Here is a 56,829-nt window from a genome sequence, read left to right as displayed (position 1 = left end):
TGGTGAGGTCGCGCGATTGACTTTTACCGAATCGCCCCTCGGCGCCTGGCTGGATATTGTCCTGGACAACATCGTTCACATGGCGATTTTTGCGGGTATCGCCGTAGGGCTGTATACGACGCAGATCGGGCGAGAGGATGACTGGATTCCACTCATGCTCGGCGTTGCGGCGGTCTTGGGCAATGGGATCTCATTGTTGCTGGTCGAGAAGGCGCAAAAGATCAAAGCAGTCAGCGGATGGAGCACTCCCGATCATGCGGCTTGGGCGGATGTCATGCTGAAAAATGTCGCCAGCCGCGATTTCTCGGCGGCCTTGCTGGGGTTTGCGTTGTTCGATCAACTCTATTGGTTTCTTCTCTTTGCGGCAGCCGGCTCCTTACTATTTGCCGGCGCCATGGTCTGGGTCATCCGCCCGTCTGCCGTCTCGTCTCCTCGACCATAATGCCGCGTTCGCCATCCGACTAACGTGTTGCGCTATATCCTACTCGCCCTTGGCCTCATCGTCCTGAGCCTTCTTGTCTGGCATATTGGCCCCGCCAATATCTACGAAGCCGCGACACGACTCGGTCCGGCATCGTTGCTCGCCGTCCTGATCCCGTCTTTCATGATGTATTCCGTCGAAGCCTATGGGTGGAAAGTGGTGTTGGGGCGGGCGGCGCAAGGGGTTCCGTTTTGGCGACTGCTGACGATTCGGACCGCCGGTGAGGTGGTGAATATGACCACTCCGACGGCCTATCTGGGGGGCGAACCGCTGAAGGCCTATCTGCTCAAAAAGTATGACGTTCCCATGACAGAAGGGGCCGCTTCAGTCGTGATTGCCAAGACGACGATGACGATTGCCGAAGTGTTTTATATCCTCATGGGAATCGCCTTGGCCTTTTGGATTCTCGGTGCCGGGAGTTCGGCCGGGCAGACGATCACGGCGGCGCTGTTGAGTGTCGGCCTGTTGGTGTGTTCAATCGCAGGGTTCGTATTCATCCAACACCGGGGACTCTTTGCGTCGATCTTATCGCTTGTTAAGAAACTTGGATTGCGAATCAAGAGCCTGGAAGCAGAGGAAGAGCACTTGCGCTCGATCGACCAGACGATTCGGAATTTCTACAGCCATCATCAAAAGGCCTTTTATGCGTCGATGGGGGTGTACTTTTTGGGCTGGATGGCTGAATCGTTGGAGGTGTTCGGGATCATTTACTTACTCGGCGGTTCAGTGAGTGTCTTGTCCGCTCTCTCCATAGGGGCGCTCGCGGTATTTATCAAGGGCGGATCCTTCTTTATCCCCGGCAGTTTGGGTGCCCAGGATGCCGGCAATCTTCTGTTACTCCAAGCGTTCGGCTACAGTGACGTGACGGGAATCACCTTCGCATTGCTGCGACGGTTCCGCGAACTCGTCTGGATCGGCATCGGACTCTTGTGCTTGGCGATGGTAGGAAAAGGCAGAATTCCTCAGGATCAGGAGGTGGAAAACCCTTCCTGAGCAATGGTCCGGAGCCGTTCGAGCATGCGGTCCCACACAAAGCCGTGCAACCGAAAATCCGCCGCCCGCTCCACTTTGTGAAACTGAAGACCTATTCGATTACCCTGGACCCATCGGACCTCGGCCTCGTCAACCGGTAGAGACTGTGTTTGATCCGGCAGGATCAGCCGCACTTGGAGCGTCGTCTTTTCCGGTACGGTATCGGTACATTCAATTGTGCAGCCGAACACTGTGAGGTTTACGACTTTCCCTTCAGCAATCATCTCTGCGTCGGAAAACATCACCGGGTACTGCACGGCAAGCGGCACTCGGTAGTGGTGACGTTGATAGGTGCGTGTGGCTTCCACGGTTGCCCAGTTTAGTCGGCCTTCTACCGGTGAGTGAATCCCCCTTTCGTGGGGACGACTCCGAGTCATCAAATTGGATTGCCTGCTGCCAGAAGAGTGGGCAGGGCACGTTTAGGCGGAATCGTGTCAGACGGAATAGTGTCTGGCAAGGTGATAACGCTGGAACTGCAAGACATATTTGATCAGCAATTCCCGGTTCTGTGTGGTCATCCGAATGAAGCGGGCGTGGAGACGATAGGTGTTGCCTGGATAGGCGATGGGAACCAGCCGCAACACTTCGATGGGGGACTTGAAGAGCACCTGGTCAGGAAGGAGCAGGCTGCACGTGAGAATCTCGCCGGCCTGGTGGAGTGTCTCGACCACCACCCCGATGCCGCCCCCGCTCAGATTGACGGATTTCTCGGTGAACTCCCCTTCAGTGTCGTCCGTCTCAGGCTGAAGGCGAATGGGCAGCGTGACGTTGATCCGGTAATATTCTCGGCGGTCTTGCCCATTAGGCGAAGGAGTAGGGGTATCTGAGGACATGATGAAGAGAAGTATAGCAAAAATTGGGACGATTTGAGGAGCGGCGAGGTGAAAGTTTATGCGAGGGCCTCTCGCGCGTGACGGTGGCTGGGTCTTAACGACAGCGATGCGGTTATAGAGCGGGAAATGACCTAGGTTGAGAAAGTTGGCGCTTCAGTCATATGGAATTCATCGTCTGATATCAGCGTCGCAGGTGTCTGAGATTGGGCAATCTCGTCTTTCCGTTGAATAGGTAGTTGCCCAGTATGCCGTATAGATTGTAATCCACGAACAACGGGCGATCGGCCAGAAGAAACGGTGAGGTTGCTAGCATGCTGTCGATCGGCTTCAAAAGTTCTGCAAACTGAGTGCACAGATACCGTCGGTGGGTGGTCCATTCTCGGACGCATCCTCTTCCGAATTTCCGCTCCTTGTGGCGAATGAGCATCGTCCGTTCGATGAGAGGGCGGGTTGGGATCACATAGGTATCGTTCACCTTGAATCCCACCGACTCCAAATCGTTTTCGATATAGCGGGAGAGAATCAGCTGCAGCCCATCGAGGTCTTTGGGAAAGAGGTTAAGCTGATAGCGCCGATTCACGTAATGCGCAACTTCCTGCCCGAAGTCCGTTCGGTCACAGATGCTCCGTTTCCCATCAATCACGCAGGGCACCGTATGCCCCTGTCCCTTTGTCGCTTTAATGATCGGAGCCCGCTCATGGTAGGCGATGTTGTGGAGCCGAAACCGAATACGATGGCGTGTCAGGATGTGCCTGATCGTGATGCAGAAGGGGGACCAGGGAAACTGAATGAGGGTGAGCATGAGAGTCTATATGACCCAGGCGGAGCGAAACCGCAAGCGCCGATACGCGTGGTAGTTGCCTTCATCACTAGTGCTGTCAATCCAACAGAAAAGTGAACGGACGGCGGCCTATTGTGCGGTTGCTATGGTTAATAAGAACGACTGGCCAGCGTTTGATTTACAAGCGCGTAATGGGTTGTTAGGATGCCGCGCATGAAGGCGGCGGTAAATCTGCTCTGGGTGCTGCTCTCGCTCCTCGGCGCTTTGGCGCTTGCTCACGTGACGGGCGCCATTAATCCCCATGAAAAAGTAAACGGTCTCTGGCTGGTTGTGGCGGCGGCTTGTATCTATGTGCTGGCCTATCGGTTCTATGGCCGGTGGCTGGCCACGCAAGTTATCGCACTGAACAATCAGCACATCACGCCGCCGGTACGGTTGAACGACGGCGTTCAGTACTCGCGTGGGTTCGGGAAGAATGCAAAGGGTGGGGCCAATCGTTATGGTGTGAACATTTCCTGTAGGACTGCGTGGACGGCAGCAAGGGCTCCGGGCGTGACACGGCCAAGCCGCTTGATGAGGCGTTCGCTATCAACGGTGCGCAACTGATCTATGGCCACAAATCCGGAACGGTCGCGGAAACGACATCTCACTCGCCAGGGGTAGCCTTGCCCTCCGGTAGTCATTGGCGCGACGATCACGGTCCGCAGGTGCTGATTTAATTCATCGGGAGAGATGACCAGGCAAGGCCTCGTTTTTCTGATTTCACTGCCTCGGGTTGGATCAAGGTCAATCAGATAGACTTCACCGCGTGCCGGGGGCGCGTGCTCTAGCGCCACTTCCAGTCTTCCTTATCGAATCGCGTAGCAGTCGGCGGGTCGAGGAGGCTGTCTTCTCCTTGCGCTCGCATGCGTCGGGCGGCATCAGCCCAGCCTGCGCGTGGTTGTGCCGATTTGGAGATCAGAATGCGGCCCGGTTCTGCTTGGAGCACGACTTCATCCTCAAGCTGGGCTTCCTGAAGCAAGGTCTTAGGGAGCCGAATTCCCTTTGAGTTGCCGATACGGACGATGTGGGCTTTCATGTCATCCTCCAGCTATGAGGATACATTGTAATCACATCCCGTATCGAAGGCAACTCACTGACGAACTCTGGATTTACAAGCACGTAATGGGTTGTTAGGATGCCGCGCATGAAGGCGGCGGTAAATCTGCTCTGGGTGCTGCTCTCGCTCCTCGGCGCCTTGGCGCTTGCTCATGTGACGGGCGCCATCAATCCCCATGAAAAGGTCAATGGTCTCTGGCTGGTCGTGGCGGCTGCCTGCATGTATGTGCTGGCCTATCGGTTCTATGGACGGTGGCTGGCCACGCAAGTTATCGTACTGAACAATCAGCACGTCACGCCGGCGGTGCGGTTAAACGACGGCGTCAATTTTCATCCCACGAATAAGGTCGTGCTCTTCGGCCATCACTTTGCGGCCATCGCCGGAGCCGGGCCGCTCCTTGGTCCGGTGTTGGCGGCACAATTTGGATTCATGCCCGGTTTTCTGTGGCTCGTGATCGGTGCCGTGCTTGCGGGGGCAGTGCAGGATTTCATCATTCTGGTTGCCTCCATGCGACGAAACGGCCGCTCCTTGCCCGAGATCGCGCACGATGAACTCGGCTCGCTCACCGGCACGGCGACGGCGATCGCGGTGCTCTTTATTGTGGTGGTGGCACTGGCAGGGTTGGGCTTCGCGGTCGTGAATGCGCTGTACCATAATGCCTGGGGAACCTTTACGATTGCGATGACGATTCCGATCGGCTTCCTCATGGGCTTCTATCTCCAGAAGTTTCGTGCCGGCGCCGTGGCCGAAGTGTCGATCATCGGTGTCGTACTTTTAATTGCAGCGGTACTGTTCGGTCGCGTTGTTGCGCAGTCGTCCTACGCCTGGCTCTTCGAGTTCGACAAGCCCGCGCTGATCTGGCTGCTCGCCGGGTATGGATTTCTGGCCTCGGTATTGCCGGGCTGGATGTTGCTGGTGCCGCGCGGCTATCTTTCCACATTTATGAAGCTTGGCGTCGTGTTTCTGCTGGGGGTTGGTGTCATCCTCATGGCGCCGACGATTGAGATGCCGCGTGTGACGAGTTTTGCCGCCGGTGGTGGCCCGATTATTCCCGGTACCCTCTTCCCCTTTCTCTTCATCACGATTGCGTGCGGGGCTATCTCGGGCTTCCACTCGTTGGTCTCTTCCGGCACGACGCCCAAAATGATTGAGCAGGAATCTCAAGCGGTGGTGGGGTATGCGGCAATGTTGCTGGAAAGCTTTGTGGGAGTGATGGCACTGATCGCGGCTTCAGTGCTGATTCCCGGCGACTACTTGGCGATCAACACAACCTTAAGCACCGATGCGCTGGCGGCGATGGGGTTTGCTCCATCGCGGATTGCCGAGCTGTCACAGTTGGTCGAAGTCGATGTGGCTGGACGTCCCGGCGGGGCGGTCTCTTTGGCGGTCGGCATGGCGTCTATTTTTTCGGCGCTGCCCGGGATGTCGGGTCTCATGGCCTATTGGTATCAGTTCGCGTTGGTGTTCGAAGCGCTTTTCATTCTGACAACAATTGATACGGGAACACGCGTGGCTCGTTATCTCATCCAGGAAATGGCAGGCAAGGTCTATGCGCCCTTTCGCCGGATGAACTGGGTGCCCGGTGTGATGGTGAGCAGCGGCTTAGTCGTGGGAGCGTGGGCGTATTTGATCGGGACGGGCAGCATTTCAACCATTTGGCCGATGTTCGGCGCGGCAAACCAGCTGCTGGGGATGTTGGCGCTCTGCATCGGGACGACCGTGCTGATCAAAATGTGGAAGTCGCCCTATCTCTGGGTCACGGCGCTGCCGATGCTGTTCGTGGGCATGATTACCTTGACGGGTTCTTATGAAATGTTTTGGATGTTCCTGAAGAAAGCGGCGAAGTTGGCGGCCGGGCAGGCCTTCGCGCTCTATCTGGATGCCGTGCTGGTGGCACTGGTGGCGGTGCTGGGTGTAATCGTGCTGGGCGATAGTCTGAGGCAGTGGTACGGCTATGTCGTGCTGAAAAAGCCGTTTACAAGCAGCGAGGTGGTGGTGTCGGCGGGTGGAGGATCAGCAGGACGGATGCAGACGGCAATTCGTTGTGATGGGGAAAAGGGCTTTAAGCTTCCGCACGGCACCGGGTGCTGTTAGGGCGCCCTGGTCAATCACTAGCGCTCGCGCACCGCGTGTGAAGGGAAAAGGAGCAGCCTGGTCGTCCTCTTGCTCCCCGAACGCGCACATCTGCTTATGGGATTTGGGCACTGGATGCGAACGATGTGCTCGTTCAATGCGCGCATTGGAGGAGCAACCAGGCCGCTCCTATGCATACATGAAGAGTAAAGAAGGAGGCTATCGTGGCTGATCAGTTCTCATTTGACGTCGTGTCGGAAGTGCATATGCAGGAGCTGAAGAACGCGCTGGATCAGGCGACGAAAGAAATCAAGCAGCGGTTCGATTTCAAGGACTCGAGAACCGAGATCACGCTGAAAGAGAAGGAAAAGGAATTGGTCGTGGTCTCGGACGACGAGTACAAGCTGAAGGCGGTGCAGGAGATCATCAAGGCCAAGTGCGTGAAACGCGGGGTATCGCTCAAGGCCTTCACTCAAGGCGCGGTCGAGCCGGCGTTGAGCGGGACGGTGCGACAAACGGCCAAGATTCAGAGTGGGCTCGCACCGGATAAAGCCAAGGAAATCACCAAAGCGGTCAAGGATTCGAAGTTGAAGGTTCAAGCACAGATTCAGGGCGAGCAAGTGCGGGTGCTGAGCAAGAGCAAGGATGAACTGCAGTCGGCGATTGCCTTTTTGAAGGGCAGGGAGTTTGAGATCGATCTGCAGTTTACCAACTATCGCTAGGCGGCGTGCAAACCCTCATGCGAAACCTCGTTGTGGTTCTCGTTCTTGCGGCCGCTCTCGCCGGTTGCGGTCGCAGTGACGCGATCGTCGTCATCCAGCTCCACCCCCAAAACCCCGATATTATCTATGTCGCCACGAACGACTACATCTATAAGTCCCGCGATGGCGGACAGACGTGGGCGAATTTGTCTCAGGGAATGAGTTATTCCCGCGTGATCGCCATGGCGATCGATCCGGCGTATCCCGCGACGGTCTATGCGGGCACCAAGGGTGATGCCGTCTATAAGAGCCATGATGGCGGGCAGCGCTGGACATCGATGCGCACCGGACTTGATGATGCGACGATCACGTCTGTGGTGAATCAATTTCTTTTCGATCCCGCCGATGCGCAACATATCTTTCTTGCCACCACGATGGGAGTGTTCGAAACCAGGAACGGGGGCGAACAATGGAAAAAGAAAATGGAAGGCATGAAGGAAGTGCTGATGGTCGTGACGCTGGGCATGGATCCCACCAGACCCGCTATTTTGTATGCGGGAACCAGCGGCGGTGTGTACAAGTCAATCGACCAGGGCGGTCATTGGGAGAAAGTGAATAATGGACTGGTGCCGCCCGACATGCTGAAAACGTCGCGGGCATTGAACGTCACGTCGATTCTGGTCGATCCGTCCGAGCCTGATACGGTTTACGCCGCCACGCTGGCAGGGCTGTACAAAACAACCGATGCGGCCAAGGCGTGGAAGCGGATCGGGGAGTCGCTTGCCGATCAGATGATTGTTGGGATGGTGCTCGATCGCGCGCGTCGAGGTGTGATCTACATTACGGGACGGGACGGAGTGCATCAGAGTGAGGATGGCGGCTTGACGTGGAAGGCGATTAATAGCGGATTCGCAACCACCAACGTTCGAACAATCGCGCAAAGTGCAACGGATCCGAAAGTGTTCTATGCCGGGACCAACGGCAGCGGGCTCTATCGCAGCAAGGACGCGGGGGACACCTGGGAGCTAATGCCGGTGGTGGGAGGGAAGCCGTAAAGACAGAACTACCGCCGCCTGTTGTTTAGATCGGAATCTCCAATCGAGGCGCCGACTCCGCGTCGTGGAACGGTCGAGGTCCCTGCGTAATTTTGCGATTTATCGACCTCGAAACCGGTGCTGTTGGGAACGACCGTATCCTGAATATCCGTTCCCGGCCGGTGCGGAAGATTGCTGTCGTGAATATCATTGCCTCGACGCGGTCGAAGTGATTCACTGACTCTGCTGTACGGGGAAACGGCAGAGTTGATGTCTGCCCCGAACTGGGCATTCAACTTGGTGTCCTCGATGTCCCCTCCGATTCGTGAGCGCAGGGTCGTGTCTTGAATGTCCATTCCTGTCGGAGCCGATGACGGCGGTTTCTTGGCCTGAAACTCTCTCCTGATCGCGTCTTCTTCCTCTTGGATTTGCACTTTGGCCCGGCCGCTGCTTTCATAGTCGATCCCGCTGAGGCCCTCTTGTGCCTCGTTCAAAGTGTCCAAGCGCGTCTTGAGTCGAAACAGGTCCTCACGCGCGCGTGCAACTGTCCCGACAATTTCGCCGAGCGTGAATTGGCGAGCGAACGTTCCAAGCTTGGGAGCCACGCCAGGACCACCGCCGAGCCCTCCATTACCCGTGCCATTTCCGGGGCCGGCGACAGTGGCCCCTTGGCCCTTTCCAAACCCTGTCGAATTGTAGATACCCTTTTGCTGAACGGCTTGTAGGATGTGGTTCGCTTCATCGATCAAGTCAACGATGTGTTCCGGCGCATCGTTGCCCGTCATGCAGCAGGAGAGGAACGTTCGATAGCGGTCTGAAAATTTCGACGCGGCATTCTGCAATTCAACGATTTTTATGGGATCGCGTTCCGGAAGATCGAAGCCGCGCTTTCGCGCGCTTTCTCGAAAGGCCGCTACTGTCTCCTGGTCGTACAGCGGTTGACAGTCTGAGCTTTGCTTCGTTGAAATTTGTTGGTCGGATGTCTTGCCCGAGCACCAATAGACGGGAGCCGGCTGGTTGAGAGGATTGTCGGGATTGAAGTCCTTCGCCCCAGTGTGCTCAAGACCAGAGAGCAAGAAAATGAAACAGAAGAGGCTTGCACGAGGGACCGTTGGACGTACCGTATACATGAAAGCATTTTCTAACTCAAGTCCTTGGAAGTCAACGAAACCCCAAGAGTTGGAGGGTTGAAAAGATTTCGGCTTTCGAAAAGACCCTTCGCAACTGCTCTGCAAGGGCAAAATGATCGAAGATTGCCGCTCTCGTAACTACTCGATACCTCCCGATCCCCTGGCTGACGATTATCCCGTTGACAAAGTATCTTCATGTGTGCCACAATCTCCCACAGGTCAGGACAGGGGAGGCATATATGGCTAAGAAACAAAGCATTTTTGAAGTCGTTTCCAGGTTCAACTCCGAAGAAAAGTGCATTAAGCACCTAGAGCGCATCCGGTGGCCGAAGGGCCTGGAATGCCCCCACTGTCAGAGCAAGCGCATCATGACCTTCACTGCCGAAGGCAAGACTGGCAAAGAACGGCACCTGTACGAGTGCCTTGCCTGCCGGTATCAATATTCCGTGACTGTTGGGACCATCTTCCATGATTCGCACCTGCCCCTCGTGAAATGGTTCCTGGCGATCTACATGATCTGCTCGGCCAAGAAGGGCATGGCCGCTACCCAATTGCAGCGGGAATTGGAAATTGGGAGCTATAAGACTGCTTGGTATATGGCCCATCGGATTCGCCTCGCTATGCAGGATGACCCCCAGTTTTGTCGGAAGTATTCGGGGATTGTTGAGATTGACGAGACTTACATCGGTGGCAAAAGTAAAGGTCCACGTCAGCCCGCACTCTCCAATAAAGTTCCTGTAGTGGGCATAAAAGAGCGGACTTCAGGAAAGATCCGATTGAAAGCCATACATGACGCATCAAAGCGCACCCTCGCCGATTTCATTCGGAAGAATGTTGAGCCAGGATCGGAGATGCATACCGATGAGTTTAAGTCCTATCTCTGGCTGGATAGTTCTGAATTTGCCCATAAGACCGTGAACCATTCTCAAACCTACGTCAGCCCTGACGGAGTGCATGTGAACGGCGTTGAAAACGTATGGTCCTTGGTCAAGCGGGGGATTATGGGCGTGTTTCATAGAGTCTCCGACAAGTACCTTCCGCTCTACCTGGATGAGTTCTCATTCCGTTTCAATAACCGTGATGCCTTCGCCATGATGGACCGTGTGTTAGCGACGTGTAGCTAGAAGTAAGAACATCAAGGAACGCTGTTTTAAGAGAAAGCCTAAGCAAATAGGACTCCCGTTTACCCGCGATTCTTTGAAAAAAGATCGCGCATAAATGTTTCAGTATGGTCAATAATATTCTTGGATCTACGCTCATCATAAGTATCTCGCCCATGCTGGCAGTGATTTCTCCATGCATCTCTTACCAACTCAAAATGAGAAATAGTCTCGTTAATTTTCTGGATCTTTGCGTCTAGCGCAGCGGTCTTCGGATTGGATTTCAATTTATTAATATGTGCCCTAGCAGCGCCAAATATGTCTTCCCAGTTCGAGAATAGTAACTCTCGTTGCTGTTTTCCCCCGCCTGTCCATTTTATGCCAAGCCTCCTTGCCCATTTTCGCAACGCCTCTTCCAGGGCAAGCATAAGATGATGCACACAGGCATCCCACCGCTCTAATGCGAAGCATCGCGCAGCCTCGGCTATTTGATAGGTAGATCTTGGGCACGCCCGAGCGACTGATTCACCAAAAATAGGTCTATCTTCCAGCGAATACCATTCCCGCTTATCCTCTGAAAGCATGAGAAAAAGCCGAGAGTTAAACTCATCAATAATATCCACCAACAAATCATGGATTAGCGTTGCATGAGTCTTAAGGTCATGCTTAAAATCAAGGCTCCTCTTGCAGTCTGTTTCGATCGTCTTTGTTAATCGATTAATTTTGCGAGTAATGCGATCCAGATGAAGATTTACACACTGCTCTCGTAACCTGCCTAAGATCTTAGAATTCATCTCACGCCAATCATCAGGATCTTGATGAAAATCCTGAGACATATTCTCAATCATATTCAGGCCAGCTGAGACTTCTACAAAAAAAGCCGCGTTTAGTTCCAGCATATCCAGCAGGCTCCAGATGGGCTTGTGGGGTGTCATTCAACACCCCCTATCCACAGGGCCTGCACCCTGCAACTTATTGAGGACTTTGTCAAGGGGATAGGCGTGGATATAATCATGTGAGATCTCTCTAAGTTACTGAAAATACTGTTGACAACCACAAAGGCGAGAGTATACTTCGCTAGGTGTGGGCGAAAGTGGTAATGAGTGGGTGAAAGTATTGTTAATGAATTCGTGCATGTGCCGGTACTTAGACAGGAAGTTCTTTATTGGCTCGTTTTGAATCAGCCAATGACGATTCTCGATTGTACGGTGGGATATGGTGGGCATGCAGAATTGCTTCTGGAATCAACTACGGCTGGAACACGAGTCATAGGATTAGATCGAGATTCCAAGGCGATTGATTTCTGTCGGCAGCGGTTGATTCGATTTGGTGAACGTATCGTGTTGCGCCACGGACATTATCGAGACTTGAAGCGGCATCTTGTCGAAGCCGGTGTCTCTACGGTGGACGGTGTGCTCTTCGATTTCGGCGTCTCGTCTCCGCAGCTGGACGATGCTTCGCGAGGGTTCAGCTTTCAGCGAGAAGGCCCGCTCGATATGCGCATGGATCAGACGACAGGTAAAACCGCCGCCGACTTGGTGAATAGCACTCCGGAGCACGAACTCGCCGACATCATTTTTCAGTATGGAGAGGAGCGATATGCGCGGCGCATTGCTCGAGCGATCGTACAAGAAAGACAGCGCCGCGTCATCGAGACCACAGAGACACTCGTGTCCGTCATCGCCCGATCGGTGCCGGCTTCGTATCGTCATGGACGGATCCATTGTGCGACACGGACGTTTCAGGCGCTTCGCATCGCCGTGAATCAAGAACTGGAAAGCTTGGAGCCGTCGCTGCGGGATGCGACGGAAGTCCTGTCGACCGGCGGGAGAATCTGCGCGATCTCTTTTCACTCTCTCGAAGACCGTGTCGTCAAACATACCTTCCGGTCTCTCGCGCAAGGGGCCGAAGCCAGGCTATCAGTGCTCACGAAGAAACCGATCCTTCCCTCCGCAGAAGAGTGTGCAGCGAATCCACGGTCGCGAAGCGCCAAGTTGCGAGTCGCGGAACATCAACCGAAGTTGAGGCTGTCATGAAGACTCTGACCATTCTCCTAGGGCTTTGTCTGGTATTCGTGTTTGTGTGGGAGCGCGTGGATATGGTTCGGGTCGGTTATCACATTGAACGGTTGAAGCGTGACAAGACGGTGTTGGAGCGTCAGCGGGACGAACTCCGCGTCAAGGTTTCGGCATTGAGTGCGTCCGACCGAATTGCGAAGGTGGCGACAGAAAAACTGGGTATGAGTCTGCCCCAGCAAGGTCAGGTTATCGTGGTTCAAACCAAGCCGAGCGGTGTCCAGCCCACAGACGTTGTGCCGGCCGAAGTGAAAGTCGCTAGAAATGATCTTCCCAGCGGGAGGTACTAGTGTCCGGTTCTTTCTCTCGTGGCCGTCGATATGTGCTGCTGCTGGTGTTGCTCTGTGGGTTTGGAGTGGTCCTGTTCCGGCTGGTCACTTTGCAAGTGTTGCAGGCGGCTGAACTCTCCGTCAAAGCGGACCGACAGCATCAGAAAACAGTCTCGCTTGAAGGGGCGCGCGGTACTATTGTCGATCGGCACGGCAAGATTCTCGCCATGAACGTAGAGGTGCCGTCCGTGTTCGGAGTTCCCACGACATTGGAAAGTCCCGCCAAGACTGCTCGGCAGCTGGCGCCTGTTCTACATGTGCGGATTGATGAGCTGGAGAGAAAGCTTCGACAGGACCGGAGTTTCGTATGGTTGGCTCGAAAACTGGACCCTGATCAGGGGCGCCGACTTGATCGCTTGTCGCTTGACGGAGTCGGGGTCGTGATGGAAGGGCGGCGATTCTACCCCAAAGGGCCACTACTCGCGCATGTGTTGGGTTTTGCGGGCATGGACGGCGAAGGATTGGAAGGTGTGGAGCGCCGCTACGAATCTTCCTTGCACGGCGAAAAGCGCATGATGGTGCTGCAGCGTGATGCTTTCGGACGTACGGTGTTTCCCAAGGGGTTGATGGAGCGGACTCCCACGTCGGGTCATAGTCTCACGCTCACGATCGATGAGGTGATTCAATATATTGCGGAAAGGGAGCTGGAAGATGCCGTCTCCCGCGCCCAGGCAAAATCAGGTGTGATGATTGTGCTTGATCCGAAGACGGGAGCGCTGCTGGCTATGGCGATCAGCCCGCGATTCGATCCGAATGTCGTTTCGGCTTTGAGTCCTGATCGCTGGCGAAATAAGGCCCTCACTGATGCGTATGAACCAGGGTCAACCATGAAGGCCATGATGGCTGCGGCCGCCATTGAAGAGCGGGTGGTGAAGCCGAATACGATGGTGTTCGGAGAGCACGGTCACATGACTGTCGCGAACACCGTGATTCATGATCATGAAAAGCTGGGGTGGATGTCCTTTGCCGAGGTTATTCAGAAGTCCAGTAACATTGGAGCGGCGAAGACCGGTATGGCGTTGGGAGAGCAGCGGCTGTATCGCTATCTTCAAGCATTCGGATTCGGGCAGCGAACGGAGATTGATCTTCCCGGAGAAGGGGCGGGGTTGGTCAAGAATCCGAAAGACTGGGGCCGCCGTTCCGTTGCGTCTATTTCAATGGGGCAGGAGATAGGGGTGACGCCGATTCAAATGGCATCCGCTGTCGGCGCTCTTGCAAACGGCGGTGTGCTGATGAAGCCCTACGTGGTTTCAGAGATCCGAGACGTTGACGGCCATATCATTAAACAGGTGCCGCCTCAGGCGAAGCGACGCGTGATTTCTCCGGAAACCGCCCATAGCATGACGAAGATTCTAGAAGGCGTCGTCACGGACGGCACCGGCGTGAAGGCGGCCATTCCTGGATTCAGGGTCGCTGGGAAAACCGGAACGGCTCAGAAGATCGATCCTCGGACAGGAACCTATTCGAACTCTCGATTCGTGTCTTCGTTCGCGGGGTATGTCCCGGCAGACAGCCCACGGCTTGCCATGATTGTGGTCATCGATGAGCCTCAGGGCGAAGCGTGGGGTGGGACCGTGGCCGCACCCGTATTCAGTCGTGTCGGTGAGCAGGTGTTAGGCTACTTGGGCGTGTCCTCGAATGAGCCGGTTACCTTGGCGATGGCTCCGCGGAAATCGTGATCGTACTTGGAAATGCCGATGACCTTTGCAACCATGCTTCAAACGCTTGAAGGACATGTAAGGATTCTTGAACAACACGGAGATCTCGGCGTGCCGATACACGCCATCACCGATGATTCTCGAGCCGTCTCGACCAGAAGCCTCTTTGTCGCCGTGAAAGGAGAGCGGGTCGATGGGCATCACTTCATTCCGGCGGCCATGAAAGGGGGGATGGTTGCGCTGGTTACGCAGCAGCCGGTGCGTGAGGTGCCCGTTCCGTTCGTACAGGTCGAGGATTCCCGGAAGGCACTTGGTCTTCTTGGGAGCCGGTTTTATGGAGACCCGTCCTCGCGGATCCGAATGATCGGTGTCACGGGGACGAACGGGAAAACGACCACGACGTATGTCTGCAAAGCCCTGTTGGAAGCGTTGAGCCGCCAAGTGGGATTGATAGGAACTGTTGCGTATCAGATCGGCGGGAATGCGATACCGGCGGCGCACACGACTCCCGGTGCCCTCGAATTGCAGCAGCTGCTCGACAAGATGGTGGCTGCCGGGTGCACCACCGCGGTCATGGAAGTGTCTTCTCATGCCTTGGCGCAAGATCGCACGAGTGGGTGCGAATACGATGTAGCGGTCTTTTCGAATCTGACTCAGGATCATCTCGATTTTCACAAGACGATGGAGGAGTATTTTCAGGCCAAGTTGCGGCTCTTTACCGGATTGACCGGAGGACGGAAGGCGAATAAGCGGGCCATCGTCAACGTGGATGACTCCTATGGAACCCGTATTGCCGAGCAGTGCCCTGCCCCGGTTTGGACCTATGCGTTAAAGAATAAAGCGGATTTGCGTGCCGAAGCGGTACGGCTGTCGCTTCAGGGAACAACTTTTACCGCTGCGACTCCGGTCGGAAACTTTCCCGTCGAAAGTCATCTTGTCGGTGAGCATAACGTCTACAACTTGCTGGCCGCTATCGGGGTGGCCCTTCACGAAGGGGCGACACCCGATCAGATTCGTCAGGCTGTGGGTAGGGTCATCAATGTGCCGGGACGGTTCGAACGTGTCATAGGGGGTCAGCCTTTTACAGTCGTCGTAGATTATGCCCATACCGAAGATGCTCTCGTTCGGCTGCTGACGGCGGCGCAAGCGTTGAAGACCGGACGCATTATCACGGTGTTTGGGTGCGGTGGAGATCGCGATCGGGGGAAGAGGCCGAAGATGGGAGCAGCGGCAGTGGGCTACAGTGATGTCGTGATTCTCACTTCGGACAATCCTCGGACCGAGGATCCCCACGCCATTCTCGAACAAGTAGAAGTCGGAGTAATCGACGCACTGCGACAACGGTCACACGTCCAATATCGAAAAGTAGCTGATCGACGAGAGGCCATTAAGGAAGCTGTGCGGGAAGCCCGCGCAGGAGATATGGTGTTGATCGCCGGCAAAGGGCACGAGGATTACCAGATCATCGGCACACAGAAGTTCCATTTCGACGATCGCGAAGTCGCGCGCGACGCGATCGAACGAGTTGGAGTCCGCGTCTAGCTCAAGGTGTAGGAATCGACCGGTGCAGGGAAGCATCCAGATGGCGCTGTTTACCGTCGAAGAATTGCGGGAAGTGATCAGCGATCGAGTCTTGGCCGGCGGAGGAGCCGGGTGGACGAAGCAGCGTATACGCCGCATCAGCCTCGATACTCGCTCTCTCCAGCCGGGCGATCTCTTTCTGGCGATACGAGGAGATCGATTTGACGGGCACGACTTTGTAGCGACGGCGCTGTCGCGCGGAGCGGCCGGCGCCATCGTGCTCGATTCTTATGATGTGTCGAAGCTTGCCCTCAAGCCGGGCTTGAAACGCACGGCGCCGATTATTCTGGGTGTGCGCGATCCGCTCTTCGCCTACCAGCAGTTGGCCGCCTACCACCGGAGCCGATTTCAGATCCCTGTCGTCGCAGTCACAGGAAGTAACGGCAAGACGACGACGAAGGAAATGGTCGCGAGCGTCATGGCGCATCACTGGAAAATCCTCAAGACCGAGGGCAACCTGAACAATCGATTGGGAGTTCCGCAGACCTTGCTCCGCCTCAATGATCGGCACAAAGGGGCCGTCATCGAGATGGGGGTCGATAACCTCGGTCAGACGACCAGGCTTTGCGAAATCGTCCGGCCCACGATCGGGATCATTACGAATATCGGTCCCGACCATCTCGAGTTTTTCGGGAGTATGGACGCATCCGCTCAAGCGAAAGCGGAGTTGCTCGATCTGCTTCCGGCCGACGGAACGGCGATTCTCAACGCTGATGATGCATACTTTGACTATCTTGCCGCGAGAGCTCGATGCCGGGTGGTGTCGTTCGGGTTTTCATCGAAGGCCGACGTCCGTGCGATGGATGTCAAATCCGACGGGCGCAATGGGACGATCTTTCGTCTTCTGCTTCCAGGAAAGGTACGGCACACGATCGTTCATATTCGAGTCCAAGGCGAGCACAACGTCACCAATGCATTGGCTGCAGGAGCGGTCGGATCGGTTTTGGGTTTTCCTGGAGCGGTCATCGCTCAGGGACTCTCCCGTTTTCGACCCGCTGCCATGCGGTCGCAGGTGCTGGTCAATCGCGGCGTGAAGCTGATCATCGACTGTTACAATGCCAACCCCGCCTCCATGAAAGCGGCCGTGCAGTTGCTCGTGCAAGCCGGAGCGAACAGAAAAAAGATCGCCGTTTTGGGAGACATGCTGGAACTCGGTCCGAACGCCGTTCAGATGCACGAAGAAGTCGGCGGATTTGTGGCGCGTCACGGGGTCGATCAACTTGTGGCTTGCGGGGCGTTAGGCCGAAGCATTGCCAAAGGGGCACGGCAGGCGGGGCTTGATCACACTCACATTCTCGAAGCGCGGGATGCACGAACTGCTGCCGCTGCTGTGAAAGCGATCGTCAGAACGGGGGACGTCGTGCTGATCAAGGCGTCCCGCGGGATGAGGTTGGAACTCGTGGCGGACGCACTCCAGGGAATCAAACGCTCGGCAAAGAAGGCTTCGTAAGAATCGTCCATACTATGCTGTATATCTGGCTCTATCCGCTTCACACCGAATTCTCCTTCCTGAATGTGTTTCGCTACCTGAGCTTTCGCATCATCTATGCCGCAGTCACAGCATTTCTGATCGCATTTATTCTCGCGCCCTGGGTGATCCGAAAGCTCCAAGAGGTCAAGCTGGGTCAACAAATACGCGACGACGGACCGAAACGGCATTTGGCTAAAAGCGGGACACCCACGATGGGGGGAATCCTCATCATCTTTGCCGTCACTCTGTCGACATTGCTCTGGGCCGATATCTCGCGACCCCACATCTGGCTGGTTCTGGTGGCGACCTTGGGGTTTTGTGCCATCGGTTTTGCGGATGACTACCTCAAATTCATCAAGGCCCAGTCGAAGGGACTGTCGGCGGCGCAAAAGTTTACGGCACAGATAGCGGTTGCGCTCGTCGTCGCGCTGATTCTGTATTCATTGCCCGGTTATAACACCAAGCTCAGTGTGCCGTTTTTCAAGAATTTCATGCCGGATTTGGGATGGTTTTACGTGGTCTTTGCCATCCTTGTGATCGTCGGCAGTTCCAATGCCGTCAATCTTACCGACGGTCTCGATGGGCTGGCCGTTGGGCCGGTGATGATTGCGGCATTGGCATACACTGTCGTGGCCTATGTCACCGGCCATCGATTGATGTCGGAGTATCTCCTGATTCCTCACATCGAGGGCGCGGGAGAATTGGCGGTTTTTACGGCGGCCATGTTGGGCTCAAGCCTTGGGTTCCTCTGGTTCAATACCTACCCGGCCTCGGTGTTTATGGGCGATGTCGGTTCACTTCCGCTTGGAGCGGCCCTTGGAACGGTGGCCGTGATCAGCAAGCATGAATTGTTGTTGCTGATGGTCGGCGGTGTCTTCGTGATCGAAGCCGTGTCGGTGATTTTTCAAGTGGCCTCGTTCAAATCCCGGGGGAAGCGGATCTTTCTCATGGCTCCGATTCACCACCACTTTGAGATGAAAGGTTGGGAAGAGCCCAAAGTCGTCGTACGTCTGTGGATCATCGCCATTCTGCTGGCGTTACTGAGCCTGAGCACACTCAAGTTGAGGTGATGGGGATGGTGGGGGCGGACACCATGCAACTGGCAGGAGCGCACGTGACGGTTGTCGGACTTGCACGGAGCGGCCTCGCTGCCGCTCGCTTATTGCAGGAAGCCGGCGCGCTGGTCACGGTGGCTGACCGTAAGGAGAGAGGAGAGCTGGTCAGCCTGCTTGGATCATTGGACCAGGCGACGATCCGTTTCGTTCTGGGCAACAGCTATGAATCGGCCCTCGACACCGCCGAATTGGTGGTCATCAGTCCGGGAGTCCCCTATCGGATGGAGGCCCTTGAACGGGTACGTCGGCGAGGTGTGAAGGTCATCAGTGAGCTTGATCTCGGTTCGCGATTTCTTTCCGCTCCGATCCTGGCGCTCACCGGTACAAACGGAAAGAGCACGACGGTCACGCTGATCGGGAAGATGATGCAGGAGAGTGGAAAGCGCGTCTTTGTCGGCGGGAATCTCGGGACGGCGTTCAGTGAAGCTGCCCTCCAATCCCTGCAGGCCATGAAGCATGGCCGGCCCTGCCCGTACGACGCCTTGGTGGTGGAGGTGTCCAGTTTCCAGCTCGAAACGGTGGAGCAGTTCCATCCATGGATCGCCGGGATTCTCAATGTGACCGTGGACCATCAGGATCGTTATGGGTCGATCGACGAATATGTCGCCGCCAAGAACCGGATTTTCGAGAACCAAACTCCGTCGGATTACGCCCTCTTCAACCTGGACGATCCAAGAGTCGCTCCATTACGGCGGAACGTGAGGGCTCGCACGCTGGGGTTCACGAGGACCCACTCGTTGCCTCACGAACTGGCCGGTGGGGCATATCTTGATCGCGATCGCATCATGATCACCATCGAGGGGCGGACTCAGGAAGTATGCGGACGGAGCGAGATCAAGCTCATCGGTAATCACAACATCGAGAACGCGATGGTCGCCGCAACCTATGCCCTGCTGAGCGGATGTCCTCTCAGTATCATTCGTCAGGCGCTCAAGGAATTCCCCGGATTGGAGCACGCGTTGGAAGTCGTTCGGGAGCGGCGAGGCGTACGGTTCATCAACGACTCCAAAGGAACCAACGTGGATGCCACGCTCAAGGCGCTGGAGAGCATCGACCAGCCGATCTGGCTCATCGCCGGTGGCCGCGACAAGGGGGGAGATTTCTCCCGGCTCGCTCCTGCAATCCGTCAGCGAGTGAAGCGACTGCTTCTGATCGGCGAGGCGGCTCCGCTGATTGCGAATGCGATGCAGGGGTATCAAGGGACTGAGCGGGCAAGCTCCTTGCGTGAAGCCGTTGAATCGGCGGCATCGGGAGCTGACGCAGGGGACGTGGTGCTTCTGTCACCGGCCTGCGCGAGTTTCGACATGTTTGCGGATTATCAGGATCGAGGGCGTCAGTTTAAAGCACTCGTGGAATCTTTGCCGGCATAAACCGACGGCAAAGCAGAGGAGCGTTGACACCGTACGATGTCACAGAGATCTGCAGGGACCCTGGCATTGCCGTGGTCTACCGCCGCCCCGCAGGCGTCAAAGCGGGTCGGTATGGATCACCTCTTGCTGTTCGTGACACTCATCCTGGCGTTTGTCGGCCTCGTGATGGTGTTCAGCGCGAGCGCGGTGGTGGCGGGCAATCGATTCCACGATTCCTGGTACTACCTCAAGCGGCAACTCGCGTGGCTGGTGTTCGGGTTGATGCTGCTGCACGTGGCATCCCGTGTCGATTACATCTGGTGGAAACGTCTGGCTCTTCCGCTCCTGGGTCTCGTCACGGCGTTGCTGATCATCGTATTGATTCCATCGATCGGTGTCGCGGCGAAAGGAGCCCGGCGTTGGTTGCGGCTGGGGCCTATTTCGATTCAGCCGGCCGAAATGGTGAAATTGATCGGTGTGATCTATCTCGCAGCCTACCTGGCAAGAAAGGAGGATCGGCTCCAATCCTTTTCGACAGGGTTGCTGCCCGCGCTTCTGGTGATCGGCGTCCTCAGCGGGTTGATCCTCATGGAACCGGATATGGGGACCGTGGTGGTCCTGGGACTTGTGACAGGCGGCCTCTTGTTCGTCGGCGGTGCACGTCTGTCTCACCTCTCGACGTTGGCGCTGTGTGCCGTGCCGGTCGGTCTGGTACTTGTTCTGAGCTCCAGCTATCGGCGCCAGCGGCTCATGGCGTTTCTGGAACCGTGGAAAGATGCGTCGGATACGGGATTCCAAATTACCCAATCATTCTTGGCGTTTGGGAGCGGGGGGCTCTTCGGCGTCGGGTTGGGAGAAAGCAAGCAGAAACTGTTCTTTCTCCCCGAAGCACACACAGACTTTGTGTTGGCGCTTGTGGGCGAGGAACTGGGCTTTGCCGGGACGGGCATCATTATTCTTCTGTTCGTGCTGTTTGTCGTTCGCGGATTTCAGATCTCCACCCGGGCGCGCATCTCGTTCGGGCGCTACCTTGGGATCGGTATCACAACGCTTATCGGCACCCAGGCGTTGGTCAATGCCTGCGTGGTGACGGGGTTGTTGCCGACGAAGGGGCTCACGTTGCCCTTCGTCAGTTATGGCGGGTCTTCGTTGGTCATGAGCCTGGCCGGTGTGGGGATCTTGCTGAACATCTCAAGGGATCGGCAGGCCGGACGGGAAGAGATGAGACCTCGGGGCGGGCGTGGTTGGTCGAATCGACGATGACGATCGTAATCGCCGCAGGAGGGACCGGCGGGCATCTCTATCCGGCCGTCGCGCTGGCGCGGGAGTTTTTACACCGGGATTCTTCCACCAAGATTCTCTTTGTCGGAACCGCGCGGGGAATTGAGTCTCGGGTGCTCGCTCATGAGGGATTTGAATTGGCGCTGATCACAGCCAAGCCGGTGATGGGGAAAGGATTGCTGGATATCATTCGCGGTGTGTTATCCGTCCCCATCGGGATCTGGCAGTCGTGTGAAATTCTGAGAAGTCGGCAGGCGAATCTCGTGATCGGTGTGGGAGGCTATACGAGTCCAAGCATGCTGGCGGCCGCTGCCTTGAAAAGGGTTCCCCGGGTGATTTTGGAGCCGAATGCGTATCCCGGCTTGGCCAACAAAGTCGTGGCTCCGTTTGCACAGCGGATCTTTTTGGCGTTTGAATCGGCCGGGGCCTCCTTTGATGCTCAAAAAGTGCGTGTGGTTGGGACACCGATCCGACAAGAGTTCTTGGCGCAATCAGACCGCCGTGATCAAGCAACCAAGCAGGCTAGCCGCCACTTGCTGATCTTCGGAGGCAGCCAAGGTGCGAAGGCCATCAATACCGCGGTGGTGGAGGGCTTGACTCAATTGAGGAACCGTTTCCCCGGCCTCTCTATCACGCATCAAACCGGGGACGGAGATTGTGAACGAGTCAGCGAGGCCTACCGAATCCAGGGGGTACACGCCACGGTGGTCCCGTTTCTCTATGACATGCCCGCTGTTCTGCGCACCGCCGATTTGGTGGTGGCTCGTGCCGGTGCGATGACCATCGCCGAACTGACCGCCTGTGGCAAAGCCGCGATTCTGATTCCGTTACCCACGGCGATTTATGACCACCAGATGAAGAATGCTCGGGCGATGGAAGCGGCAGGGGGAGCCATTGTGCTTGCTCAGGCGGAGCTGACCGGAATGAAATTGAGCGAGACGATCGGAGCCGTCCTGTCGGACCCGCAACAGTTGGAGAGCATGCAACGCAAAAGTTTGGAGATGCGACGAATCGATGCCGGCAACGTGATCGTCAGTGAATGTTACGCGCTGATGGGAGTGACACATGACATCAACCGATCTATTGGAGCGGCCGGAGGCTAGCGTTGTTGGGGCACAAGGCACCAGGACACAGAGTGGAACGAGACGACAACGGGTGAATCATATGACGCTTTTTCGTAAGACACAGCAGATTCATCTCGTCGGAATCGGGGGCGCCGGTATGAGCGGGATCGCGGAAGTCCTCCTGACGATGGGGTACAAAGTGACCGGCTCGGATCTGCACGCTTCTGAGACGACGAGGCGACTGGAAGAACTCGGCGGAAAAGTTTTCATCGGTCATCAAGAATCGAATGTGGGGGAAGCGCAAGTCGTCGTCATTTCGTCCGCCGTGGCGGCGAGCAATCCCGAGGTGGTGGCCGCGAAGGCCAAGCAGATTCCAGTGATTCCACGGGCAGAGATGCTGGCGGAACTGATGCGCCTGAAGTTCGGAGTGGCCATCGCCGGCGCCCATGGTAAGACGACGACGACCTCGATGGTCGCGAACGTATTGGCGCAGGGCGGCCTCGACCCTACGATGGTGATCGGGGGTAAGGTCAACGCGTTGGGCAGCCATGCGCGGCTTGGACGAGGCGACTTGCTTGTGGCGGAAGCGGATGAAAGCGATGGATCGTTTCTTCGGCTGTCTCCGACGATCATCGCCGTGACAAATCTGGACCGTGAGCACCTTGATCACTATGGCTCGATGGAGCGGATCAACGAGAGTTTCTTGGAGTTCATCAACAAGATCCCTTTTTATGGATTGGCGGTGTTGTGTGCCGATGACGATCATCTCCGCGGGCTGTTTCCCCGTATCGTGAAGCGCTATCACACCTATGGACTTTTCGATCGGGATGGGGTGGCGCCGGATTTCAAAGCAACGGACGTCAGTCTTAAGCAATGGGGCGCCGAGTTTCGTGCGTACTTTCGAGGGAAAAACCTCGGCCCTTTCCGGTTGACCGTCCCCGGCATTCATAACGTGTCGAATGCCCTTGTCGCGATCGCGATCGGCATGGAACTAGAGGTTCCGGTCGATCTAATCCGGAAAGGGCTGGCGGCCTTCACCGGCGTCGAACGGCGCTTTCATCTGCGCGGCGAAACCGGTGGGATCATGGTGGTCGACGATTATGGTCATCATCCCACGGAGGTGAAGGCGACCCTCGCCGCCGCCAAGCAGGGCTGGAATCGTCGATTGGTCGTGCTGTTCCAACCACATCGATACAGCCGAACACGGGATTGTATCGGAGAGTTTGCCCATGCCTTTGATCACGCCGATGCCTTGTTCTTGACCGACATTTATCCGGCGGGTGAACAACCGATTCCGGGAGTGTCCGGCGCGGCCCTCGCTGAAACGATCAAAGCAGCCGGCCATCCATCGGTGACCTTTATTGAGCGCAAGGAAACTCTGCCGGATCAGGTCTTGCCTTACCTGAGGCCTGGCGATCTCGTCTTGACGTTGGGGGCGGGTGATATTTGGAAGGCGGGAACCGGAATTCTCTCCCGCCTTGAGTCCACGTGATGGCCCACTATGTCCCAAAGTCTGCAACATGAGTCCAAGGCGCGACCGAGATATTCCGAACACAGATTACGGTCGGCGGTGGTCGGCCTGCGAGGGACGGTTCGCTTCAATGCACCCCTTAAGGACTACACATCGTTCCGCATCGGCGGCCCGGCTGACGTCCTGGTTCTGCCTGCCGACGTGGAGGATGTCGTCCGGCTTGCCAGACAGGCGTATGAACAGAAGCTTCCGATTTTTGTATTGGGCGGCACCAACCTCCTCGTTCGCGACAAAGGGATTCGAGGTGTGGTGGTCGGTTTGGAAAAGTTACGCGCCATCACAGAAGAACCAGGGTCTGTGTTGTATGCCGAGGGAGGTGTCGGGATGCCGACACTCATCGGTTATGCCATCCGCCGGTCTTTGGCGGGATTGGAGTGGGCTGCCGGTATACCGGGAAGTGTGGCGGGCTGTGTGGTCATGAATGCGGGAACGAGGCTCGGCGAAATGAAGGACTCGGTGAAAGCGGTCCGGATCGTATCGCCGAACGGCACGCTCATCGATTGTCAAGCCAGAACGATCGAATTTGAGTATCGCCGGGCGATGGTACCACCGGGCATTGTAGTCGGAGTCTGGCTTCAGCTGAAGCCGGGGGTGCGGGCGGACATTGAAAAGGTGGTGAAGGAGTATCTGCGCTATCGCCGCGATACCCAGCCGCTCACGCTGCCGAGTGCCGGCTGTGTGTTCAAGAATCCGATGAACGATTCAGCGGGGCGAGTCGTCGAAGCGGCAGGGCTGAAGGGAGCGTCGGTCGGCGATGCCTGTGTCTCGACGAAACATGCCAACTTCATTGTGAACCAAGGCCACGCCAGCGCCGGTGACGTGCTGTCGCTCATCAGAAAGGTGCGCGCTCAGGTCGCTCGCAAGACCGGGGTCAAGTTGGAATTGGAGTTGAAACTGGTAGGGCAAGCGTAAAGAGAGGGAATGTCGATGCCGACTGGTCGAATGACAGATGCGCGGATCGGCGTGCTGATGGGAGGACAATCTTCGGAGCGGGAGATTTCCCTGAAAACCGGCCGCGCCGTCCATCAGTCGCTGATCCGTCGCGGGTACGATGCGGTGACCATCGACGTCACCGATCGTCTTCATCGGGATTTGGAGGATCAGAAGGTGGCCATTGCCTTTCTCTCGCTGCATGGGCCGGGAGGGGAAGACGGAACAGTCCAAGGGTTTCTCGAGACGCTTGGAATTCCGTACACAGGGTCCGGTGTACGGGCAAGTGCCGTGGGAATGCATAAGACGGTCACCAAAACGCTATTGGCTGCGCACGGTGTTCCGGTTCCTGCCGGAACAGTGGTACGGGAAGGTGACAGACCGTCACTGGCGAAGATTCTACGGGAGGCGCGACTTGAATTGCCCGTCGTCGTCAAGCCGGTGTCTCAGGGCTCCACGATCGGGGTGACGATTGTGCGTCGTACGAGCCAATGGAAAGAGGCGCTCGCCCTGGCGCATCGCTATGACCCGGAGGTGATGGTCGAAAGCTATATTCCGGGGCATGAAGCCGCCGTTTCCATCCTTGGGACGGCGACGGACGGCGCGACCGTACTCCCGGCGATTGAAATCGTGGCGCCTCAGGGTTTTTACGATTTCTCGGCCAAGTATCAGAAGGGCAGGACCCGGTATCTCTGTCCCGCTCCCTTTCCTCCCAAGGTGCTTCGGCGAGTCAGTGAACTGGCGAGCCGAACCTACGACGTGGTGGGCTGCGAGGGAGCGGCCCGCGTGGATTTTCGAATCACTCCGAGAGGCCGGCCCTATGTCCTGGAAATCAACACCGTGCCCGGCATGACAGAAACCAGTCTTCTGCCGATGGCCGCAGCTCAAGTAGGAATCGGGTACGACGCGTTGGTCGAGCGGATCCTGCAGTCGGCGCTCGATCGCGCGGCTCGGCGCGCACAAGCTGTCAATCAGGAGTCAGCGTGATGCGATTCTTCTTGAAGAAACGCCGGACGGAGACTGCACGCCCACGAAAGAATCAGTGGAAGGATCCGCAAGGGGAGAAAGCCGTGAAGGAAGCCGGACGAGCGAAAGCCGCCAGACGGAAGGCCCTCGTTCGTTGGGCCGGCGTGGCGGCCGCGATAGCGTTTGGGACAGGGCTCATCGTGATGGGCGTCAGATACACCGGCCCGGCGTTCCAACATCTGTTGGAGATCACGACGATCACAGTCGAGGGAGCGCACCATATCGATAAACAGAACGTGCTCGACCTTGCTAAGGTGAAACCCGGGACGCCGCTCCACCTGATCGTCACGACGGCCATTAAGGAACAGGTGGAATCTCATCCGTGGGTCAAAACGGCTGAAGTGACCCGTGTTCCCCTTCATGAGTTGCGAATCTCGGTGGTCGAACGAAAGCCCGCGGCGATCGTACGTGCTGAGTCACAGAATTTCCTGAGCGATGAGGAAGGGCATGTACTTTCCCGGCTCGGTCAGACCGACGATGACGCGTTGCCTCTCGTCACGGGAATCGATCTGCAAGGGTTGCTGCAAGGAACGCAAGCGGTACGACAGGCCATTGTGTCTGGCGTCGAACTCGCCAGGGTGGTCGGGAGAACCCTCGATGGCCGGCTGCAAGTACACGCGGATAACCCGTCGAATTTGGTGGCCCTTGTCCAGGGAGTCCGATTCCAATTCGGGCAGGAAGCGATCGGGGAGCAGTGGGAGCGGTTCCAACGTATCAAACCGACGCTGAAAACGCTCAACTTTGACGGACATGGACACGGAGCGCACGAAGTGGATCTGCGGTACGAGAACCGGATCATCGTACGCGAAGGGGGGTGATGGCGGTGCCAAAACGGGATCAAATTCTGGTCGGGCTCGACATCGGAACCACGAAGATCTGCGCGATCGTGGCGGAGATGACCGATGGGGGAGGTCTCAACATCATCGGTGTCGGATCGAGCCCTTCGCGCGGCTTGCGTAAAGGAGTGGTCGTCGATATCGAAAGCACCGTCGAATCCATCAAGAAAGCCGTCGAAGAAGCGGAACTGATGGCGGCGGTCCAGATCAATTCAGTCTATACCGGTATCGCAGGCAGCCATATTTCCGCTGAAAACTGTAAGGGCGTCGTGGCGCTCAAGCGGGCCGAGGTGACCCGCGAAGATATCCATCGCGCCATCGAAAGCGCGCGCACGCTCGCCGTGATCCCCCATGAGCGGAGGATTCTGCACGTCCTGCCGCGGGAATTCATGGTGGACGGACAAGAAGGAGTACGTGAACCTTTGGGTCTGTCGGGTAATCGGTTGGAAGTCAACGTCCACGTCATCACCGGTGCCGTCACTTCCGCCCAGAACATCGTCAAAAGCGTGAACCGGGCGGGACTCGACGTGGTGGACATCATTCTGCAGCCGCTTGCCTCGAGTGAGGCGGTATTGAGTCAGGAAGAACGCGATTTGGGCGTGGCCATGGTGGATTTGGGAGGAGGGACCACAGACCTCGCTATTTTCCTGGACGGCAGTATCCGTCACTCGGCGGTTCTCCCCATCGGCGGTCAAAATTTGACGAAGGACTTGGCCATCGGCCTGCTCACGTCACAAACCGAAGCTGAGAAGATCAAGACTCAACATGGTGTGGCGCGGACCGAGTTGGTGACCGGACATCAGATCGTCGAAGTGCCCTCGGTCGGGGATCGGCCCGCTCGAACATTTTCCCGGCGGGATATCGCCGAGATCTTGGAGCCGCGGGTTGACGAGATGTTTGACCTCGTCCGTAGAGAGATTGCCCGCGCCGGCTATGAAGGGATGTTGGGCGCCGGTGTGGTGATTACCGGCGGCACGTCACTGTTGGACGGCATGCCCGATGCCGCCGAGAAAGTATTGAATCTTCCGGCGCGCCGAGGGGTACCGTCCGGTGTCGGAGGGCTCAGAGATATCGTCGGCCATCCCAGTCACTCGACGGGGGTTGGTCTCTTGTGGCATGCCCGGCGACATGTCGATGAACTGGAGACGGCCGGGCTTCGTAACGGAGGAACCTGGGCCAGAATGTTCGGGTGGACGAAGCGGGTGTTGGAGGTCTTTTAACCTTAAAAACCTTGCGGACAACCGATGGTTGTCGCGCTGGGTGATGTGAGGGAGGTGTCCCAATGTTCTCATTCCAGGAAGATGTGCTGTCGCCGGTCCGTATCAAGGTGATCGGGATCGGCGGCGCCGGATGCAATGCGATCAACACGATGATCACCTCCGGGTTAGCTCGTGTCGATTTTATCGCGAGCAACACCGACCTTCAGGCACTTGACCGGTCCCTGGCTTCCTTCAAGATCCAACTCGGGCCGGAACGGACCAGGGGGTTGGGCGCGGGGGCAAAGCCGGAAGTCGGTCGGGACGCGGCGCTTGAAAGCAAGGAGCACATCCGTGAATGTCTCGAAGGGGCCGATATGGTCTTCGTCACCGCGGGAATGGGTGGAGGAACCGGGACCGGAGCCGCTCCCATCGTGGCCAGCATTGCCCGCGAAATGGGTATTCTCACGGTAGGCGTCGTGACGAAGCCGTTTCAGTATGAAGGCCAACGGCGACACAAGCATGCCGAAGAGGGAATCCGGGACCTGCGCCGGCATGTCGATACATTACTCGTGATTCCCAATCAGCGGCTGCTGGGGATCGTCGACAAATCAACTCCCTTGCTGGAAGCGTTCAAGGTCGCGGACGATGTATTGCGACAAGCCATTCAAGGCATCGCCGATGTCATTACCACCACCGGCCATGTGAACGTCGATTTTGCCGACGTCCGCACGGTGATGTCGCACACCGGACGAGCGGTCATGGGCATGGGCGTTTCCCGTGGGCCGAACCGGGCGATCGAAGCGGCCCAAAGGGCCATGTGCAGTCCTCTCCTGGAAGAAGGAAGCGTCGAAGGCGCCCGTGGAGTTCTCCTGAACATTACGGGAGGTCCCAGTATGTCGCTGCATGAAATCGAGGAGGCTGCGTCCATCATTCAGCAGACGGCGGATCCGGAAGCCAATATCATCGTCGGGCAGGTCATCAACCCCGACATGGGAGACGAACTCGTCATTACGGTGATCGCGACCGGATTTGAACGAGAAGAGGATGCAGCAGCTGCCACGATGGGGATGGACCGGGGAACCAATCGGCCGGCCAAACCTGTGCAACCGGTGTTGGCAGGCGTGGGCGCCTCCGTTGGGATGGATCGACCGATGAAGGATCTGGACCGCCCCACGTTTTTGAGACGAATGACCGATGCGCGGGAATCCTTGGACCGAGTTGGTTTGGCGGCCGAAGATGAATGGGATGTTCCGACGTTTCTTCGCAAACAAGCGGACTAGTTCCCGTCCCGGTCGTCACATCCTGCGGGGTTGGGCGTTGAGATGACGAGTCCATCGGTCATTACTGTCCCGGCATTTGCGGATGCTCGGAGTCAGATCCGTCATTTTTTCGGGACCCGCCGGCATGCCGCGGGGTTCGACCTTGAAGTGGGTGTTCCATTGCGAGGACTACAAGGGACCGCGTCGTCTTCATGGACGCTTTCTGTCAAGCAGGTCCATGGGACGGATGCCCTCGTAGTCGATCGTGCACTCGCTTCAACGGATCGATTTATCGGCGGATGGGACGCCTTGGTGACTGATCGGCCCGGGATCATGGTAGCCGTGCGGACAGCGGATTGCGTTCCGATATTGATGCATGACTCCAAGCGTCGTGTCGTCGCCGCGATCCATGCCGGCTGGCGGGGAGCTGTTGGCGGGATCGTACCCAAAACACTGGCGCTGTTACAGGCTCGCTTCGGCTCAGTTCCTGAAGAGATCCGTATCAGTATCGGACCGTCCGCCGGTGTCTGTTGCTATGAGGTGGATGAGCCCGTTCTGAACAGCTTGCGTAAGGAGTTTGCAGGTTGGGACAAGGTGATTCGAAGCAGGAAGGGCGGAAAAACACACCTTGATTTGAAAGCACTCGTCAAAGAACAAGCACAGGCCTTTGGGGCCGTTCCTCAGTCCATCACGACCGTGAACCTCTGTACCATTTGCCATGGAGATCTCTTTTTTTCCTATCGGCGAGAGGGCAAAGTCAACGGGACTATGGTTAGCGCAATCGGCTTGCCGCTGAAGCGAAGATAGCTCAGACTCTGCCAATTCTCAGGTTCTTCCGCTAGAATAGGGACGGTTCGCTGAATGAGCGGCCGCGACTCATGAGAATGGACGATGGACCCGCTCATCCAAGAGACGATCGCCACGCGTGTTCGAACGGTACTGACGAGAATTCGGTCAGCCGAAGAAAGGGCCGGACGCCCCGGCGGCAGCGTTCGACTCGTGGCTGCGACAAAAACCGTGATGGTCGACCACATTGCGGAAGGGATGCGCGCCGGCTTGTCCATCTTGGGCGAAAATCGTGTGCAGGAAGCGCTTTCTAAGATACCCGCGCTTTCTCAGGCGTCCGTGCAATGGCATTTTATCGGGCACCTCCAGCGGAGGAAAGTGCGGTCAGTGATCGGTGTATTCGACTTGATTCATTCGGTGGACAGCCTGGACCTGGCGCATGAAATCGACCGTCGTGCGGGAGAGGCCGGCCGCCGACAGAATGTCTTGCTGGAAGTGAATATCGGAGATGAGCCCACGAAGACAGGGTTTCGTGCGGACGACGTGATGCGATCGCTATCGAGCATGGCGGAACTTCCCCATATCTCTATCAAAGGTCTCATGACGATCCCCCCACCAACCGCTGATCCGGACTCGGCTCGACCGTATTTCAGGAAACTCAGGGAATTGGCTCGCCAGATCGTGGCGTTCCAGATACCCTCCGTGAGCATGGAGGAACTGTCGATGGGCATGTCGAACGACTATGAAGCCGCCATCGAGGAAGGGGCGACACTGGTCCGTGTCGGCACCGCTCTCTTTGGAGCACGCGATGCCTAGGATGGTTCCCGCAAGACATCTTGGCTTTATCGGCGGCGGTCGCATGGCGGAGGCGTTGATTAGTGGAGTTCTCTCGGCCAAAGTATACAAGTCTGAACAGATCCAGGTGGCTGATCCGGATGCAACCCGGCTGGATCACCTCAAGAAGCTATACGGGGTGCAGGTCGGTCTCTCGAATCATGACATCATTGGCTCGAGCGACGTCGTCGTCCTGGCCGTCAAACCGCAGATGATGGCAGAAGCCCTTAAGGGGGTCGGCACCGTCTCGGCCAAGCGGCTCGTGATTTCAGTGGCTGCCGGCGTGCGAATCAGCCGAATCATGGACGCGTGTGGGCGGCACACCCGGGTCGTTCGTGCCATGCCGAATACGCCGGCGATGGTCGGGGAAGGGATGACGGCGTTGGCGATCGGGCCCGGAGTGGGTGAAGACGGAATCGCCTGCGCCCGGCAGATCTTCGAATCAGTGGGCAGAGTCGTCTCTGTCGAGGAGCGTCTCATGGATGCGGTGACCGGGTTAAGCGGAAGCGGACCTGCATACGTGTTTCTCGCGATAGAAGCCATGGCCGATGGTGGGGTAAAAATGGGGTTGCCGAGGGATACGGCCGGCCTGCTCGCAGCGCAAACCGTGTTGGGTGCCGCCCGGTTGGTCTTGGAGACTGGGCAACATCCTGCTCGCCTCAAGGATCAGGTTGCCTCTCCCGGTGGAACGACCATCGCGGGCCTGCATCGACTGGAGCAGGGCGGCCTTCGAGCTGTGTTGATCGATGCCGTTGAAGCTGCCACGAAACGTTCTCAGGAGCTTGGAAGCTGATGTTCGTGCTGGGAAATACGTTGTTGGGTTTTGCGACCGTGCTGGATTATGCGCTGACGTTCTATAGCTGGATCGTGATTGCACGGGCACTCATCTCTTGGGTAAATCCGGACCCGTGGAATCCGATCGTCCAATTCCTGACTCGCGCAACGGAACCGGTCTTGGCTCCGCTCCGACGGAGACTGGGTTGGGGGATGGGCATCGATTGGTCGCCGCTGGTCGTCATCGTGGGGATCTGGTTTGTGCAGATCGCGGTGGTGCAGTCGATTAAAGATTTTGCGTTGCGGATGAACTGACTCAACCAATGGGGGATGCCATGAAGATCACACCGCTCGATATTCAGCAGATGGTCTTTCAAGTCAAACTTCGTGGCTATGATCGCGAAGAAGTAAACCGCTTTTTGGAGGAGATCGCGCAAACGGTCGAGTCCCTAAACCGCGATAATATGACGTTGCGTGACCGGATTGTGTCGCTCGAGCAACAGGTTTCTGACCTGAAACGGACCGAGGCGACGCTGTCCAACACCTTGGTCTCCGCTCAGTCGCTGGCTGATGACGTCAAGCGAAGTGCTCAGCGGGACGCCGAATTGATTGTGAAAGAAGCGGAATTGAAGGCGAGCGAGCTGTTCCGACAAGCACGAGCCGAATTGGGCACTACGCAACGCGATCTATCCATGCTGCAAAAGCAACGGTTGCTCATGGTTGAGCGGATGCGCGCAACGCTGCATACGTTCGAACGAATGTTGGACGTGGAGGCTAGTGAGGCGTATCAGGACCATAGCGCCATGCAGGAAGAGAAGATGGAAGGTGAGTCGAGTCCCACCCGTTGATGTTGTATAGCTGATGGTGTCGCCAGTGGGCGGTGCTGCTCATTTCTCGTGCACCTCTCGGGTCGGCCATCATCCCCATGTCTGAGCTACAGATCATTCAATCAGCCCTCGATCGGGCCGTGAGCGGCGGCGTGTTCCCTGGGGCGGTATTGGCAGTGCGGTGCGGAGACCGGCCGGTTTCTCGCTTCGTTGCCGGACGGCTTTCGACTTCCCCGCTAGGGCCTCCCGTGAACGCTTCCACCATCTATGATTTGGCCTCGTTGACCAAGCCCTTGGCGACCGTCACGGCTCTTGCCTTACTGATCCAGACGGGCCGCTGCCGGCTTGAGGATACCGTGGCCGACCATCTACCCGACTGCACCGATGCCCCGATCGGCACAGCCACGCTTCGGCATTTGCTGACACATTCTTCCGGATTGCCGGGATGGCGAGGATTCTACGAACGCCTCACCCCGGACGGACAGGTTCCTTCATCACATCACGAGAGGGAGCAAGCGAAGCAGTCAATGCTCGGTCTTATCCGATCTGAAGCGCTCGTGTATGCACAAGGCACGCGCAGCCTCTACAGTGATCTCGGCTTCATGTTGCTCGGCTTTATTGTTGAACGGCACAGCCGGCAATCGATGAACGACTTTTTTCGTGAGCACATTGTGGGCCCTCTGGGCGGCGTCCAGGTTGAATTCGTTGCGCCGGAACGATTACGTGCGTTTCTTGAGAAGGCAAGCGAGGATGGAAGCGGCGTGGCGCCGACAGAAGTTGACTCATGGCGAGGTCATCTCCTATGCGGGGAAGTGCACGATCAGAATGCAGCCGCACTGGGCGGCGAGGCTGGTCATGCCGGGTTATTCGGAAACGCCGACGCTGTGCTGGGGATCACGGGTGTATGGCTGCGGGCCTATCACGGGCGGGCAGCTATTCTCGATCAGGGCATCGTTCAGGAATTTACACGGCGCCAGAAACAGGAAGGAACATCGAGTTGGGCGCTCGGATGGGATACGGTATCGGTGCCGTCATCTTCGGGGCGCTACTTCGCCGATCGATCATTCGGCCATCTCGGCTACACGGGGACTTCGATCTGGATCGATCCGGTTCGGGAATTAGAGGTCGTGCTGCTCTCCAATCGCGTACATCCTTCGAGCCGGAATGAAGCCATTCGGGAGTTCCGACCCGTGATTCATGACCTGGTGTATCAGGCGTTCGTCGGGGTCGGTCAAGGCCGATCCGGGTAGTCAATCCACGTCTCTTTTTCTGCCAGATAACGCGTGCCCTTGAAATTGGTGCGTGTTCTCATGCGCGTGAATCCCACATCCTGAAGCTTTTCGACCAGTTCCTTCACCGCTGCCGCAACGGTAGAGTGCGACCGACTCTCAACAATGAGGGCTTCATACATCACCTTGGCCGAATATCCTGCCGATGTCCGGTTGACCAAAATTGCGCGGTTGAAATACCGGTCGCTCGGATCTACTCCCTCGATTTGGTGCTTCTCGACCAATCCTTCTTTTTTGAACATCAGCGGCAGCGTACTCATACTTCTTCATCCTTCCGGCAAACAGTGGACGACGAGGATAACTCCGGCGATTATAGAAGGTCGTCCTCCGTGCCTGCAACTCGTTGACAAGCTTAGCCTCGCTTACTATGATGCCTTCCCTCATCCAGTCGGAGGCCGGTCCAACCCCCACCGTATGAACATTCCCAATAGCCTCACGATTCTTCGCATCCTCTTGGTCCCTGTGTACATCGGGTTTATGACCTACGGGTCATACGGGTTGGCGCTTCTGACGCTGCTTGTCGCAGGACTGACGGATGCCATCGACGGTTATATTGCGCGCAAACTGAACCAGCGAACGAGGTTGGGGACATTACTGGATCCCCTTGCAGACAAGGTGCTGCTGACCTCGAGCTTCATCTCGCTCGCAATCCTGCATCTAATCCCGTCATGGCTTGTCATCCTCGTGGTCAGTCGAGACCTGATTCTCTTGTTGGGGACAGCGGTCGCGCATGTCACCAGTACGCCGATCAACGTGGCACCGACGTTCCTAGGCAAGGGAACGACGATGTTGCAGTTAAGCTACGTTCTCCTGACCGTCCTCTTGACGTGGCGAGAACATGATCGCGGTGTGCTTACCCCGCTTCTTGTGGTGATGGTTGCGTTCACCCTGGCTTCAGGGTTGCACTATCTCTATCGAGGGTATCGAGACGCGAATACCGCCCCCCCCCTTGCTTAAGGGGCTTACCGTAAAGATCCTGCGCCGAACGGCTTCGGTAAATAATGCAATAGTTTTTGACAGGTTTTTGACCCACCAGTAGACTCGTTTTGTAGTCCTAGCCTTCCTCTTCAACCGGCTCAGAGAGCCACAACAGGACGAACACCTATGGCCACGTTTGCGTATGTCGGACGGAGTAAATCAGGAGCGGTGAAAAAAGGGGAGCTTGTCGCAAAGTCACGCGATGAAGCGGTGGAACAGCTGCGCAAACAAAGCGTCGTGGTGACCAGTCTCGAAGAAAAGGCTGCCAAGGAAGGTTTCAGCCTTCGCCTGGGGAGCGGAGTAAGCGAAAAGGACCTGGTTGTCTTTACCAGACAATTCGGAACCATGATCAATGCCGGATTACCCCTTATCCAGTGTCTGGAGATTCTTTCGACGCAGTCGGAGAGCGTGCCTCTGAGGAAAGCTGTCGGGGAAGTGAAAGGAATGGTCGAGGGCGGCTCGACGTTTTCCGATGCGCTCCACAAACACCCCAAGATCTTCGATGACCTGTATGTCAACATGGTGCATGCCGGTGAAGTCGGAGGGTTGCTGGACACGATTCTGGGCCGTCTCTCCAAACACATCGAGAAGGCGATGAAGTTGAAGGGGCAGATCAAGAGCGCATTGGTCTATCCCGCGGCCATCGTCGGGATCGCCGCGATCGTGATCACGGTCTTGATGATCTGGGTTATCCCGGTATTCGAAAAGATGTTCAAGGAAATGTCCGGCGGGAAGATGGCCCTGCCGGCACCGACGCAGCTTGTCATCGACGCGAGTAATTTCGCGCAGGGGAATTGGTACATCATTTTGGGCGTCATCGTGGCGCTTGTGGTCGCCGTCAAGAAATATTACGCGACTCCGCAGGGCAGGTTGGCCATCGACAAGCTCATACTGAAGTTGCCCGTGTTCGGGGACCTCGTCAGAAAGGCATCCGTGGCCAAATTTACGCGTACACTGGGAACGCTGTTGGCCAGCGGGGTCCCGCTGCTGGAAGCCTTGACGATTTGCGCGAAGACCTCCGGGAACAAGGTCGTGGAAGGAGCATTGCTTGATGCAAAAATCAGCATCAGCGGAGGAAAGACGATCTCCGAGCCTCTCGCGAAAAGCGGAACGTTTCCCAAGATGGTGACCCACATGATCTCGGTCGGAGAGTCGACGGGTGCGTTGGATAACATGCTCGGAAAAATCGCGGATTTCTACGAGGACGAAGTCGATGAAGCGGTGGGGAACCTCACGGCACTCTTGGAACCGATGATGATGGTGTTCTTGGGCGTCACCGTCGGATTCATCGTGGTCGCGATGTATCTCCCGATTTTTACAATGGCGTCCGCGATCGGTTAAGCGCCCAACTCATGCTTAAACGGCGGCTTCGTTGCCCACATGTTCGGGCAATGAAGCTGCGCCGACTTCTCGGTGAACTCCTGCATCGATTCAATAGCGAGCGATCTCCTTTCCAGACATACTTCTGTCAGATGGAACTTCATGCACAGTCACAGTGACCCGGGAGCCGTGACGGTGGAAGCTGTTCGCTAGACGGAGTGTTATTGCGTGGCGGATATCAAGACCAGAATCTACCGGTTAATGGGGTGGCGAGTCGTTCTCGTCACGCTCCTCCTGGGATTATCCCTTGCGTTCCAAGTCACGAAGGGCGAACGTGTCGAAACCTTCTATGCTCTGATCATCTTTACGTATGCTGTTACCATTCTCTACGCGTTGGTGGTTCGCCAGCTTACCGACCCCGAAGTGCTCGTACAGTTTGCGTGGACTCAGATCGCCGTCGATTTCATGCTGGAAACGGTATTGATCGCAAGAACCGGAGGAATCGAAAGTCCCTTCGCGGTGCTCTATGTCATCAGTGTGACGGTCGCCAGTTTGGTTCCGCGGCGCCGTGTGGGCCTCCTGACGGCCAGCCTCTGCATCATCCTGTTCGGAATGTTGACCAATATGCAGCTGTATGGACTTGCCGAGATATGGGGCTGGCTTCCGCCTTCTCGGCTGAGCGCTGCGGAAACGCTCCAGGCGTTTGGTGTGTACAGTCTGGCGTTCCTGGTCGTCGGGTTTTTGAGCGGGGCGCTCGCGGATCAGCTACGGCTGGCAGATCAATCGCTTCGTGAGAAAGAACAGGGGCTGAGCCGCCTTCAGGCGTTCCATGAGAATATCGTTCATAGTATCAGCAGCGGTGTGTTTACAACCGACGAACAAGGTCGGATCACGTCATTTAATCCTGCGGCGCAGGAAGCTACGGGCTACAGCTTTGAACAAGTTCACGGGCGGCCCTGGCGGGAGGTGTTCAATTGGCATCCCAGCCAGCAAGAAGACGACCACATGCACGATGCCTCCGCCAACTTGCGCTTTGAAGTCGAGTGCAAACGGTTCGACGGCAATCGGTTGATCCTCGGCATGACGCTCGCGCCGTTACATGAACGAGGGGAAAAGACGGGCCTTGTCGGAGTGTTCAAGGATCTCACACAGATCCGTGATCTGGAAGAAGAAATGCGGCGCAAAGAATGGCTGGCCGGTCTTGGAGAGATGTCGGCGGGCATGGCGCACGAAATCCGAAACCCGTTGGGCGCGCTCGCCGGCGCCATGCAAATGCTTCGAAAGGATCTCCATGCCGATGAAACCAGCCGGCGGTTGACGGAGATTGCCATTCGGGAAGCGACTCGATTGGATACGATCATTACCGAGTTTCTTCAGTACGCGAGACCTCCGGCGCTGAATTTGGCGGAGCACGATTTAAACAAAGTCCTTGCCGAGACCCTTGATCTGGTACACCATGAAGCACGAGCCAGAACGAACATCACCATCGCGACGGCTCCGTGCAGTGAGGCTTTGCCTGCGCAAGTGGATCAGGATCAAATGAAGCAGGTGTTTTGGAATTTGGCGGTCAATGCCTTCGATGCGATGCCCACGGGAGGACAGCTGACGATCACGACGGGAAGCAGAAAGATCGATGTCGCGGGGCGCAAGGCGGAGGTGGTCGAAGTATCCTTCCATGATACCGGGGAAGGCATTCCGAAGAACAATCTCGATAAGATCTTTCTCCCGTTCTTTACCACCAAAAAACGAGGTTCTGGGTTGGGATTGGCCGCGGTCCATCGTATCGTCGACCTTCACGGTGGGTGGATCAAAGTGGAAAGTCAGGAAGGTCAAGGCACTCGATTCGGAGTCTGCCTGCCTCGCACGGCAGATTCAGGGGTACGTCTGTGGCACGAGGGTAGAGAGCCGTGGAAAAGATCCTAGTCGTTGATGACGAGCAAAGCTTGCGCGAAGTATTGAGCATCATGCTCAAACGAGCGGGATATGCCGTGACCAGCGCCATGGATGGCGAAGAAGCGATCGAACTCCTGCACAAGGAAATCTTCGATCTGGTGATCACCGATTTGCGGATGCCGAAGGTCGATGGAATGGAGATCCTCAAGGCGGTGAAGTCGACCTCTCCTGAAACGGTGGTGCTGATCATCACGGCCTTTGCGACCGCTGATTCTGCAGTCGAAGCCATGAAGCAGGGCGCGTATGACTATCTGACGAAGCCCTTTCAGGTCGATGAAGTCCAGTTGATCATTCGCAACGCGCTGGAAAAACGGCGCCTCTCGACCGAGAACATGCTGCTCAAGCGCGAGATGGCGAGCCAATCGTCCTTCGCGCAGTTAGTCGGCCAAAGTGAGGCGATGCAAAAAGTATTCGACGTGGTCCGAAAAGTCGCCGATTCGAAAAGCAACGTGTTGATCTGCGGTGAAAGTGGAACGGGAAAAGAGTTGGTCGCGCGCGCCATACATTACAACAGCGTCAGAAGCGCTCTTCCGTTTGTCGCCGTCAATTGCAGCGCGGTGCCGGAAACTCTGTTGGAGAGCGAGCTGTTCGGCCACATGAAGGGGTCGTTCACGGGTGCCATTGCCAATAAGGCGGGATTGTTCGAGATTGCCAACGGCGGAACCATCTTTCTGGACGAGATCGGCGATACGACTCCCACGATTCAAGTCAAGCTCCTGCGTGTCATCCAAGAGCGGGAATTTCGACGGGTGGGCGGCAATCAGGATATTAAAGTCGATGTGCGGATAGTCGCAGCCACCAACAAGGATCTCGAAAAAGCAGTCGCGGACGGCTCGTTTCGCGAAGATCTCTACTACCGTTTGGATGTCATCCCCATCCGACTTCCGCCGTTACGCATGCGAACGGGGGATATTCCGCTGCTGGTCAATCACTTTCTGGAGCGGTTCTCGAAAGAGAGCGGCAAGCCCAAGCCCGTGATCGGCCAGGAGGCGATGCACGTGTTGTTGGGACACGAATGGCGCGGCAACGTCCGCGAGTTGGAAAATCTGATCGAACGGGTCGTCGCGTTCTCCGCGGAGGGACCGGTGACCGACGCAGATGTGCGCGGATGGCTCCATCGCCCGGCGGCGCAGTCACAGGCACATGCGATGCCGATGGACTTGACCGACGAGGGATTGGATCTTGAAGGACTCATCAACGGGATCGAAAAAGATCTGTTGCTGAAGGCTCTTGAGCGATCGAAATGGGTCAAAAAGAAAGCCGCGCGGATGCTTCGACTGAACACGAGATCCTTCCGGTATCGATTGGAGAAGTATGCTATAAAAGGAGGTCGTGACTAATCCCTCTCCTGCATCGACAGGTTCCCCTTCGTCGATTACCGTTCCTGCGCCTGCCAAGATCAATCTCGTGCTCCGAATCTTGGACCGTCGACCTGACGGCTACCATAACCTCTGGTCATTGATGCAGACGGTGAGGCTGGAAGACGAACTCTCGATTTCCATCAATCACGGTGATACGACCATCGCATTGCGATGCGATGAACCGTCCTTGAGCATGGATCCTTCCAATCTGGTCTATCGTGCTGCGGCGGCGGTGCTCGAACAGAGTGGACGACCCGTTGGATTGGACGTGACCCTCACAAAGCGGATCCCGATGGGGGCTGGGTTAGGAGGCGGGAGCAGCGACGCGGCTGCGACCATCCTCGGACTGAACCGGCTGTTGAGGTTAGGATGGTCGGCGGAGAAGATGGCCGAGGTCGGTCAAGCGCTCGGAAGCGATGTGCCGTTTTTCTTTTTCGCCCCTTCTGCGATCGTGGAGGGGCGAGGTGAGAAGGTGACCCCGGTGCACATCACTGGAAGTCGATGGGCGGTCTTGGTCAATCCGGGCTTCCCGGTCGAAACGAAGTGGGCGTATCAGCAGCTCTCCACAAGCCGAACCGGAATTGTGCCGTTGTCCGATTCTCACGCCTCGCTGGGGGCAACACGTGAATTAGAATGGGAACACGTGCTTGAGACAGCAGAAAATGACTTTGAGTCGCCTGTATTTAAGGCGCATCCCGCGCTCGACGATATTAAACGGCAGCTGCTGGCGGCAGGGGCCGAGGCTGCGTTGCTATCAGGCAGCGGTGCGACGGTTTTCGGTGTGTTTCGTGGCGAGGCCGCGGCCCGTCACGCAGAGACGGTTTTTTCAAACGAGCCGCATTTCAAGGTGTTCACGGCGGCCATGTGTTCTCATTCCTAGCCGGTCCATCCCTAAAAGTATCGGCGCGCGTTTATTGACAGAAGCCTGAGATTTCCGATACAGTTTCACCCTTTGATTGGTTTCCCCAGTAGTGTGTGCAGCGACCGAGGGGACGGTTGACCGAAACCGCCTTCACTCACCGCACAAGAACCACTAGAGAATCCAGGACGTTAGTGACACGCGAGAAGACGGCCCAGGCAAGCCTTATGAACAGGGAACTGAAAATTTTCTCCGGCAACGCCAACCTATCGCTTGCCCATGAAATCTGTGCCTATCTCGGGCAGAAGTTGGGTGAAGCCACCGTCGCGTCTTTCAGCGACGGAGAGATTCGGGTCAAGATCGATGAGAATGTGCGGGGCGCCGACGTGTTCGTCGTGCAGTCCTGTTGTCAGCCGGTCAATGATTCCGTGATGGAGTTGTTGATCATTATCGATGCATTGAAACGTTCGTCGGCGAACCGCATCACCGCCGTTGTGCCCTATTTCGGGTACGCTCGTCAGGACCGCAAGGATCAACCGCGTGTTCCCATCACCGCGAAGTTGGTTGCGGACTTGATGACGACCGCCGGTGCCGATCGTGTATTGTCGATGGACCTTCACGCCGGACAGATCCAAGGGTTTTTCAACGTGCCGGTGGACCATTTGTATGCGCTCCCGGTCTTGCTGGACTACATTGTGAAGAAACAAGTTGCGGACATGGTCGTCGTGTCGCCGGATGCCGGCGGTGTGGAGCGGGCCAGGGCATTTGCAAAACGTCTCCAGGCCAATCTGGCGATCATCGACAAGCGGCGCGAAGGCCCAAACCAGGCGCAGATTATGAACATCATCGGCGACGTGCAAGGGAAAAGCGTGTTGCTCTTGGATGACATGATCGATACGGCCGGCACGATTGTGCAAGGCGCCCAGGCCTGCGTCGATCAAGGAGCCCGGGAAGTGATGACGGCGTGCACGCATGCGGTGCTATCTGGGCCGGCCTTGGAACGACTACAGGCGTCGTGTCTGTCTCAGGTCGTCGTGACCAACACCATTCCGCTGCGGGGGAAAGAACTGGTTTGCCCGAAGTTGCATCAATTGTCGGTGGCGCCTCTGCTAGGGGAGGCCATCAGACGGATTCATGAAGATGAGTCGGTGAGTTCACTATTTGCCTGAGCGACCCGTATCGACGGGGTATGGCGTCGGAAGCGGAGGAGACGGAGGAAGATCATGAAATTCGATTTGACAGTGGCAGTGAGAGAACAAGCGGGCAAGGGCGCCGCACGGTCCATGCGGCGGTCGGGAAAAATCCCGGCGGTGCTCTACGGCCAAGGGGAATGTCTCTTGCTGACCGTCAACCCCGATGAATTAATCAAAATTTTAAAATCTCATGCCGGTAGTACCGCGTTGATCTCTCTGACGGTGAACGGCGCCAAGTCCAAGCCGAATCGCACCGCGTTGCTGCGGGATTTTCAGGTGGATCCGGTCAGTGGGGCTGTGTTGCATGCAGATCTCTTTGAGATTTCCATGAGCAAGCCGATTCGGGTGAAAGTCCCCATCAAGGTCATCGGCGGGGTTCCCGCCGGAGTCAAAGAAGGCGGTGTGTTGCACCACAACATGCGCGAGGTGCACGTAGAATGTCTTCCAGCGGCGCTACCGGACCACGTCGAGATCGACGCTTCATCGTTGACCATCGGCAGTGGTATTCATTTGAAGGACCTTGGAGCGCGCGAAGGGGTCCGTTTCTTGGACGATCCTGATCAGATGGTCGTCAGCGTCGCTGCGCCGATGTCGGACGCTAAACTCGAAGCCTTGCTCACCAGCACCGCGGGCCCCGCAGGGGAGCCGGAGGTTCTGGCGAAAGGTAAGGAAGCAGCGGCTGGGGCTGAAGGTGCTGCGGGTGCCGAACCAGCCAAAGCGGGTGCGGCAGCGCCTGCCGGGGAAGCCAAGGCAGGAGAAAAGAAAGAAGCCGCCGCGGCTCCCAAGGCTGAAAAGAAAGAAGCCGAAAAGAAGAAGTAACATTGCGCCTTCTCGTTGGACTGGGCAACCCCGGCAGAGCCTACGCCCAGACCCGCCACAATGTCGGTATGTGGGTCATCGAACGGGCTGCCGCTCGATGGTCGATCCGGCTCTCACCTCGCGGCACAGCCCAGCGAGGCTCCGGGCGACTTGGAAGGGAACTGATCGAGCTTGCCGGCCTGCTCGACTGGATGAATATTTCCGGTCCTCCACTGAAAGGCCTCCTGCGCGAATTCACGCTCACCCCCGGCGATCTCATTGTCGTCCACGATGATCTGGACCTGGAGCCAGGGCGGCTGCGGATTAAACTGGCCGGGGGCAATGGGGGACATAACGGGATCAAGTCCATCATCGAGTCGCTCGGAACTCCGCAGTTTGTCAGGATGAAGATCGGGATCGGCCGGCCTGCCCCGGGCCAAGATTCCGCCGACTATGTCTTGGAGCCGGTGTCGAAAGATGAGTTGGTCGTCTTTGAACCTTGTCTCGATCGAGCCGTCGATGCACTGGAATGTCTGATTCATCGAGGACCGGAGGTCGCGATGAATCAGTTCAATGTCAGGGAAAAGCTCACGAACGAAGAAGAGGACACGAACTAAATGGGCCTCTGTTGCGGCATGATCGGCTTGCCGAACGTCGGCAAGACCACCGTCTTCAATGCGCTGACCGGCGGCGGCGCCTTGGCGGCCAATTATCCTTTTGCGACGGTGGATCCCAACACCGGCATTGCACTGGTTCCGGACCCCCGCCTCATCAAGCTGACCGAGATCTTCACGTCGAAGAGAACGACCTACAGCACGCTGGAAGTGCGAGACATCGCCGGGCTCGTCGAGGGGGCCAGCAAAGGCGAAGGACTCGGCAATCAATTTCTTGGCCACATCCGCGAAGTGGATGCGTTGCTGCATGTTGTGCGGTGTTTCCAAGGAACCGACGTGGTTCACGTCAGCGGCGGGATCGATCCGCTCCGTGATATCGGGGTGATCGAAACCGAGCTCATGTTATCTGATTTGGAGACTCTCGATCGTCGGAAGCAAAAGACCGAGAAAAAGGTGAGAGCGGGAGACAAGAAGGCCGCGTTCGAAGTGGAGTTTCTCGCCAAACTGATCGGGTTGCTCGATAAAGGCGAGTGGTTGGGCAACCGGGAATATCCGGTGGAAGAGCGGTTGATTCTCAACGAATGTCAATTGCTCTCCGCCAAACCGGTTCTGTTTATCGCCAATGTCTCCGAGGGGAAGAATGCCGATGAGGCCATGGTGCAGACGGTACGCGAGTTTGCGGCGAAGCGTGGCGCCCGGGTCGTGACGATCTGCGGGCAGCTGGAAGCGGAGTTGTCGTCGTTGCCTGAGAGCGAGCGGGCGGACTTTCTGAACGAAATGGGGCTGACCGAATCAGGACTTGTGCGGTTGACGCGCGAAGCCTATACCCTGCTGGATTTGGTGACCTTCTTCACCGCCGGCGAGATCGAATCTCGCGCCTGGCCGATTCCACGGGGCACCAAGGCGCCTCAAGCGGCGGGCAAAATCCACTCCGACATGGAACGCGGCTTCATCCGCGCCGAGGTCTATCACTACGACGATCTGCTGGCTTGCGGGACGGAAGCGAAAGTGAAGGAGAAGGGACTCTTCCGCCTAGAAGGCAAAGACTACGTCATCAAAGAAGCGGATATCGTCTACTTTAGATTTAACGTCTAGTCATTCACTCGCGAATCCTGTTGCCATCGCTTGGTTCACCATAACGGTGCTTCCGCGAAGGGCAGCGGGTGATTCCCTCGTCCATGATCGTCACGTCCTACATCTCGTCGTGCGTCCAACTCATGTCGCTGAAGCCTCGATGAGATCTCACCAGCGCCCCTTCCTCAAGGCTGGAGGGCTTAAGGTCATTGTGAAACCTGTTTTCTTCTGACTGTTCGTCGTGTGGCTACAAGCTGATCTGGTAACGCGTGCTCCGGCCGCCGCCGGCCGGCGCGAAGATGCCCTTCTCTGCCAGATCCTGCAAATCGCGTGTCGCGGTCGCTTTTGACGCGCCGGTGAGTGACATGTATTTCTTGGCGCTCATGCCTCCTTCGAAGCCTTTCGGTCCTTCCTCCAGCATGCGGCGAAGAATCTTCGTCTGTCGGTCGTTGAGTTGATCCCGAAACCGGTCAAAGAGTCGCGTCTTCTTCAGGGTAAAATCAATCTGTTCTTCAGCTTGAGTCTGCGCCTCCAGGACCTTGTTGACGAACCATGTGATCCAGGGTGTTACTTCGTTCGCCTGCTGCGCCACTTTCAGCGCATCATAGTAGTCCCGCCGCGTGGCTTCGATGGCTCGCGACAGACTGAGTAAGGCAGGCTGTCCGAGCCCCTGCGACAAGGCCATTTCGGACAATGCCCTTCCAATCCGCCCATTGCCGTCTTCAAAGGGATGGATGGATTCGAAATAGAGGTGGGCGATGGCAGAACGCACAGCGACCTTGCGGATTTCTTTCGATCCACCGGGCGCCGTGTCGTTGAACCATTGGATGAACCGCGCCATTTCTTCCGGAACGCGCGACGACGGCGGGGCTTCAAAATGCACCTGTTCACGTCCCACTGCGCCGGATACGACCTGCATCGGTTCAGTATGGGTTCGCCATTGCCCCGCAGCCACGTGTCGGTGTCCAGTCATGATCATGCGGTGCCATTCGAAGAGTGTCTCCTTCGACAGGGGAACGGCGAAACCGTTGCGGACCGCGAGCATCAGCGCGGCGGTGCCTTGGGCGCGTTTGTCCCCGGTAGGCTGGCCTGTCTCTATCCCCAGATTCTTCCGGATCGAAGACATGACGTCCTTTCGGCTCAGCAGCTCTCCTTCGATCGCAGAAGTCTTGATCGCTTCAACCACCATCATTTCGATCATTGCCTCTATCTGCGCGTCAGCTGTCAGTCCTTTGAGGAGCCCGCTGGCTCGACCGGTTTTTTCGGCAAGCTGGAACAGAGCTTCCTCCATTCCAGAGAGGTCATATTGAAAGTCAGGCCAGTCCGGTTGCTGCCAATTGTACGTCATGAGCCGATTATATCAGCTAATCGGCTCATGGAAAGCATTAAATATGAGCCGATTAAAGATGAAATCGGCTCACTAACAGGATGTAGGCATCAGCGGATTTATAGAGCACAGAATCCACGTCGAAAAGGGTTTCCGGCTCATTGGGCTGGGTGGGTGCTATCAATTACCAGCGTATTCATGCCGGCTCAACCGGTCCCGTATGTCGCCCATGGTCGGTTCCAGGAGTCGGAGATCATGCACGGTCAGTGTCACGACACCGAATGTTTCTTCTACCAGTCCACGAACCACGTATGGTTGGTTTGGCGAGAGCAGATGACAGCAACGGCGGTAGACGTCGGGGAACAGCGTGACGTCGTACAGTGCGCTGACGTCTTCGAGGGTCATAAATTCCATGGCATGGCCGTGCTTCGTTTCAGCGGCCTTTTCCGTGATTAGCAAGCCGACCATCGTGATGCGCTGGCCGACGAAGCGATGCATCTGGGAGGCCGGCACCGGTCGGAGCTGTTCGATCTGCTTGCGGTAAAGGGTCAAAGGATGGCGGCTGGCAAGAAATCCGAACGACTCGATTTCATGGGCCCGCTTCTGAACAGCAGAATAGTCGTCGGGCACCGGCAAGGGGTTTGACGTGGAATCGCTTCCTGCGTACAGGCGCCAGAGCAAGGCCGGTCTTGTCAGCTCGCCGGCGATGGAGTCACAGCAGCCGGCGCGGACCAATGTTCTGGCATGCGCCGGCTCCGGCTTCACACGCCCCAGAAAATCCTGAAACGACCGATAGAAGCCATTCTGAGTACGTTCCCCGACAATTCTTTCGCCGAACTCTTGAGGGATGGTCTTGATCTGCATCAGGCCCATCCGCAGCCGTTCGCCTTTACCGCGGTAGGCCCAATCGCTTGCGTTGATGTCCGGCAGGAGGATGGCCAATCCCATGCGCCTGGCCTCCGAGACGTATGCGAAAGTCGAATAAAAGCCCCCCTGGTTGCTGATGACGGCGGCAATGAATTCCGCCGGATAGTGAGTTCGGAGATACGCGGATTTGAACGACACCTGCGCATAGCTGGCCGAATGAGGTTTGCAAAAACTGTAGCCGGCGAAACTCATGATCATCTTCCAGATTCTGTCGATGATCTCCAGTGAAGCATGATTCTTTTCTGCTCCGCGGCAAAACTGCTGATAGTAGTCCTGTAGTTGCCGTTGTTTGTGCTTCTTGCTGATGATCTTGCGCAGCTGATCCGCGTCTTCGACAGAAAAGTCCGCCAGGGCCATCGCCACCTTCGAGACGTCTTCCTGATACGTCATGATGCCGTGTGTTTCATCCAAAACTCCCTTCAACTTGTCATGCCAGTAGGCGCAGGAATCTTCTTGCGCTCGTCGGATGAAGTCTTCGACGAAGGGAGTGGTGGCAGGTCTGACCAGGGACGAAACCATGACCAGATACTCGAATACATCGGCAACCGCACGGCGGTGAGGCGGCATGCCGATCCATAGCTTTCTCAATAAAAGACGGGTGGCGGGCGATTCGATGTAGAAGCACCCGATCGTATTGCCGCATCGGATTGCTTCCTGCGTGGCAGGATCATTCAATGGATCCCAGGCTTCATAATCGATCTGCCGGCCCGTGTGCGTGGCGATGGCGACTAAGGCATCCCGAATGACGCCCAGCGACCGGTTGCCTAAGATGTCAATCTTTACGAGCCCGGCGTCCTCTGTCTGATCTTTTTCCCATTGGATAACGGGAAGGCCCTTCGCCGTGATCTCGACCGGCACATAGCGCCGAATGTCGTCCGGCACGATGACGACCCCACCGCAGTGCATAGAAAGATGACGAAAGTGGTTCTGTGCCCTCAGCGCCTGAGCCAAAATCTCGGGCCACGGCGCTTTCAGTCGTAGGATTTGTGACAATCGATGGAGCCATTGCCGGATGGTCGGTGGAGTGGAAAAGCCAAGGAGATCTTTTTGACGTACCACGCGTGAAGACACCCTGCCGATTTCGTCGGCCGGCATGCCGTACACTTTGGCGACTTCGCGGATTGCGGCCCGGAAGCCGAGGCTGTTTTGGTTCGCCACCATGGCAGCCTGGCGGTCGCCATACTGCTTGAATACCCATCCCAAAACGTCATCGCGCTCGTCCCACGCAAAATCGATATCGATGTCCGGTGGATCCTTGCGGCCGGGATTGAGAAACCGTTCAAAGAAGAGGTGGTGCTTGATCGGATCGACATGGGTGATGTTGAGACAATACGAGACGATCGAGGCCGCGACTGAACCACGGCCACAGGTGGTCCGCTTTGACTCCTGGACGATGTCTTCCACGACCAGAAAATAGTGGGCAAAACGTTTCTCTCGGATGATCGCCAACTCTTTTTCAATCCGATCGCGAATCTCTTGCGAAATGGCACCATATCGTTCATGTGCCCCGGAATAGGTCTTTTCTTTGAGCGTCATGAATGCGTCTGCGTCGGTCAGCCGGCGAAAGGCCGGGAAGATGGTTTCGCCGAAACGCCAGTCGCTGTAACACGCGTCGGCGATACGGACGGTGTTCTCCACTGCTTCCGTGATGTGAGGGAATTGAGATGCCATGAGCGTAGGCGGCATCAGCCATTGCGTGGGTCGACCACAGGCATCTTCCGGCAACCGTGACAGAGTTGTGCTGAGGGCGATGGCACGCAATAGGCGATGCGTGGCAAAGCCGTCTGCTTGGGAGAAGTACACGCGGTTGGTGGCGACAGGTGGAAGCTCGATATGGCGACTGAAGAGCAGTGTATGGTGCATCGTGAGCCCAGGTGTCACTTCGACATAGAGATCTTGCCGTGACTCTTTGGCCCAAGCCATGAGCGCCGCTTCGTCATCTGTGAAAAGGATCAGACCGTCCCGATAGCGTGAGATCGATCCGAGGAAGTCGAACGAGGGGTTGCAATGCCGTTCCGACAGCACGCGACAGAGATTGGCGTAACCGTCCGGTGTTTTTGCCAGCAAGACCGCCCGATGATCGGCCGTCGTCAGTTCGGCGCCGAGAATCGGCCGGAGCCGCTGGTGCTTAGCGTGCTCGACAAATCGAATCGCACCGTACAAGCCGTTCGTATCGGTCAACGCCATGGCCGGCGACCCTTGCCGGTGTGCCGAAACGCAGAGTTCTTCCAACGATGACACGCCGCGCATCGGTGAATAGTCCGAATGGACATGCAGGTGCACGAACGGGTGAGAGTTCATCGCAACGTTCTCCCCCAGGATAGGGCCCGTTCACCAAACTTCGCGCGAATGTCATCCAACGCCAGAGACAGCCGGTGAGAGCATGGGAGGACTGTGGGCTTCGGTTCGTCGAAGAGCGAAAGTTGCTCGGCAGGCGATTCCAGCCGACCGACCTGGAGTGTGAGACGGGTGAGGCGTATCCGCCGGCGGAAACACCGGTAGAAGAGTCGTGTCACGATAGGATGGAGATCGATCTCCCAGTACGTGCCGTGCGGCAAGCGTTCTTGCGCGGTCCGTTCGACATGGTCGCTGTGCCGAACCGTCAGTGCGATATGCCGGCACATACGCCCTTGTTGCCGAAGCGTTGCGCAAAGCTGCTCCAATAGTCCGTACAATCGACCTAACAAGAGTCGGTCGTCTACTTCATCCGGATCGACACGAATGATACGTTCGATGACCGGCTGCGTGATCGGTGACCGGACCGGTGAGGAATCAATCCCCAGCGCCCAGTCGTGCAACAAACCAGCGGGAGCGCCGATGGCGGCTTGCAGGTGTGTCAATGAGACGGAGGCGATCGCACCAAGGGTGAGGAGATTCAAATCCTCCAGCCGCTGCGAGACTCGTGAGGTTTGGGCGCGATGAAGGCCGGGGAGCAACAGGGTCGGCAACGGAGCCAGGAATGATTGTTCTGAGCCGGAATGGATCGAGAGGAGTTGCGGAGGTTTGGTCAATGTCGTTGCGGCCAATTGCGAAACGAGCTTGTTCCCCGCCAGCCCGATGGTGCTGTCCCATCCCTGCTGATGTGCCAACTCTCGACTGATGCGGGTTGCCGTGTCGATAGGAGGTCCGAAGAGGTGGGTTGTGCCGGTGAGGTCCAAGAAGAGCGAACCGGGCCTGATCGATTCCCAGATCGGTGCAACACGCGAGACACGATGCTGCAGTTCACGATGCGCGGCTTGTATGAGCGATGAGTCCGGAGAGACCACTCGCAAGCCGGGACAGATCCGCTGCGCCAAGTCTACGGCCATACCCGGCTGAATGCCTTCACGAAACGCTTCGGCGGAAATCTCGCGGATCAATGCGCGCGGTGTATGGATCGGCGCCATGGCCACCGGTCTGTTTCGGAGAGAAGCGTCGCCCGCCCGGGCGAGTACGATTCCAAAGGAGGGGATGTGAAGGCAGACAATGTGTCGATCCATCGCGAATCAATCGGATTCAGGAGTAACCAATGGTTACAATCAGAAGACCTTCCTGTCAATGCGGGGAAACTTCCTACGGGCCTTTGGAATCTGGGCATTCAACCATGAACCTCATCCGCTCAGAGAGTACGGTGACAAGAGCTCCATGGGTTCGATCGATGGTGCGGTCTCACCGGATTCATTGACAGCGTAAGAAATCCTATGCTACCGTCCACCGTTCTTTTCGCCGAATAGGCGCCCTACACCTCGCTCCCGACCGGTTCGGGGGCCTTTGCCCAGGAGGATCGCTGCATGGAGCTCTACGAGTCTCTGTTTATTATTCGTCCGTCCGTCTCCGATGAGGAGACGAAAACGCTCATCGACAAGATGAAAAATGTCGCCGACAAAACCGGCGCCCAATTCATCAAAGCCGAAAATTTAGGGAAGAAAAAGCTCGCCTACGAAGTGCGTCGCGAACGGAAGGGCACCTACGCCTATTTCTACTTTAAGGCCCCGAACAACACCGTCGGCGAACTCGAACGAGCCTATCGATTGGAAGACAACATCATTAAGTTTTTGACGGTCCATCACGAAAAACCGTTGGTGGAACGGCGTCCGGTGGAAGCTTCAGCACAGGAGTCCGACGGTGGCCGGATTTAACAAAGTCATTCTGATGGGAAACCTCACCAGGAATCCTGAGCTTCGGTACACTCCGAGCGGGACACCGGTGGCGAGTTTTGGCCTCGCGGTAAGCCGTCGGTTTAAACAGGCCGAAGATTTGAAAGAAGAGGTCTGCTTTGTGGACATTGTCGTGTTCGGCCGGCAGGCGGAACATTGCGGGCAGTATCTGAGCAAAGGGAATGGGGCGATCGTCGAAGGCCGGTTGCAGCAGCGCCGATGGGAAACTGAAGATGGCCAAAAGCGCAGTAAGCACGAAGTGGTCGCGCAGACGGTGACGTTTATGCCGAAGCGCCAAGATGGCGGCCCAAGTGCCGAACCTCCGATGCACGACGAGCCCGGCTATGACATAGGCGAGGAAGGTTAACGGCAGGAGCATGAGGAGGCAGTAATGGATCGAAGCGAAAACGAGCGTGGCGGGGGTGGGGGCCGGTTATTTCAGCGAAGGCGTCCTTGCCGATTCTGTTTGGAGAAGGCGCCGATCGATTTTAAGGACGCCGGACTCCTGCGGAATTTTTTGACGGAACGGGGACGGATCGTTCCGCGCCGCATTTCCGGGAATTGCATGCGTCATCAGCGTGAACTGACGGTGGCCGTCAAGCGGGCTCGGCATATCGCGATTATCAGCTTCGCCGAGGAGCGATGACGTACGTGACGGGCGATTTCGATGCACCGGGGTGGGGCAGCGGCACGCTGCTAAGGATGACCATGGATGTATTGACACCGAAAATCGCGGATATCACGGCCGAAGGCCTGTCGTTGTCGGGCGACCTGACGGGCGAAGAGCTCGAACTGACGGATGCGGATGTGTCCATTCGCGGAACCCTGGCGGTGGGACTGGATCTTCGCGCGATCGAGCGCACCATCTATGTGACCGGCGTGGTCGAAGGGACGGCGGTCCGCCAATGCGTGCGCTGTCTCAAAGATTTTGAAGACCCGATGGCGTTTTCTTTACGAGTGGCCTACGAACGGGAAGCCAAGGCGACGCCCGCCGCCCCCAAACGAGATGATGCGCGGAAGAAAAAAATGGCGGCACCGGTCGAAGTTGACGCCGAAGAGCAGAACGACGACCTCTATTACTTTACGGGCGATCATCTGGAGCTGGCGCCGATGCTGCGCGAGCAATTGATTCTCGCCGCTCCGATGCATCCCCTGTGTTCCGAGGACTGCCTCGGACTATGCCCTCGTTGTGGAAAAGATTTGAATGAAGGCCCGTGTGGTTGCGTCGAGGCGCCGACGGGAGGTCCGTTTCACGTGTTGCGCGATATAAAGGGAAAACTGCGAGAACCCGGTGATCGCTGAGCGGCGATCGTGATCGAGCGGAAGAAGGAGCCACCATGCCCAATCCAAAACATAAACATTCGAGGGCGAGACGCGACAAGCGTCGCACTCAAAAACTGCGTATGACCCCGCCGGGGATGGCTGTCTGTCCCCAGTGCCATGAGCTGAAGTTGCCGCATTACACCTGTTTGAACTGTGGAACCTACAAGGGCAAGGCAGTCATTCAGGTCGAAGAAGCGTGAACGGAATGTGGAAGGTTTGCCGACGTGCCAAGGCCCCGAGTGTTGAAGAGGGCACAGGACGTCCATCGCAATCAGGATGTCGCGAACGTGATGCGTCTTCCTGCGTAAGTATTCGGGCGAATCGGTCCATCGCGCTGACGTCTCAGCGCGCCTGACGTGAGCCCAGGGGGGCGACGCGTGTTCAGCCTGTCTGTTCAACGCCATCTGTGAGTACGCTGTCTCGTATGAAGATCGCGCTTGACGCCGTGGGCGGCGATCATGGCCCCGCGCCGTGCATCGAGGGTGCTTTCCAGGCTGTCAGGGAATTGGACGTCGAGGTCGTCCTTGTCGGCGACGAGACGACCCTCAAACAGGAGTGCGCGCGTCTGGCCTGTCTCGACTCCCGCCTGTCTATTCGGCATGCTTCCCAAGTCGTTGAAATGCATGAGTCGCCTGCCGCGGTGGCTCGGAAGAAACGAGACTCGTCGATCTGGATCGCGACGGAATTGGTCAAGAACGGCCATGCCGATGCGGTCGTGAGCCCAGGGAACACGGGCGCAAGCATGGTGGCGGCATTCTTCGTATTAGGACTTGCAAAAGGGGTTGAGCGGCCGGCGATCGCCACCAGCCTGCCGACGCTGAGCGGGGAAGCGATCATGCTCGATGTGGGGGCCAACGTCGACTGCACTGCCAAGCATCTTGAGCAATTCGCCTTGATGGGAAACGAATATGCCAAGCATCTGCTCGGTAAGCCGAATCCCCGTATCGGTCTTCTGAGCATCGGTGAAGAAGACAGCAAGGGCAACGAAGTCACCAAAGAGGCGTTTAAGCTGCTCAAAGGGAGTTCGATGAATTTTGTGGGGAATGTGGAGGGACGGGATGTGTACAGTGGAATCGCCGATATCGTCGTCTGCGACGGGTTTATCGGCAACGTGGCGTTGAAGATTTCCGAGGGCGTTGCCGAGATGATCAAGAGGCTGCTGCTCAAGGAAATTTCCGGCCACTTCCTGGGCCGATTGGCCTATCCCTTGATTTCCGGCCCTCTGACGAATCTGAAGCGAAAAATCGACTATGCCGAATTCGGCGGTGCCCCACTGCTGGGGGTCAATGGGATTACGATGATTTGCCACGGACGATCGTCGGCTAAGGCCATCAAAAATGCGATTCGACGGGCCAAAGGCATGGCTGAGGGCCGTGTGCGAGAGCTGATTCAACGGAATATCGACGAGAGCCGTTCCCGTCCACCGGTGGAATTGGGAACATGAAAGCCTACATTGCGGGAACCGGCTCCTATGCGCCTGCCCGGGTGCTGACGAATGCGGATCTTGAACGCATGGTGGCCACGTCCGATGAATGGATTCGGGAACGGACGGGCATCCGTGAGCGGCATATTGCAGCGACCGGGGAAGCCTGTTCGGATTTGGCGGTTCAGGCCGGGAAACGGGCACTGACTGCGGCTGGGTTGGCAGCGACCGACATCGACATGATTTTAGTCGCCACCTGTACGGGTGATTACCCGCTCCCGGCTACGGCTTGTCTCGTCCAGCATCAGCTCGGTGCGACCAACGCTGCGGCCTGTGATCTGTCGGCCGCCTGTTGCGGATTTGTCTACGCGCTTTCGGTGGCGGATGCGTACGTCAAGAACGGGATGCGTCATGTCCTCGTGATCGGCTCAGAAGTCATGTCCGCCATCACGGATTGGAGCGACCGGAACACATGCGTGCTGTTTGGGGATGGGGCCGGTGCGGTGGTCGTCAGCGCCAGCGATGGGGAACGGGGGATCTTGTCCACTCACCTTCGCTCGGACGGCGCCCTCTGTGAGTTGATTATGGTACCGGGAGGAGGTTCTCGTACTCCCCCCTCCGAGAAAGTGATCGCGGAACGCCAGCACTACATCAAAATGAAAGGGAACGAGACTTTCAAAGTCGCGGTGCGCACCTTGGAAGACATCGCCCGTACGACCCTTTCAGCCAATCATCTCCGTGTGGAGGATCTTGACCTCTATGTGCCGCACCAGGCCAACGTACGAATTCTGAGGGCGGTCATTGAGCGTCTTGGCCTTCCGATCGAAAAGGTGCTCTTGAATCTCGATCGGTATGGGAATACCTCCGCCGCATCCATTCCAATTGCCTTGGATGAAGCGGTTCGCGAAGGGCGTATCAAGGATGGCTCGCTGGTGATGCTTGGTGCGTTCGGTGCAGGATTGACTTGGGCTTCTGCGATGATCCGATGGTAAGGGAGTATCCATCGGTGATCCGGCACGACTCCTGGAGCAGACTCACGCTGATTGCGGAGAATGGCGGCTGGTAGAAACTTTTCCCGTTGACTTTGCGCGGGATTTCTAAGATATCTAACCCCCCATGACTCAAGGAATCGGGCTTGTTTTTCCAGGACAGGGATCTCAGTCAGTGGGGATGGGTAAGGCGCTCTATGATACTCATCCCTCTTTGAAGTCCGTCTATGATGAGGCGACCTCGGTTTTGAGTTATGATGTCGGGGCGTTATGCTTTACGGGACCGGCTGAGCGGCTCAATCTGACGGAATTCACCCAGCCGGCCTTGCTGGTCAGCAGCATGGCGGCGTTGAGGCTGTTGGAGCCGGTCGGAATCAAGCCGGTCGCGGTGGCGGGACATAGTTTGGGCGAGTATTCGGCGCTGGTTGCGGCCGGCGGCCTCTCATTCCGGGATGCGGTTGGCCTGGTTCAGAAACGAGGACGCTACATGTCGGAAGCCGTGGCTCCGGGAACCGGTCTTGTCGCGGCCCTGTTGGGTCTCGCCGCCGGCGTGGTTAAGGATGTGTGCCGCACGGCGTCATCCGCCGGGGTTGTCGCGGCGGCGAATTTCAACTCGCCGGGGCAAGTGGTCATTGCCGGTGAAAAGGCGGCGGTGGAAAGAGCGATTGAATTGGCCAAGGCACAAGGCTGTAAAAAGGCTATCCCTCTGCCGGTGAGTGTGCCCGTTCATACTCCGTTGATGCAGCCAGCCGCCGATCGTTTGGCCAAGGACTTTGCCGCGGTTCAGTGGTCTGATCTCAGCGCCCCTCTGGTGAACAATGCGGAGGCGAAAGCGATCAGACTGGCAAGCGAAATCCAGGCATCGTTGGTTCGCCAGCTGCCCTCTTCCGTGCTGTGGGAGGAGACCGTGCATACAATGGGAAAGATGGGGGTCACGACGTTTGTGGAGGTGGGACCGGGCACCGTGTTGACCGGCTTGATCAAGCGGATTCTGCCGGACTCCAAATTGTTGAATGTGAATGATCCAAAGTCACTGGATGCGACGCTCCAGGCAGTGAGCTAGCGCACAATCGGCTTCACATGAAACACCAGATGACGAACGCTCTGTCGGCTTGTTAAGGTACCGCCGGAAAGGTCTGTGATGTTGCTACAAGGAAAAACCGCGATTGTCACCGGCGCTGCCCAAGGAATCGGTCGGGCCATTGCCGAATGCCTTGCCCAAGCGGGGGCCGACATCGCCGTGGCTGATCTCGACCCAAGCCGTTCGTTGGAAACGGTCGGCTTGGTCGAAAAGCTAGGGCGCAAGGCGTTGAACCTTAAAGTCAACGTGGCCGATGCCAATGACACCAAAGCGATGGTCGAACAAGTCTTGAAGGCCTGGGGGAAAGTCGACATCCTCGTCAACAATGCGGGGATCACTCGCGATGGATTGTTGTTGAGGATGAAGGAGGAAGATTGGAATCTGGTGCTTCAGATCAATCTGAACGGCACCTTTAATTGCACGAAAGCGGTCTTGCAGCCGATGACCAAGCAGCGGTACGGTCGTATCGTCAATATCGCCTCGATCGTCGGAGTAATTGGGAACGCGGGGCAGGCGAATTATTCGGCTTCAAAGGCGGCCGTCATCGGGTTCACAAAAACCGTTGGTCGGGAATATGCCAGCCGTAACGTGACGGTGAATGCGGTGGCGCCCGGTTTCATCGATACGGCGATGACTCATGGACTACCGGCCGATGTGAAAGACACGTTGCTGAAACAAATCCCGTTGGGGCGGCTGGGTACGCCCGCGGATGTTGCCGCGGCCGTCCGATTTCTTGTGTCCGAAGACGCGGCCTACATTACGGGTCATGTCTTGCATGTGAACGGCGGGATGTTGATGGTGTAAACGCGTCGAATTTCTTGGACGTATAGCCGTCACAGATCCCCATGTGGCGGTGCAGAGGGAGTCACATTGGGGAAGGAGGTAGGCATAGCGATGGCAACAGTTGAAGAGCGCGTGAAGAAAATTATTGCTGAGCAGCTCGGTGTGGAGGAAGACGAGGTGACACCGGAGGCCTCCTTCGTTGAAGACCTTGGGGCGGATTCGCTCGATACCGTCGAGCTTGTGATGGCACTCGAAGAAGAATTCTCGATCGAAATCCCCGATGAGGATGCGGAGAAGATTCTGACCGTTGGGAAGGCATTGGACTACATCAAGGAAAAGTCATAGGCATGTCTCAAGGAACGTCTGATCCGGGCACACGGCGTGTGGTGGTCACCGGTTTGGGACTGGTCACTCCATTAGGCACGGGTGTCGACAAGACCTGGAAAGCGCTCTGTGCCGGCGAGTCCGGGATCGGCCGAATCACCAAGTTTGATCCGACGGGATATGACGCTCAGATTGCCGGTGAGGTCAAAGATTTTGACCCTGCTCGGTTCATCGAGAAAAAAGAGATCAAGAAGATGGATGCGTTCATCCACTATGCGGTGGGCGCCGCCCAGCTGGCTGTGGATGATGCCGGCCTCAAGGTGACGCCGGAGGAGGCCACAAAGGTCGGGGTCTATATTGGCTCCGGGATCGGCGGGCTTGGGTCGATTGAGCATTATCATGAGGTGCTCAAAGGTAAGGGACCTGGGCGGGTCTCACCGTTTTTCATTCCAATGACGATCATCAACCTCGCTTCCGGGCAAGTGGCGATTCGGATCGGGGCCAAAGGGCCCAACTCGTGCGCGGTGACGGCATGTGCCACGGGCAACCATTGCATCGGAGACGCCTATCGCCTGATTCAACGGGGTGAGGCCGATGTCATGGTGGCCGGGGGGGCCGAAGCGGCCGTGACTCCGTTGGGCGTGGCAGGATTTGCGGCGGCCAAGGCCTTGTCGTTCCGGAATGATGAACCAACCAAAGCGAGCCGTCCATTCGACAAGGACCGGGATGGGTTCGTGTTGGGTGAGGGTGCGGGCGTGGTGGTGATCGAGGAACTGAATCATGCCCTTCGACGGGGGGTTAGAATTTACGGCGAAATTATCGGGTATGGGATGAACAGCGACGCGTATCACATTACGGCGCCGCCTGAAGAGGGTGAGGGAGCCGTCC

Annotated in this window: 59 protein-coding genes (2 of these 59 running past the window's edge); 48 read left to right on the top strand and 11 right to left on the bottom strand. The window is 57.0% G+C overall.

Annotated features, from left to right (window positions below):
• Together H8K04_16180 and H8K04_16175 are read left to right on the top strand one after the other, a co-directional pair.
• Nucleotides 1-442 carry the 3' end of a CDP-alcohol phosphatidyltransferase family protein gene (locus H8K04_16180; GenBank protein UVT15332.1) on the top strand. It extends 968 nt beyond the left edge of the window, so 442 of the gene's 1,410 nt are visible here — the last part of the coding sequence; the start codon falls outside the window, past its left edge; it ends in the stop codon at nt 440-442.
• Nucleotides 443-466: 24 nt separating this feature from the next.
• Entirely contained in the window at nt 467-1,474 is a 1,008-nt protein-coding gene (locus tag H8K04_16175; protein ID UVT15331.1) for a flippase-like domain-containing protein, read from the top strand.
• On the opposite strand, the gene H8K04_16170 is transcribed toward H8K04_16175, so the two are convergent.
• The 3 genes from H8K04_16170 to H8K04_16160 all read right to left on the bottom strand — a co-directional run bounded on the left by H8K04_16170 (nt 1,450) and on the right by H8K04_16160 (nt 3,148).
• Nucleotides 1,450-1,890: a PilZ domain-containing protein gene (locus H8K04_16170; GenBank protein UVT15330.1), complete on the bottom strand. Its 441-nt coding sequence runs from the start codon at nt 1,888-1,890 to the stop codon at nt 1,450-1,452. The two genes, H8K04_16175 and H8K04_16170, sit on opposite strands and share 25 nt — an antisense overlap.
• Before the next feature lie 57 nt (nt 1,891-1,947).
• Nucleotides 1,948-2,346 carry a PilZ domain-containing protein gene (locus H8K04_16165; protein UVT15329.1) on the bottom strand — a complete coding sequence of 133 codons (399 nt, stop codon included), beginning with the start codon at nt 2,344-2,346 and terminating at the stop codon, nt 1,948-1,950.
• A gap of 181 nt (nt 2,347-2,527) precedes the next feature.
• Nucleotides 2,528-3,148, bottom strand: a complete 621-nt coding sequence (locus H8K04_16160) for a hypothetical protein (GenBank protein UVT15328.1) — start codon at nt 3,146-3,148, stop codon at nt 2,528-2,530.
• 192 nt (nt 3,149-3,340) lie between these two features.
• Between H8K04_16160 and H8K04_16155 the strand changes: the two genes are divergently transcribed.
• A complete protein-coding gene (locus H8K04_16155) occupies nt 3,341-3,733 on the top strand; it encodes a hypothetical protein (GenBank protein ID UVT15327.1) in 393 nt (130 codons plus the stop codon).
• Here the strand turns inward: H8K04_16155 and H8K04_16150 are convergent.
• Nucleotides 3,625-3,963 carry a type II toxin-antitoxin system PemK/MazF family toxin gene (locus tag H8K04_16150; GenBank protein UVT15326.1) on the bottom strand — a complete coding sequence of 113 codons (339 nt, stop codon included), beginning with the start codon at nt 3,961-3,963 and terminating at the stop codon, nt 3,625-3,627. The genes H8K04_16155 and H8K04_16150 overlap by 109 nt on opposite strands.
• Nucleotides 3,954-4,205 carry an AbrB/MazE/SpoVT family DNA-binding domain-containing protein gene (locus H8K04_16145; GenBank protein ID UVT15325.1) on the bottom strand — a complete coding sequence of 84 codons (252 nt, stop codon included), beginning with the start codon at nt 4,203-4,205 and terminating at the stop codon, nt 3,954-3,956. Before H8K04_16145 ends, H8K04_16150 begins: the two co-directional genes overlap by 10 nt.
• A 108-nt stretch (nt 4,206-4,313) precedes the next feature.
• Between H8K04_16145 and H8K04_16140 the strand changes: the two genes are divergently transcribed.
• The 3 genes from H8K04_16140 to H8K04_16130 all read left to right on the top strand — a co-directional run bounded on the left by H8K04_16140 (nt 4,314) and on the right by H8K04_16130 (nt 8,055).
• On the top strand, nt 4,314-6,320 hold the full coding sequence (locus H8K04_16140) for a carbon starvation protein A (protein UVT15324.1): 2,007 nt from the start codon (nt 4,314-4,316) through the stop codon (nt 6,318-6,320).
• A gap of 203 nt (nt 6,321-6,523) precedes the next feature.
• A complete protein-coding gene (locus tag H8K04_16135) occupies nt 6,524-7,021 on the top strand; it encodes a YajQ family cyclic di-GMP-binding protein (GenBank protein UVT15323.1) in 498 nt (165 codons plus the stop codon).
• A 17-nt stretch (nt 7,022-7,038) separates the two neighbouring features.
• The gene (locus H8K04_16130; protein UVT15322.1) at nt 7,039-8,055 is read left to right on the top strand and encodes a hypothetical protein; all 1,017 of its coding nucleotides are present in this window, start codon (nt 7,039-7,041) and stop codon (nt 8,053-8,055) included.
• Between the two features lie 8 nt (nt 8,056-8,063).
• Here the strand turns inward: H8K04_16130 and H8K04_16125 are convergent, their stop codons facing one another.
• Nucleotides 8,064-9,164: a hypothetical protein gene (locus H8K04_16125; GenBank protein ID UVT15321.1), complete on the bottom strand. Its 1,101-nt coding sequence runs from the start codon at nt 9,162-9,164 to the stop codon at nt 8,064-8,066.
• A gap of 239 nt (nt 9,165-9,403) precedes the next feature.
• Here H8K04_16125 and H8K04_16120 point away from each other — a divergent pair, with 239 nt between their 5' ends.
• Nucleotides 9,404-10,288 carry an IS1595 family transposase gene (locus H8K04_16120; GenBank protein ID UVT15320.1) on the top strand — a complete coding sequence of 295 codons (885 nt, stop codon included), beginning with the start codon at nt 9,404-9,406 and terminating at the stop codon, nt 10,286-10,288.
• A gap of 59 nt (nt 10,289-10,347) precedes the next feature.
• Here the strand turns inward: H8K04_16120 and H8K04_16115 are convergent, their stop codons facing one another.
• A complete protein-coding gene (locus tag H8K04_16115) occupies nt 10,348-11,199 on the bottom strand; it encodes a hypothetical protein (protein ID UVT15319.1) in 852 nt (283 codons plus the stop codon).
• Nucleotides 11,200-11,379: 180 nt separating this feature from the next.
• Between H8K04_16115 and rsmH the strand changes: the two genes are divergently transcribed.
• The 21 genes from rsmH (at nt 11,380) to H8K04_16010 (ending at nt 33,439) form a co-directional block, all read left to right on the top strand.
• A complete protein-coding gene (rsmH, locus tag H8K04_16110; protein UVT18018.1) occupies nt 11,380-12,300 on the top strand; it encodes a 16S rRNA (cytosine(1402)-N(4))-methyltransferase RsmH in 921 nt (306 codons plus the stop codon).
• Nucleotides 12,297-12,629: a cell division protein FtsL gene (ftsL, locus tag H8K04_16105; protein ID UVT15318.1), complete on the top strand. Its 333-nt coding sequence runs from the start codon at nt 12,297-12,299 to the stop codon at nt 12,627-12,629. Before rsmH ends, ftsL begins: the two co-directional genes overlap by 4 nt.
• Entirely contained in the window at nt 12,629-14,347 is a 1,719-nt protein-coding gene (locus H8K04_16100) for a penicillin-binding protein 2 (protein ID UVT15317.1), read from the top strand. The genes ftsL and H8K04_16100 overlap by 1 nt, the downstream gene beginning before the upstream one ends.
• 18 nt (nt 14,348-14,365) lie before the next feature.
• A complete protein-coding gene (locus H8K04_16095) occupies nt 14,366-15,868 on the top strand; it encodes a UDP-N-acetylmuramoyl-L-alanyl-D-glutamate--2,6-diaminopimelate ligase (protein UVT15316.1) in 1,503 nt (500 codons plus the stop codon).
• A gap of 22 nt (nt 15,869-15,890) precedes the next feature.
• Complete coding sequence (locus tag H8K04_16090) at nt 15,891-17,357, top strand: UDP-N-acetylmuramoyl-tripeptide--D-alanyl-D-alanine ligase (GenBank protein ID UVT15315.1); 1,467 nt, start codon at nt 15,891-15,893, stop codon at nt 17,355-17,357.
• 14 nt (nt 17,358-17,371) lie between these two features.
• Nucleotides 17,372-18,448, top strand: a complete 1,077-nt coding sequence (locus H8K04_16085; GenBank protein ID UVT15314.1) for a phospho-N-acetylmuramoyl-pentapeptide-transferase — start codon at nt 17,372-17,374, stop codon at nt 18,446-18,448.
• Nucleotides 18,449-18,453: 5 nt separating this feature from the next.
• On the top strand, nt 18,454-19,863 hold the full coding sequence (gene murD / locus H8K04_16080; GenBank protein ID UVT15313.1) for a UDP-N-acetylmuramoyl-L-alanine--D-glutamate ligase: 1,410 nt from the start codon (nt 18,454-18,456) through the stop codon (nt 19,861-19,863).
• Between the two features lie 36 nt (nt 19,864-19,899).
• Nucleotides 19,900-21,105 (top strand): putative lipid II flippase FtsW, encoded by a 1,206-nt coding sequence (ftsW, locus tag H8K04_16075; protein UVT15312.1) that lies wholly within the window; start codon nt 19,900-19,902, stop codon nt 21,103-21,105.
• Nucleotides 21,102-22,226 carry an undecaprenyldiphospho-muramoylpentapeptide beta-N-acetylglucosaminyltransferase gene (gene murG, locus H8K04_16070; GenBank protein UVT15311.1) on the top strand — a complete coding sequence of 375 codons (1,125 nt, stop codon included), beginning with the start codon at nt 21,102-21,104 and terminating at the stop codon, nt 22,224-22,226. The genes ftsW and murG overlap by 4 nt, the downstream gene beginning before the upstream one ends.
• Nucleotides 22,227-22,287: 61 nt before the next feature.
• Nucleotides 22,288-23,679: a UDP-N-acetylmuramate--L-alanine ligase gene (locus tag H8K04_16065; protein UVT18017.1), complete on the top strand. Its 1,392-nt coding sequence runs from the start codon at nt 22,288-22,290 to the stop codon at nt 23,677-23,679.
• Nucleotides 23,680-23,688: 9 nt separating this feature from the next.
• Nucleotides 23,689-24,630 (top strand): UDP-N-acetylmuramate dehydrogenase, encoded by a 942-nt coding sequence (murB, locus tag H8K04_16060; protein UVT15310.1) that lies wholly within the window; start codon nt 23,689-23,691, stop codon nt 24,628-24,630.
• A 15-nt stretch (nt 24,631-24,645) separates the two neighbouring features.
• On the top strand, nt 24,646-25,635 hold the full coding sequence (locus H8K04_16055) for a D-alanine--D-alanine ligase (protein UVT15309.1): 990 nt from the start codon (nt 24,646-24,648) through the stop codon (nt 25,633-25,635).
• Nucleotides 25,632-26,492, top strand: a complete 861-nt coding sequence (locus H8K04_16050) for an FtsQ-type POTRA domain-containing protein (protein ID UVT15308.1) — start codon at nt 25,632-25,634, stop codon at nt 26,490-26,492. Before H8K04_16055 ends, H8K04_16050 begins: the two co-directional genes overlap by 4 nt.
• Nucleotides 26,492-27,730, top strand: coding sequence for a cell division protein FtsA (ftsA, locus tag H8K04_16045; protein ID UVT15307.1), 1,239 nt, complete (start codon nt 26,492-26,494; stop codon nt 27,728-27,730). The genes H8K04_16050 and ftsA overlap by 1 nt, the downstream gene beginning before the upstream one ends.
• A 62-nt stretch (nt 27,731-27,792) precedes the next feature.
• Nucleotides 27,793-28,989 carry a cell division protein FtsZ gene (ftsZ, locus tag H8K04_16040; GenBank protein UVT15306.1) on the top strand — a complete coding sequence of 399 codons (1,197 nt, stop codon included), beginning with the start codon at nt 27,793-27,795 and terminating at the stop codon, nt 28,987-28,989.
• A 42-nt stretch (nt 28,990-29,031) separates the two neighbouring features.
• On the top strand, nt 29,032-29,775 hold the full coding sequence (gene pgeF / locus H8K04_16035; protein UVT15305.1) for a peptidoglycan editing factor PgeF: 744 nt from the start codon (nt 29,032-29,034) through the stop codon (nt 29,773-29,775).
• 84 nt (nt 29,776-29,859) lie between these two features.
• Entirely contained in the window at nt 29,860-30,570 is a 711-nt protein-coding gene (locus tag H8K04_16030; protein ID UVT15304.1) for a YggS family pyridoxal phosphate-dependent enzyme, read from the top strand.
• Nucleotide 30,571: 1 nt separating this feature from the next.
• Nucleotides 30,572-31,381: a pyrroline-5-carboxylate reductase gene (proC, locus tag H8K04_16025; GenBank protein UVT18016.1), complete on the top strand. Its 810-nt coding sequence runs from the start codon at nt 30,572-30,574 to the stop codon at nt 31,379-31,381.
• Nucleotides 31,381-31,677, top strand: a complete 297-nt coding sequence (locus H8K04_16020; GenBank protein ID UVT15303.1) for a YggT family protein — start codon at nt 31,381-31,383, stop codon at nt 31,675-31,677. The genes proC and H8K04_16020 overlap by 1 nt, the downstream gene beginning before the upstream one ends.
• Nucleotides 31,678-31,697: 20 nt before the next feature.
• On the top strand, nt 31,698-32,210 hold the full coding sequence (locus H8K04_16015; protein ID UVT15302.1) for a DivIVA domain-containing protein: 513 nt from the start codon (nt 31,698-31,700) through the stop codon (nt 32,208-32,210).
• 77 nt (nt 32,211-32,287) lie between these two features.
• Complete coding sequence (locus tag H8K04_16010) at nt 32,288-33,439, top strand: beta-lactamase family protein (protein ID UVT15301.1); 1,152 nt, start codon at nt 32,288-32,290, stop codon at nt 33,437-33,439.
• Here H8K04_16010 and H8K04_16005 read toward each other — a convergent pair.
• Nucleotides 33,421-33,738 carry a hypothetical protein gene (locus H8K04_16005; protein UVT15300.1) on the bottom strand — a complete coding sequence of 106 codons (318 nt, stop codon included), beginning with the start codon at nt 33,736-33,738 and terminating at the stop codon, nt 33,421-33,423. The genes H8K04_16010 and H8K04_16005 overlap by 19 nt on opposite strands.
• A 154-nt stretch (nt 33,739-33,892) precedes the next feature.
• Between H8K04_16005 and pgsA the strand changes: the two genes are divergently transcribed.
• The 9 genes from pgsA (at nt 33,893) to ychF (ending at nt 43,649) form a co-directional block, all read left to right on the top strand.
• Nucleotides 33,893-34,435 carry a CDP-diacylglycerol--glycerol-3-phosphate 3-phosphatidyltransferase gene (gene pgsA / locus H8K04_16000; protein ID UVT15299.1) on the top strand — a complete coding sequence of 181 codons (543 nt, stop codon included), beginning with the start codon at nt 33,893-33,895 and terminating at the stop codon, nt 34,433-34,435.
• Nucleotides 34,436-34,582: 147 nt separating this feature from the next.
• Entirely contained in the window at nt 34,583-35,797 is a 1,215-nt protein-coding gene (locus tag H8K04_15995) for a type II secretion system F family protein (protein UVT15298.1), read from the top strand.
• Nucleotides 35,798-36,004: 207 nt separating this feature from the next.
• Nucleotides 36,005-37,699: a PAS domain S-box protein gene (locus H8K04_15990; protein ID UVT15297.1), complete on the top strand. Its 1,695-nt coding sequence runs from the start codon at nt 36,005-36,007 to the stop codon at nt 37,697-37,699.
• Entirely contained in the window at nt 37,684-39,069 is a 1,386-nt protein-coding gene (locus tag H8K04_15985; protein UVT15296.1) for a sigma-54-dependent Fis family transcriptional regulator, read from the top strand. The genes H8K04_15990 and H8K04_15985 overlap by 16 nt, the downstream gene beginning before the upstream one ends.
• Nucleotides 39,062-39,970 carry a 4-(cytidine 5'-diphospho)-2-C-methyl-D-erythritol kinase gene (ispE, locus tag H8K04_15980; GenBank protein UVT15295.1) on the top strand — a complete coding sequence of 303 codons (909 nt, stop codon included), beginning with the start codon at nt 39,062-39,064 and terminating at the stop codon, nt 39,968-39,970. The genes H8K04_15985 and ispE overlap by 8 nt, the downstream gene beginning before the upstream one ends.
• 206 nt (nt 39,971-40,176) lie before the next feature.
• Nucleotides 40,177-41,118, top strand: coding sequence for a ribose-phosphate pyrophosphokinase (locus H8K04_15975; protein UVT15294.1), 942 nt, complete (start codon nt 40,177-40,179; stop codon nt 41,116-41,118).
• Nucleotides 41,119-41,172: 54 nt separating this feature from the next.
• Nucleotides 41,173-41,961 carry a 50S ribosomal protein L25 gene (locus H8K04_15970; protein UVT15293.1) on the top strand — a complete coding sequence of 263 codons (789 nt, stop codon included), beginning with the start codon at nt 41,173-41,175 and terminating at the stop codon, nt 41,959-41,961.
• A gap of 2 nt (nt 41,962-41,963) precedes the next feature.
• Nucleotides 41,964-42,557, top strand: coding sequence for an aminoacyl-tRNA hydrolase (locus H8K04_15965; GenBank protein ID UVT15292.1), 594 nt, complete (start codon nt 41,964-41,966; stop codon nt 42,555-42,557).
• Nucleotides 42,558-43,649 carry a redox-regulated ATPase YchF gene (ychF, locus tag H8K04_15960; GenBank protein UVT15291.1) on the top strand — a complete coding sequence of 364 codons (1,092 nt, stop codon included), beginning with the start codon at nt 42,558-42,560 and terminating at the stop codon, nt 43,647-43,649.
• 226 nt (nt 43,650-43,875) lie between these two features.
• Here ychF and H8K04_15955 read toward each other — a convergent pair whose 3' ends face one another.
• The 3 genes from H8K04_15955 to H8K04_15945 all read right to left on the bottom strand — a co-directional run bounded on the left by H8K04_15955 (nt 43,876) and on the right by H8K04_15945 (nt 49,361).
• Complete coding sequence (locus H8K04_15955) at nt 43,876-44,976, bottom strand: Fic family protein (GenBank protein UVT15290.1); 1,101 nt, start codon at nt 44,974-44,976, stop codon at nt 43,876-43,878.
• A 159-nt stretch (nt 44,977-45,135) separates the two neighbouring features.
• Entirely contained in the window at nt 45,136-48,183 is a 3,048-nt protein-coding gene (locus H8K04_15950) for a DNA polymerase III subunit alpha (GenBank protein ID UVT15289.1), read from the bottom strand.
• Nucleotides 48,180-49,361, bottom strand: coding sequence for a hypothetical protein (locus H8K04_15945; GenBank protein ID UVT15288.1), 1,182 nt, complete (start codon nt 49,359-49,361; stop codon nt 48,180-48,182). The genes H8K04_15950 and H8K04_15945 overlap by 4 nt, the downstream gene beginning before the upstream one ends.
• Before the next feature lie 291 nt (nt 49,362-49,652).
• Here H8K04_15945 and rpsF point away from each other — a divergent pair, with 291 nt between their 5' ends.
• From rpsF to fabF, 11 genes are all read left to right on the top strand, one after another.
• On the top strand, nt 49,653-50,000 hold the full coding sequence (gene rpsF / locus H8K04_15940) for a 30S ribosomal protein S6 (protein ID UVT15287.1): 348 nt from the start codon (nt 49,653-49,655) through the stop codon (nt 49,998-50,000).
• Nucleotides 49,987-50,385 carry a single-stranded DNA-binding protein gene (locus H8K04_15935; GenBank protein ID UVT15286.1) on the top strand — a complete coding sequence of 133 codons (399 nt, stop codon included), beginning with the start codon at nt 49,987-49,989 and terminating at the stop codon, nt 50,383-50,385. The genes rpsF and H8K04_15935 overlap by 14 nt, the downstream gene beginning before the upstream one ends.
• Nucleotides 50,386-50,409: 24 nt before the next feature.
• On the top strand, nt 50,410-50,664 hold the full coding sequence (locus H8K04_15930; GenBank protein UVT15285.1) for a 30S ribosomal protein S18: 255 nt from the start codon (nt 50,410-50,412) through the stop codon (nt 50,662-50,664).
• Complete coding sequence (locus tag H8K04_15925) at nt 50,661-51,320, top strand: DUF177 domain-containing protein (GenBank protein UVT15284.1); 660 nt, start codon at nt 50,661-50,663, stop codon at nt 51,318-51,320. Before H8K04_15930 ends, H8K04_15925 begins: the two co-directional genes overlap by 4 nt.
• 35 nt (nt 51,321-51,355) lie before the next feature.
• Nucleotides 51,356-51,541 carry a 50S ribosomal protein L32 gene (gene rpmF / locus H8K04_15920; protein UVT15283.1) on the top strand — a complete coding sequence of 62 codons (186 nt, stop codon included), beginning with the start codon at nt 51,356-51,358 and terminating at the stop codon, nt 51,539-51,541.
• A gap of 224 nt (nt 51,542-51,765) precedes the next feature.
• Nucleotides 51,766-52,785, top strand: coding sequence for a phosphate acyltransferase PlsX (gene plsX, locus H8K04_15915; protein UVT15282.1), 1,020 nt, complete (start codon nt 51,766-51,768; stop codon nt 52,783-52,785).
• Nucleotides 52,782-53,756, top strand: a complete 975-nt coding sequence (locus tag H8K04_15910; protein UVT15281.1) for a ketoacyl-ACP synthase III — start codon at nt 52,782-52,784, stop codon at nt 53,754-53,756. The genes plsX and H8K04_15910 overlap by 4 nt, the downstream gene beginning before the upstream one ends.
• 124 nt (nt 53,757-53,880) lie before the next feature.
• Nucleotides 53,881-54,816 (top strand): ACP S-malonyltransferase, encoded by a 936-nt coding sequence (gene fabD, locus H8K04_15905; protein UVT15280.1) that lies wholly within the window; start codon nt 53,881-53,883, stop codon nt 54,814-54,816.
• A gap of 78 nt (nt 54,817-54,894) precedes the next feature.
• Complete coding sequence (fabG, locus tag H8K04_15900; GenBank protein ID UVT18015.1) at nt 54,895-55,638, top strand: 3-oxoacyl-[acyl-carrier-protein] reductase; 744 nt, start codon at nt 54,895-54,897, stop codon at nt 55,636-55,638.
• A gap of 90 nt (nt 55,639-55,728) precedes the next feature.
• A complete protein-coding gene (gene acpP / locus H8K04_15895) occupies nt 55,729-55,962 on the top strand; it encodes an acyl carrier protein (GenBank protein UVT15279.1) in 234 nt (77 codons plus the stop codon).
• 2 nt (nt 55,963-55,964) lie between these two features.
• A protein-coding gene (fabF, locus tag H8K04_15890; protein ID UVT15278.1) for a beta-ketoacyl-ACP synthase II crosses the window boundary here: on the top strand, nt 55,965-56,829 show its 5' portion. Its footprint extends 398 nt past the window's final position; 865 of the gene's 1,263 nt are visible here — the first part of the coding sequence; it begins with the start codon at nt 55,965-55,967; its stop codon lies beyond the right edge, outside the window.

The organism is Nitrospira sp., from assembly GCA_024760525.1.
GTDB lineage: Bacteria > Nitrospirota > Nitrospiria > Nitrospirales > Nitrospiraceae > Nitrospira_D.
This window is presented reverse-complemented; position numbering and strand designations above follow the sequence as displayed.

What these genes read in the sequence shown, in the direction of transcription:
- proC (UVT18016.1), top strand. Translation starts at nt 30,572, where the DNA reads ATGGTTCCCGCAAGACATCTTGGCTTTATCGGCGGCGGTCGCATGGCG.
- murD (UVT15313.1), top strand. Translation starts at nt 18,454, where the DNA reads ATGGTGGGGGCGGACACCATGCAACTGGCAGGAGCGCACGTGACGGTT.
- H8K04_16160 (UVT15328.1), bottom strand. Translation starts at nt 3,148, where the DNA reads ATGCTCACCCTCATTCAGTTTCCCTGGTCCCCCTTCTGCATCACGATC.
- H8K04_15995 (UVT15298.1), top strand. Translation starts at nt 34,583, where the DNA reads ATGGCCACGTTTGCGTATGTCGGACGGAGTAAATCAGGAGCGGTGAAA.
- H8K04_16115 (UVT15319.1), bottom strand. Translation starts at nt 11,199, where the DNA reads ATGACACCCCACAAGCCCATCTGGAGCCTGCTGGATATGCTGGAACTA.
- fabD (UVT15280.1), top strand. Translation starts at nt 53,881, where the DNA reads ATGACTCAAGGAATCGGGCTTGTTTTTCCAGGACAGGGATCTCAGTCA.
- H8K04_16095 (UVT15316.1), top strand. Translation starts at nt 14,366, where the DNA reads ATGACCTTTGCAACCATGCTTCAAACGCTTGAAGGACATGTAAGGATT.
- H8K04_15950 (UVT15289.1), bottom strand. Translation starts at nt 48,183, where the DNA reads ATGAACTCTCACCCGTTCGTGCACCTGCATGTCCATTCGGACTATTCA.
- H8K04_16085 (UVT15314.1), top strand. Translation starts at nt 17,372, where the DNA reads ATGCTGTATATCTGGCTCTATCCGCTTCACACCGAATTCTCCTTCCTG.
- plsX (UVT15282.1), top strand. Translation starts at nt 51,766, where the DNA reads ATGAAGATCGCGCTTGACGCCGTGGGCGGCGATCATGGCCCCGCGCCG.
- H8K04_16030 (UVT15304.1), top strand. Translation starts at nt 29,860, where the DNA reads ATGGACCCGCTCATCCAAGAGACGATCGCCACGCGTGTTCGAACGGTA.
- ftsW (UVT15312.1), top strand. Translation starts at nt 19,900, where the DNA reads ATGTCACAGAGATCTGCAGGGACCCTGGCATTGCCGTGGTCTACCGCC.
- H8K04_16020 (UVT15303.1), top strand. Translation starts at nt 31,381, where the DNA reads ATGTTCGTGCTGGGAAATACGTTGTTGGGTTTTGCGACCGTGCTGGAT.
- H8K04_16010 (UVT15301.1), top strand. Translation starts at nt 32,288, where the DNA reads ATGTCTGAGCTACAGATCATTCAATCAGCCCTCGATCGGGCCGTGAGC.
- H8K04_16120 (UVT15320.1), top strand. Translation starts at nt 9,404, where the DNA reads ATGGCTAAGAAACAAAGCATTTTTGAAGTCGTTTCCAGGTTCAACTCC.
- H8K04_16005 (UVT15300.1), bottom strand. Translation starts at nt 33,738, where the DNA reads ATGAGTACGCTGCCGCTGATGTTCAAAAAAGAAGGATTGGTCGAGAAG.
- pgsA (UVT15299.1), top strand. Translation starts at nt 33,893, where the DNA reads ATGAACATTCCCAATAGCCTCACGATTCTTCGCATCCTCTTGGTCCCT.
- ftsA (UVT15307.1), top strand. Translation starts at nt 26,492, where the DNA reads ATGGCGGTGCCAAAACGGGATCAAATTCTGGTCGGGCTCGACATCGGA.
- H8K04_15930 (UVT15285.1), top strand. Translation starts at nt 50,410, where the DNA reads ATGGATCGAAGCGAAAACGAGCGTGGCGGGGGTGGGGGCCGGTTATTT.
- H8K04_16015 (UVT15302.1), top strand. Translation starts at nt 31,698, where the DNA reads ATGAAGATCACACCGCTCGATATTCAGCAGATGGTCTTTCAAGTCAAA.
- ftsZ (UVT15306.1), top strand. Translation starts at nt 27,793, where the DNA reads ATGTTCTCATTCCAGGAAGATGTGCTGTCGCCGGTCCGTATCAAGGTG.
- H8K04_15955 (UVT15290.1), bottom strand. Translation starts at nt 44,976, where the DNA reads ATGACGTACAATTGGCAGCAACCGGACTGGCCTGACTTTCAATATGAC.
- ftsL (UVT15318.1), top strand. Translation starts at nt 12,297, where the DNA reads ATGAAGACTCTGACCATTCTCCTAGGGCTTTGTCTGGTATTCGTGTTT.
- H8K04_16170 (UVT15330.1), bottom strand. Translation starts at nt 1,890, where the DNA reads ATGACTCGGAGTCGTCCCCACGAAAGGGGGATTCACTCACCGGTAGAA.
- H8K04_16125 (UVT15321.1), bottom strand. Translation starts at nt 9,164, where the DNA reads ATGTATACGGTACGTCCAACGGTCCCTCGTGCAAGCCTCTTCTGTTTC.
- H8K04_15975 (UVT15294.1), top strand. Translation starts at nt 40,177, where the DNA reads ATGAACAGGGAACTGAAAATTTTCTCCGGCAACGCCAACCTATCGCTT.
- pgeF (UVT15305.1), top strand. Translation starts at nt 29,032, where the DNA reads ATGACGAGTCCATCGGTCATTACTGTCCCGGCATTTGCGGATGCTCGG.
- H8K04_16145 (UVT15325.1), bottom strand. Translation starts at nt 4,205, where the DNA reads ATGAAAGCCCACATCGTCCGTATCGGCAACTCAAAGGGAATTCGGCTC.
- murG (UVT15311.1), top strand. Translation starts at nt 21,102, where the DNA reads ATGACGATCGTAATCGCCGCAGGAGGGACCGGCGGGCATCTCTATCCG.
- H8K04_15925 (UVT15284.1), top strand. Translation starts at nt 50,661, where the DNA reads ATGACGTACGTGACGGGCGATTTCGATGCACCGGGGTGGGGCAGCGGC.
- H8K04_16130 (UVT15322.1), top strand. Translation starts at nt 7,039, where the DNA reads ATGCGAAACCTCGTTGTGGTTCTCGTTCTTGCGGCCGCTCTCGCCGGT.
- H8K04_16065 (UVT18017.1), top strand. Translation starts at nt 22,288, where the DNA reads ATGACGCTTTTTCGTAAGACACAGCAGATTCATCTCGTCGGAATCGGG.
- murB (UVT15310.1), top strand. Translation starts at nt 23,689, where the DNA reads ATGTCCCAAAGTCTGCAACATGAGTCCAAGGCGCGACCGAGATATTCC.
- acpP (UVT15279.1), top strand. Translation starts at nt 55,729, where the DNA reads ATGGCAACAGTTGAAGAGCGCGTGAAGAAAATTATTGCTGAGCAGCTC.
- ychF (UVT15291.1), top strand. Translation starts at nt 42,558, where the DNA reads ATGGGCCTCTGTTGCGGCATGATCGGCTTGCCGAACGTCGGCAAGACC.
- H8K04_16055 (UVT15309.1), top strand. Translation starts at nt 24,646, where the DNA reads ATGCCGACTGGTCGAATGACAGATGCGCGGATCGGCGTGCTGATGGGA.
- H8K04_16155 (UVT15327.1), top strand. Translation starts at nt 3,341, where the DNA reads ATGAAGGCGGCGGTAAATCTGCTCTGGGTGCTGCTCTCGCTCCTCGGC.
- H8K04_15910 (UVT15281.1), top strand. Translation starts at nt 52,782, where the DNA reads ATGAAAGCCTACATTGCGGGAACCGGCTCCTATGCGCCTGCCCGGGTG.
- H8K04_16165 (UVT15329.1), bottom strand. Translation starts at nt 2,346, where the DNA reads ATGTCCTCAGATACCCCTACTCCTTCGCCTAATGGGCAAGACCGCCGA.
- H8K04_15945 (UVT15288.1), bottom strand. Translation starts at nt 49,361, where the DNA reads ATGGATCGACACATTGTCTGCCTTCACATCCCCTCCTTTGGAATCGTA.
- rpmF (UVT15283.1), top strand. Translation starts at nt 51,356, where the DNA reads ATGCCCAATCCAAAACATAAACATTCGAGGGCGAGACGCGACAAGCGT.
- fabG (UVT18015.1), top strand. Translation starts at nt 54,895, where the DNA reads ATGTTGCTACAAGGAAAAACCGCGATTGTCACCGGCGCTGCCCAAGGA.
- H8K04_16140 (UVT15324.1), top strand. Translation starts at nt 4,314, where the DNA reads ATGAAGGCGGCGGTAAATCTGCTCTGGGTGCTGCTCTCGCTCCTCGGC.
- H8K04_15970 (UVT15293.1), top strand. Translation starts at nt 41,173, where the DNA reads ATGAAATTCGATTTGACAGTGGCAGTGAGAGAACAAGCGGGCAAGGGC.
- rpsF (UVT15287.1), top strand. Translation starts at nt 49,653, where the DNA reads ATGGAGCTCTACGAGTCTCTGTTTATTATTCGTCCGTCCGTCTCCGAT.